Source organism: Winogradskyella sp. ECml5-4 (genome assembly GCF_036903175.1).
Taxonomy (GTDB): Bacteria; Bacteroidota; Bacteroidia; order Flavobacteriales; family Flavobacteriaceae; genus Winogradskyella; species Winogradskyella damuponensis.
Window position 1 is genome coordinate 115,344 of the sequence record NZ_JAYJLF010000001.1, and the last position, 57,671, is coordinate 173,014.

At 32.8% G+C, this 57,671-nt stretch carries 50 protein-coding genes and 1 tRNA gene (2 of these 51 cut by a window edge); 18 read left to right on the forward strand and 33 right to left on the reverse strand.

Annotation, left to right across the window (positions count from 1 at the left end; genetic code table 11):
* The 5 genes from VDP25_RS00445 to VDP25_RS00465 form a co-directional block, all read right to left on the reverse strand.
* On the reverse strand, positions 1-869 hold the start of the coding sequence (locus VDP25_RS00445) for a glycoside hydrolase family 13 protein (RefSeq protein WP_334465408.1). It extends 1,075 nt beyond the left edge of the window; the window shows 869 of its 1,944 coding nt (coding positions 1-869); its start codon is at positions 867-869; the stop codon falls past the left edge of the window.
* Positions 870-1,001: 132 nt separating this feature from the next.
* Positions 1,002-3,308 carry a glycoside hydrolase family 65 protein gene (locus VDP25_RS00450; protein ID WP_334465411.1) on the reverse strand — a complete coding sequence of 769 codons (2,307 nt, stop codon included), beginning with the start codon at positions 3,306-3,308 and terminating at the stop codon, positions 1,002-1,004.
* 46 nt (positions 3,309-3,354) lie between these two features.
* Positions 3,355-4,011 (reverse strand): beta-phosphoglucomutase, encoded by a 657-nt coding sequence (gene pgmB, locus VDP25_RS00455; protein WP_334465414.1) that lies wholly within the window; start codon positions 4,009-4,011, stop codon positions 3,355-3,357.
* A 4-nt stretch (positions 4,012-4,015) separates the two neighbouring features.
* Positions 4,016-5,371, reverse strand: a complete 1,356-nt coding sequence (locus VDP25_RS00460) for an MFS transporter (RefSeq protein ID WP_334465417.1) — start codon at positions 5,369-5,371, stop codon at positions 4,016-4,018.
* 129 nt (positions 5,372-5,500) lie between these two features.
* Positions 5,501-6,547, reverse strand: coding sequence for a LacI family DNA-binding transcriptional regulator (locus tag VDP25_RS00465; RefSeq protein WP_215927063.1), 1,047 nt, complete (start codon positions 6,545-6,547; stop codon positions 5,501-5,503).
* A gap of 343 nt (positions 6,548-6,890) precedes the next feature.
* Between VDP25_RS00465 and VDP25_RS00470 the strand changes: the two genes are divergently transcribed.
* The 6 genes from VDP25_RS00470 to VDP25_RS00495 all read left to right on the forward strand — a co-directional run bounded on the left by VDP25_RS00470 (position 6,891) and on the right by VDP25_RS00495 (position 18,310).
* A complete protein-coding gene (locus VDP25_RS00470) occupies positions 6,891-9,839 on the forward strand; it encodes a SusC/RagA family TonB-linked outer membrane protein (RefSeq protein ID WP_334465422.1) in 2,949 nt (982 codons plus the stop codon).
* 11 nt (positions 9,840-9,850) lie between these two features.
* Positions 9,851-11,773 carry a RagB/SusD family nutrient uptake outer membrane protein gene (locus VDP25_RS00475; RefSeq protein ID WP_334465425.1) on the forward strand — a complete coding sequence of 641 codons (1,923 nt, stop codon included), beginning with the start codon at positions 9,851-9,853 and terminating at the stop codon, positions 11,771-11,773.
* Positions 11,774-11,789: 16 nt separating this feature from the next.
* Positions 11,790-12,923 carry a SusF/SusE family outer membrane protein gene (locus VDP25_RS00480; protein ID WP_334465428.1) on the forward strand — a complete coding sequence of 378 codons (1,134 nt, stop codon included), beginning with the start codon at positions 11,790-11,792 and terminating at the stop codon, positions 12,921-12,923.
* Between the two features lie 69 nt (positions 12,924-12,992).
* Entirely contained in the window at positions 12,993-15,863 is a 2,871-nt protein-coding gene (locus VDP25_RS00485) for an alpha-amylase family glycosyl hydrolase (protein ID WP_334465430.1), read from the forward strand.
* Between the two features lie 147 nt (positions 15,864-16,010).
* A complete protein-coding gene (locus tag VDP25_RS00490) occupies positions 16,011-17,177 on the forward strand; it encodes a glycoside hydrolase family 53 protein (protein ID WP_334465433.1) in 1,167 nt (388 codons plus the stop codon).
* Between the two features lie 236 nt (positions 17,178-17,413).
* On the forward strand, positions 17,414-18,310 hold the full coding sequence (locus VDP25_RS00495; protein ID WP_334465436.1) for an aldose 1-epimerase: 897 nt from the start codon (positions 17,414-17,416) through the stop codon (positions 18,308-18,310).
* Between the two features lie 85 nt (positions 18,311-18,395).
* Here the strand turns inward: VDP25_RS00495 and VDP25_RS00500 are convergent.
* Positions 18,396-18,477, reverse strand: a tRNA-Leu gene (locus VDP25_RS00500).
* 237 nt (positions 18,478-18,714) lie between these two features.
* Here VDP25_RS00500 and VDP25_RS00505 point away from each other — a divergent pair.
* Positions 18,715-20,103 (forward strand): dipeptidase, encoded by a 1,389-nt coding sequence (locus VDP25_RS00505; protein ID WP_334465439.1) that lies wholly within the window; start codon positions 18,715-18,717, stop codon positions 20,101-20,103.
* Here VDP25_RS00505 and VDP25_RS00510 read toward each other — a convergent pair whose 3' ends face one another.
* Entirely contained in the window at positions 20,104-21,513 is a 1,410-nt protein-coding gene (locus VDP25_RS00510; RefSeq protein WP_334465441.1) for a M28 family peptidase, read from the reverse strand.
* A 100-nt stretch (positions 21,514-21,613) separates the two neighbouring features.
* Here VDP25_RS00510 and VDP25_RS00515 point away from each other — a divergent pair, with 100 nt between their 5' ends.
* Both VDP25_RS00515 and VDP25_RS00520 read left to right on the forward strand, forming a co-directional pair.
* Positions 21,614-21,979 carry a BlaI/MecI/CopY family transcriptional regulator gene (locus VDP25_RS00515; protein ID WP_215927046.1) on the forward strand — a complete coding sequence of 122 codons (366 nt, stop codon included), beginning with the start codon at positions 21,614-21,616 and terminating at the stop codon, positions 21,977-21,979.
* A gap of 2 nt (positions 21,980-21,981) precedes the next feature.
* Entirely contained in the window at positions 21,982-25,065 is a 3,084-nt protein-coding gene (locus VDP25_RS00520; protein WP_334465445.1) for a M56 family metallopeptidase, read from the forward strand.
* Between the two features lie 143 nt (positions 25,066-25,208).
* Here VDP25_RS00520 and VDP25_RS00525 read toward each other — a convergent pair whose 3' ends face one another.
* The gene (locus tag VDP25_RS00525; protein WP_334465448.1) at positions 25,209-26,276 is read right to left on the reverse strand and encodes a TIGR03032 family protein; all 1,068 of its coding nucleotides are present in this window, start codon (positions 26,274-26,276) and stop codon (positions 25,209-25,211) included.
* A 76-nt stretch (positions 26,277-26,352) separates the two neighbouring features.
* Positions 26,353-27,720, reverse strand: a complete 1,368-nt coding sequence (locus tag VDP25_RS00530) for a T9SS type A sorting domain-containing protein (RefSeq protein ID WP_334465451.1) — start codon at positions 27,718-27,720, stop codon at positions 26,353-26,355.
* A gap of 170 nt (positions 27,721-27,890) precedes the next feature.
* Here VDP25_RS00530 and VDP25_RS00535 point away from each other — a divergent pair, with 170 nt between their 5' ends.
* A complete protein-coding gene (locus VDP25_RS00535; RefSeq protein WP_334465453.1) occupies positions 27,891-28,991 on the forward strand; it encodes a DUF4407 domain-containing protein in 1,101 nt (366 codons plus the stop codon).
* 299 nt (positions 28,992-29,290) lie between these two features.
* Positions 29,291-29,758, forward strand: coding sequence for a YybH family protein (locus tag VDP25_RS00540; protein WP_334465454.1), 468 nt, complete (start codon positions 29,291-29,293; stop codon positions 29,756-29,758).
* A 100-nt stretch (positions 29,759-29,858) separates the two neighbouring features.
* Here the strand turns inward: VDP25_RS00540 and VDP25_RS00545 are convergent, their stop codons facing one another.
* Entirely contained in the window at positions 29,859-30,185 is a 327-nt protein-coding gene (locus VDP25_RS00545; protein ID WP_215927034.1) for a hypothetical protein, read from the reverse strand.
* Between the two features lie 365 nt (positions 30,186-30,550).
* On the opposite strand from VDP25_RS00545, the gene VDP25_RS00550 reads away from it, so the two are divergent.
* Positions 30,551-30,691, forward strand: coding sequence for a hypothetical protein (locus VDP25_RS00550; RefSeq protein ID WP_215927032.1), 141 nt, complete (start codon positions 30,551-30,553; stop codon positions 30,689-30,691).
* Here the strand turns inward: VDP25_RS00550 and VDP25_RS00555 are convergent.
* The 10 genes from VDP25_RS00555 to VDP25_RS00600 form a co-directional block, all read right to left on the reverse strand.
* Positions 30,688-31,263, reverse strand: coding sequence for a PhnA domain-containing protein (locus VDP25_RS00555; RefSeq protein ID WP_334465460.1), 576 nt, complete (start codon positions 31,261-31,263; stop codon positions 30,688-30,690). The genes VDP25_RS00550 and VDP25_RS00555 overlap by 4 nt on opposite strands.
* Before the next feature lie 91 nt (positions 31,264-31,354).
* On the reverse strand, positions 31,355-31,588 hold the full coding sequence (locus VDP25_RS00560; RefSeq protein ID WP_334465462.1) for a hypothetical protein: 234 nt from the start codon (positions 31,586-31,588) through the stop codon (positions 31,355-31,357).
* 118 nt (positions 31,589-31,706) lie between these two features.
* Positions 31,707-32,066, reverse strand: coding sequence for an MmcQ/YjbR family DNA-binding protein (locus VDP25_RS00565; protein ID WP_334465465.1), 360 nt, complete (start codon positions 32,064-32,066; stop codon positions 31,707-31,709).
* 64 nt (positions 32,067-32,130) lie between these two features.
* On the reverse strand, positions 32,131-32,826 hold the full coding sequence (locus VDP25_RS00570) for a hypothetical protein (protein WP_334465468.1): 696 nt from the start codon (positions 32,824-32,826) through the stop codon (positions 32,131-32,133).
* A 5-nt stretch (positions 32,827-32,831) separates the two neighbouring features.
* Positions 32,832-34,310, reverse strand: a complete 1,479-nt coding sequence (locus tag VDP25_RS00575) for a T9SS type A sorting domain-containing protein (protein WP_334465471.1) — start codon at positions 34,308-34,310, stop codon at positions 32,832-32,834.
* Positions 34,311-34,321: 11 nt separating this feature from the next.
* Positions 34,322-37,168, reverse strand: coding sequence for a T9SS type A sorting domain-containing protein (locus VDP25_RS00580; protein WP_334465473.1), 2,847 nt, complete (start codon positions 37,166-37,168; stop codon positions 34,322-34,324).
* 84 nt (positions 37,169-37,252) lie between these two features.
* Positions 37,253-37,609, reverse strand: coding sequence for a hypothetical protein (locus tag VDP25_RS00585; protein ID WP_334465475.1), 357 nt, complete (start codon positions 37,607-37,609; stop codon positions 37,253-37,255).
* Positions 37,610-37,688: 79 nt separating this feature from the next.
* Positions 37,689-38,258, reverse strand: a complete 570-nt coding sequence (locus VDP25_RS00590) for a hypothetical protein (protein WP_334465477.1) — start codon at positions 38,256-38,258, stop codon at positions 37,689-37,691.
* Between the two features lie 132 nt (positions 38,259-38,390).
* The gene (locus VDP25_RS00595; protein ID WP_334465480.1) at positions 38,391-39,041 is read right to left on the reverse strand and encodes a hypothetical protein; all 651 of its coding nucleotides are present in this window, start codon (positions 39,039-39,041) and stop codon (positions 38,391-38,393) included.
* Between the two features lie 27 nt (positions 39,042-39,068).
* Positions 39,069-39,878 (reverse strand): DUF4412 domain-containing protein, encoded by an 810-nt coding sequence (locus VDP25_RS00600; protein ID WP_334465483.1) that lies wholly within the window; start codon positions 39,876-39,878, stop codon positions 39,069-39,071.
* Between the two features lie 84 nt (positions 39,879-39,962).
* On the opposite strand from VDP25_RS00600, the gene VDP25_RS00605 reads away from it, so the two are divergent.
* Together VDP25_RS00605 and VDP25_RS00610 are read left to right on the forward strand one after the other, a co-directional pair.
* A complete protein-coding gene (locus tag VDP25_RS00605; RefSeq protein ID WP_334465486.1) occupies positions 39,963-40,520 on the forward strand; it encodes an RNA polymerase sigma factor in 558 nt (185 codons plus the stop codon).
* Positions 40,513-41,241 (forward strand): tetratricopeptide repeat protein, encoded by a 729-nt coding sequence (locus VDP25_RS00610; protein WP_334465489.1) that lies wholly within the window; start codon positions 40,513-40,515, stop codon positions 41,239-41,241. Before VDP25_RS00605 ends, VDP25_RS00610 begins: the two co-directional genes overlap by 8 nt.
* Here the strand turns inward: VDP25_RS00610 and VDP25_RS00615 are convergent.
* The 8 genes from VDP25_RS00615 to VDP25_RS00650 all read right to left on the reverse strand — a co-directional run bounded on the left by VDP25_RS00615 (position 41,218) and on the right by VDP25_RS00650 (position 48,887).
* Positions 41,218-44,277 carry a CHAT domain-containing protein gene (locus VDP25_RS00615; protein ID WP_334465491.1) on the reverse strand — a complete coding sequence of 1,020 codons (3,060 nt, stop codon included), beginning with the start codon at positions 44,275-44,277 and terminating at the stop codon, positions 41,218-41,220. The genes VDP25_RS00610 and VDP25_RS00615 overlap by 24 nt on opposite strands.
* Before the next feature lie 102 nt (positions 44,278-44,379).
* Complete coding sequence (locus VDP25_RS00620; RefSeq protein WP_334465492.1) at positions 44,380-44,991, reverse strand: DUF4230 domain-containing protein; 612 nt, start codon at positions 44,989-44,991, stop codon at positions 44,380-44,382.
* A 1-nt stretch (position 44,992) separates the two neighbouring features.
* Complete coding sequence (locus VDP25_RS00625) at positions 44,993-45,343, reverse strand: DUF4260 domain-containing protein (protein ID WP_334465494.1); 351 nt, start codon at positions 45,341-45,343, stop codon at positions 44,993-44,995.
* A 2-nt stretch (positions 45,344-45,345) separates the two neighbouring features.
* Complete coding sequence (locus VDP25_RS00630) at positions 45,346-46,095, reverse strand: cyclase family protein (RefSeq protein WP_334465496.1); 750 nt, start codon at positions 46,093-46,095, stop codon at positions 45,346-45,348.
* Between the two features lie 2 nt (positions 46,096-46,097).
* Positions 46,098-47,225 (reverse strand): radical SAM family heme chaperone HemW, encoded by a 1,128-nt coding sequence (gene hemW, locus VDP25_RS00635; protein ID WP_334465498.1) that lies wholly within the window; start codon positions 47,223-47,225, stop codon positions 46,098-46,100.
* A 61-nt stretch (positions 47,226-47,286) separates the two neighbouring features.
* Positions 47,287-47,652 (reverse strand): hypothetical protein, encoded by a 366-nt coding sequence (locus VDP25_RS00640; protein ID WP_334465501.1) that lies wholly within the window; start codon positions 47,650-47,652, stop codon positions 47,287-47,289.
* Positions 47,653-47,689: 37 nt separating this feature from the next.
* Positions 47,690-48,244 carry a crossover junction endodeoxyribonuclease RuvC gene (gene ruvC / locus VDP25_RS00645; RefSeq protein ID WP_334465504.1) on the reverse strand — a complete coding sequence of 185 codons (555 nt, stop codon included), beginning with the start codon at positions 48,242-48,244 and terminating at the stop codon, positions 47,690-47,692.
* Positions 48,245-48,248: 4 nt separating this feature from the next.
* Entirely contained in the window at positions 48,249-48,887 is a 639-nt protein-coding gene (locus tag VDP25_RS00650; RefSeq protein ID WP_215926983.1) for an outer membrane beta-barrel protein, read from the reverse strand.
* Between the two features lie 63 nt (positions 48,888-48,950).
* Here VDP25_RS00650 and VDP25_RS00655 point away from each other — a divergent pair, with 63 nt between their 5' ends.
* The 3 genes from VDP25_RS00655 to VDP25_RS00665 are packed head-to-tail and all read left to right on the forward strand — an operon-like array spanning position 48,951 to position 51,948.
* Positions 48,951-49,883, forward strand: coding sequence for a lysylphosphatidylglycerol synthase domain-containing protein (locus VDP25_RS00655; protein ID WP_334465509.1), 933 nt, complete (start codon positions 48,951-48,953; stop codon positions 49,881-49,883).
* A complete protein-coding gene (locus VDP25_RS00660) occupies positions 49,883-51,031 on the forward strand; it encodes a glycosyltransferase (protein ID WP_334465511.1) in 1,149 nt (382 codons plus the stop codon). Before VDP25_RS00655 ends, VDP25_RS00660 begins: the two co-directional genes overlap by 1 nt.
* A 53-nt stretch (positions 51,032-51,084) precedes the next feature.
* On the forward strand, positions 51,085-51,948 hold the full coding sequence (locus VDP25_RS00665; protein ID WP_334465513.1) for a hypothetical protein: 864 nt from the start codon (positions 51,085-51,087) through the stop codon (positions 51,946-51,948).
* Positions 51,949-52,039: 91 nt separating this feature from the next.
* Here VDP25_RS00665 and VDP25_RS00670 read toward each other — a convergent pair whose 3' ends face one another.
* The 4 genes from VDP25_RS00670 to VDP25_RS00685 all read right to left on the reverse strand — a co-directional run bounded on the left by VDP25_RS00670 (position 52,040) and on the right by VDP25_RS00685 (position 56,514).
* The gene (locus VDP25_RS00670) at positions 52,040-52,516 is read right to left on the reverse strand and encodes a hypothetical protein (protein WP_334465515.1); all 477 of its coding nucleotides are present in this window, start codon (positions 52,514-52,516) and stop codon (positions 52,040-52,042) included.
* Positions 52,517-52,629: 113 nt separating this feature from the next.
* Complete coding sequence (locus tag VDP25_RS00675; RefSeq protein WP_334465517.1) at positions 52,630-53,763, reverse strand: tetratricopeptide repeat protein; 1,134 nt, start codon at positions 53,761-53,763, stop codon at positions 52,630-52,632.
* Between the two features lie 15 nt (positions 53,764-53,778).
* A complete protein-coding gene (locus VDP25_RS00680) occupies positions 53,779-56,061 on the reverse strand; it encodes an energy transducer TonB (protein WP_334465519.1) in 2,283 nt (760 codons plus the stop codon).
* A gap of 87 nt (positions 56,062-56,148) precedes the next feature.
* Entirely contained in the window at positions 56,149-56,514 is a 366-nt protein-coding gene (locus VDP25_RS00685; protein ID WP_334465522.1) for a BlaI/MecI/CopY family transcriptional regulator, read from the reverse strand.
* 216 nt (positions 56,515-56,730) lie between these two features.
* Here VDP25_RS00685 and VDP25_RS00690 point away from each other — a divergent pair, with 216 nt between their 5' ends.
* Entirely contained in the window at positions 56,731-57,228 is a 498-nt protein-coding gene (locus tag VDP25_RS00690; protein WP_334465524.1) for a DUF456 domain-containing protein, read from the forward strand.
* A 253-nt stretch (positions 57,229-57,481) separates the two neighbouring features.
* Here VDP25_RS00690 and VDP25_RS00695 read toward each other — a convergent pair whose 3' ends face one another.
* Positions 57,482-57,671 carry the end of a response regulator gene (locus tag VDP25_RS00695; protein ID WP_215926965.1) on the reverse strand. Its footprint extends 479 nt past the window's final position, so the window shows 190 of its 669 coding nt (coding positions 480-669); the start codon falls outside the window, past its right edge; its stop codon occupies positions 57,482-57,484.

Sequence of the window (57,671 nt, forward strand, 5' to 3'; positions counted from 1 at the left end):
TCCCAGTTATCTATATGTTCTTCGTATAACTCTTGATAGTTTACCCAATCTTTAAACGGTAAATCTTCCATCCACCAATGGTATAAACCACAATGATTAGCCACCTGATCCATGATGAGTTTCATATCTCGCGATCTTAAATTATCGGCTAATTCTCTATACGTTTCCAAGGTTCCAAAACGTGGATCGACTTTATAAAAATCTGTCATAGCATAGCCATGATAAGATCCATTGGGCATATCATTAATTAAAACAGGACAGGGCCAAACGGCAGTAAATCCTAAATCTTCAATATAATCTAGATGCTTTGTAATCCCTTGAATATCGCCTCCATGTCTTGCATAATTATCTGTTCTATCAATGCCTTGTTGAAGCAGCCCTTCAATTTCATCATTTTTAGGGTTGGCATTTGCAAAACGATCAGGAGTGATTAAGTAAATGGCATCTGAACTGTCAAAACCAACGTAATCTTCTGCCGGTTTTTCACGAGATTTTAGTTCGTAAGTTTGAATTAATTCTAACTTATTTTCAAATTGAAAAGTAATATTGAATTGCCCTGCTTTTGCTGTTTCAGAAATCTCTAAATCTAGAAAGAGATAATTAGGACTGTCTGCTTTATGAACTTTAATTATAGAAACACCTTGATAAGACATTTTAGGTGTAGCCTTCCCTATATTAGGATGCTTAACTAAAAGTTGAAGGTTTTGATTTTTGAAGCCAATCCACCAATGAGGTGGCTCCACTTTTTCGATATCGTTTTGAATTTCAGTTACAGGTTCTGAAACCACTTTTTCCTCAGATGTGGTTTCTTGACACGAAAACACAGTTGCAACTAGTAGCGTTAATAGTGTTAGTTTTAGTGTTTTCATTGTAATTTATTTTAAAAAAGAAACAAGTTGTTATTGCAACCTTAAACAAATACCTACAAGGTTTTTGAAACCTTGCAGGATATTTATTTTTTATTTTAGACCTGCTAGGTTTTAAAAACCTGCAAGGTCAAATTAAACAGTAACCATATTATTAGGACTTATAGCCACTTCTTTTCCATCTACATAAATGGTTAAATCTTTATCGCCTTCTAATATAAATTGTGTTTCGTTTTGGCTAACACTTACAGTGATAATTTGATGTCTAAAATTCACTTTAAACGAATAGGCCTCCCATTGTTTTGGGATTTTAGGTTCAAAAGATAAGGTATCATTTTTAACTCGCATACCTCCAAACCCTTCAACAATACTCATCCAAGTACCAGCCATTGAGGTGATATGTAAACCTTCGTGTACTTCGTGATTGTAATCATCTAAGTCTAATCGAGATGTTCTTAGATAAAAGGTATAAGCTTGATCCATACGGTCTAATTTAGCCGCTTGAATACTATGTACACAAGGAGACAATGAACTTTCGTGAACTGTAAATGGTTCATAAAACTCAAAGTGACGTTCTAATTCTTCCGTGGTAAATTTATCTTCAAAGAAATACATTCCTTGTAGTGTATCTGCTTGCTTTATATAAGGAGAACGTAAAATTCTATCCCAAGACCATTTTTGATTAATTGGTCGTTGTGATTGGTCTAAATCCTTTACTGTGATTAATTCTTTATCTAAAAAACCATCTTGTTGTAAAAACACCTTGTGTTCTTCAGAATATGGAAAGTACATATTGTCGGCTACCTTTTTCCAAAGATCTAACTCCTCATGTGTAATTTTAGTTTTTCCAGCAATTCTGTTATAATCATCATTATAACCTTCTTTTACTTTTTCAATCGTTTCTAAGGTATAATCGATACACCATTTCGCAATATAATTTGTGTACCAATTGTTATTAACGTTGTTTTCATATTCATTTGGTCCAGTAACACCAAGAATAACATACTTATTCTGGTTTGTAGAAAAATTAGCTCTTTGATGCCAAAAACGTGCAATTCCGATTAAGACTTCAAGTCCCATTTCTGGAATGTAGCTAAAATCACCTGTATATCTATAATAGTTAAAGATGGCAAAAGCTATAGCGCCATTCCTGTGAATTTCTTCAAACGTAATTTCCCATTCGTTATGGCATTCCTCACCATTCATGGTCACCATAGGATATAAAGCCGCTCCATTTGAAAAGCCTAATTTTTCAGCATTTTCTATGGCTTTTCCAAGATGGTTATAACGATATTTTAAAAGGTTTCTAGCGACTTCTTGGTCTTTAGTTGCCATATAAAAAGGAATACAATACGCTTCAGTATCCCAATAGGTACTTCCTCCGTATTTTTCTCCCGTAAATCCTTTTGGACCAATATTTAAAGTGGCATCTGTACCTGAATACGTTTGATTTAGATGAAAAATATTAAAACGAATCCCTTGCTGTGCTTTAACATCACCATCAATGGTAATATCTGCCATATCCCAAATTTTAGCCCAAGCTTCTTTTTGGTTGTCTAATAACTTAGAAAAACCCGCTTCTGTAGCTTTGCTTAATGTGGATTTTGCTGCAGCAACTAATTCATTTTTATCGTGATCGCGATCTACAGTATAACCTCCAAATTTGTGAATAGAATATGTTTCTCCTTGCTCAACATTATAAGTATAACTGAAAGACGCTAAATTTGAATCTGCCGTAAAATTTGGTTCAGTTAATACCGATTTACCATCAATAAAAACTTGAGACTCCATAAAGGTACAGGTGTAAAAATCTGTTTTCATGGTTTTAGCCTGAATGAAGGCTTGATGATTCTCATGGCTCACATTTAACGTGTCCCAAAACTTATCGTCCCAATTGGTATCTTCGTTTGTAATTCCTGAATCTAAATATGGTTCGAAGGTAATTTCTGCAGCTGCATTTAGAGGTGTAATGTTGAAATTAATGGCTCCAACTTCATCTAAATCTAAACTTAGGAATCGGGTCGTTTTTACTTCAACTTCAATATCATTTTGAAGCGTTGCAACAAAACTACGAGACAACCAACCCTCTTTCATGTTTAGTTCTCTACGAAAGTTTTTTACGTTTTTACAAGTAAATAAATCGAGTTGTTCGTTATTAATAATGACATTAATCCCTATCCAACTTGGCGCATTTAAAACTTTAGCAAAATATTCTGGATACCCATTTTTCCACCAACCAACTCTAGTTTTATCGGGATAGTAAACGCCTGCAATGTAGCTCCCTTGAAATGTAGGGCCTGAGTATTTTTCTTCAAAATTAGCACGTTGTCCCATAGCACCATTTCCAATGCTAAATAAACTTTCTGATGCTTTAACCTGATCTGGTTCAAATCCTTCTTCTAAAATTGACCAGTTGTTTGGGATGATGTAATCTAGGTTCATTTATAATATTATTTAAAAGTCTCTTTATGAGACATTTTTTTTATGTTTAGTTTTCTATTAATGATTTTATAAAATCATCTGATATTTCTGTAAAATCATTGAATACGTAGTCTGCATGGCCTAATACGTCTTTGCTTCCGATACCTATGGATATCATATTGGCTGCATTTGCTGCTTCAACTCCAGCAACAGAATCTTCAAAGACAATACAGTCTTCTGGTTTTATATTTATCTCCTTAGCGGCAATTAAAAACACTTCTGGATCTGGTTTTGCTTTGCTGACATCATTTCCATCTACAATAGCGTTGAAGTCTGCTAATAAATTGACACGCTCTAAAATGGTTCTAGCATTTTTACTTGCAGAGCCTAAAGAGATCGGTTGATTATTTTCTTTTAGTGTTTGTAAAACTCTTGGAACATCGGGTAGAATTTCATTTTCATCCATCTCAGCGATATAGCTCAGGTATTCTTCATTCTTTTTACCCATAAGTTCGTTAAACAACTCTTGGGAAATGGTTTTATTTCCCCAAGCCAATATTTTTTCTAAAGAGCGCACACGGCTAACTCCTTTTAATTGTTCGTTTTCTTCTTCTGTAAAATCGATACCTAAACCTTTAGCCAGTTGCTGCCATGCTAAAAAGTGATATTTTGCGGTATCTACTATTACACCATCAAGATCGAATATGAATCCTTTTTTGTTCATTTTATTAATTTTGAATAACGTCGTCAACGTCTTTAACTTTTGATACTAATGCTGCTGCGATTAAAAAACTGATACCACTCATCATTAAAGCAAATATGGCTTGATTTCCGTATGCATATTTAACTAGAGGTCCACCAATTAAGGCATTAATTATTTGAGGAATTACAATGAAAAAATTAAAAATCCCCATATAAACACCCATCTTTTTAGGAGATATAGAACCTGCTAAAATAGCGTATGGCATGGCTAAAATACTCGCCCATGCAATACCAATTCCAATCATAGAAACGATAAGCCAATTTTTATCTGGCATAATGTAAATTGAAAGTAAACCTAATCCTCCAATAATTAAGGATATGGCATGCGTGCGTTTTCGTCCTATTTTCTTAGCGATATAAGGAAGCGCAAAAGCGTAAAATGCAGAAACAAGATTATAGACTCCAAAAAGAATACCTATCCAATCTCCAGCATCTTGATATGTAGCACTACTGCTATCTGTATAAGGTAAACCATAAATATGTTGTGCAATTGCTGGTGTTGCAAAGACCCACATTCCAAAAAGTCCAAACCAAGAGAAAAACTGGACCCAACTTAATTGGCGCATTGTAGCTGGCATTTTTCTAAAATCTTCAAAAATATCAAGTAAACTCGATTTTTCTTCACCCGCTACTTGAGTAACATCTGTATCTTGTTGTTCTTCGAAACGTTGTAGTTCTTCAGGAGAATATTCTTTTGTGGTTACAACAGTTACTAAAATTGATAGAATTAATATAACAGCTCCAATAATAAATGATAAAATTAGATTTGTTGGAACAACACCTGCTACAGTTTCATTTGAGACACCAAACCAATTGGTTAAGGCATAAGGTAACCAAGACCCAATAACAGCGCCAAAACCTATTAAAGCCGTCTGAATACTAAATCCTGCTGTACGCTGATCTGTTCTTAAATTATCACCTACTAAAGCCCTAAAAGGCTCCATAGCAATATTAAAAGAAGCATCCATAATCATTAACATTCCTGCTCCAACCCATAACGCTGGCAAAAATGCAATGAACATATCAGCTTGCGGCATTAAAACCAACCCGATGGATGCCAAAATTGCTCCAACTAAAAAATAAGGCTTTCTCCTTCCTAGTTTTCCCCAGGTCTTATCACTGTAATAGCCAACTATAGGTTGAACAATTAAACCCATTAAAGGGGCTATAATCCAAAACCAAGATAACTCGTGAACGTCTGCTCCGAAAATTTGAAGTATTCTACTTGCGTTAGCATTTTGAAGGGCAAAACCCATCTGTATCCCCAGAAATCCAAAACTCATGTTCCAGATTTGCCAGAAACTTAATCTATGCTTTTCCATTAAATAGTATGTTTTAATTAATACTATTCTGACAAGCTTAGCTTATCAAAACTTATGTGAGAAGTGAAAATATAAGTTTTGAATATGCGGTAAAGATAAAAAAGATTTTAAACTAACAATAACAAATTTCTATTTGGTAGATTCTCGCTCTATTAATTCTGTTGGAATTACAACAATCTGAAACTCCTCTTCATGGGTAGTAAATTCACTTTCTAACTTATCTATTAATAAGTCTGCAGCTTTTTCTCCCATATCTTGAGCATGCTGACTAACCGTAGAAAGACTAGGCGTTGCGTGCTTTGACAACACACCATCTGTAAACCCAATAACCTGAACATCTCCAGGAATCTCTAACCCTAACTTTCTAGCAACTTTCATTGCGCATAACGCATATAATTCATTAACTGCAAATACTCCATCAATCGCTGAGTTTAACTTAAAAAGTTGCTCAATTTCTTTTTCTAAAGCTTCTAAATGCACTTCATAATCAAGCGAATCATCTATTTTTAAAATCAATTCAGCCTTTGGCGCAATTTTATGTTCTTCTAAGGCTTCAAGATATCCCTGTGTTCTAAGCTTACCAACACTAACATAGTCTTTGGTAGTAATTAAGGCTATAGATTTACATCCATTATCTATTAATTTTTCGACTGCTTTTTTTGCACCATTAAAATCATCTACAATAACTTTATCACATTTAATATCTGATACCACCCTATCAAACATTACAATAGGCATACCTTGCGTCATCGTTTCATTAAAATGGTGGTAGTCTTGTAGTTTTAATGTTTCTTTGGACATAGACAATATGAAACCATCAATACTACCATTGGCAAGCATTTCCATATTGATTACCTCTTTAGAAAACGACTCATTAGACAACCCAATAATAACATTATAACCTCTTTTATTAGCAACTAGCTCTACACCTCTAATAACCTTAGAAAAGAAATGATGAACTATCTCAGGTATTATAATCCCAATAGTATTAGTTCTTCTGTTTTTTAGGCTTAACGCTATGTTGTTAGGTCTGTAATTATACAGTTTTGCAAAAGCTTGAACTTTCTGCTTAGTATCTTCACTAATTTCAGCGCTATTACGCAATGCTTTAGACACTGTAGAGATAGAAACATCTAATTCTCTTGCAATCTGTTTAAGGGTTATCTTTCGTTTCATGTGGTAATATTAATTTTTTATCCCTATATAATTATCGAATTTGACGATAAAATTTTTAACACGCTTATTTCATAATTAGTTTTATGAGAAAACGAATATAAGTTAAAAACTTAGTTTTGCGATTTTCGATTTCACAATTTCAGCTACACATTATTTAAAAATTCTTAGTTTTTCATTATTTTAACACTAATCTCAATATCTAAAGAAAAGTTTTTAACACGAAAACGTTTTCGTGACTTTCGTCATATTATTTAACAGTAGAAACACATTATTTTTACATAGATTTAACCCGAGAAGTGAAAATATAAATCTATTAACTAAGCAATTAACTTAAAAACATTGTATGAAAACAGTTTTAAATGCTTTACTATTCTGTCTCGTTATGCTACCCGCAACCTTAATGGCGCAATCTACTGCCAAGGGTATTGTTACAGATAAAGCAAATGCCATGCCTATGCCAGGCGTAAATGTTATTATAAAAGGTACTTCCAGAGGAACCTCAACAGATTTTGACGGTAAATATTCAATAGAACTAAGTGAAGGTGAAGTTCTTGTATTCTCTTATGTTGGTTATACCACACAAGAGATTGTATTCACTGGCCAAACTAGTATTGATGTCGTTATTGAAGAAGACGCTTCCATACTAGACGAAGTTGTTTTAATTGGTTATGGTAGTACTAAGAAGGAAGATTTAACAGGAGCTGTAGATTTACTGAAAGCCGAAGACTTTAATCAAGGTCCAGTTGTATCTGCACAGCAGTTAATTTCCGGAAAAATAGCTGGTGTATCTGTTACCTCTGGTAGTGGAGCTCCAGGAGATGGTCAAAACATTCTTATTAGAGGTAATGGTTCTTTATCATTATCAAGTAACCCATTAATTGTCTTAGACGGTATCCCTTTAGATAATGGAGGTGTAGGCGGATCTAGAAACCCACTGAACCTTATTAACCCTAATGATATTGAAAACATGACCATATTAAAAGATGCGTCTTCAACAGCTATATATGGTTCTAGAGGTGCCAACGGGGTTATTATAATAACGACTAAAAAAGGTAAAGACACCGAATTTAGATTTAATGCCACATCTACTGCAACAGTGCACACCTCTGTAGATAGGGTTGATGTTTTAAATGCAGATCAATTTAGAGAAATTGTAACTAATCATCCTAATGCAGATGCTACCACAATTGGTCTTTTAGGAAATTCTAATACCGATTGGCAAGATGAAATATACCAAACAGCTTTTGGTCAAGATCACTCATTTAGTGCCTTAGGTAGTTTATATGGTGTACCAATGCGAGCATCACTTGGTCACTCAGACCATGACGGTAATTTAATAGGTGACAACTTTCAAAGAACTACAGCTTCTCTTAATTTTTCGCCAAAATTATTTGATGATCATTTAAAACTTGACATTACTGCTAGAGGAAATTATACCGAAAATGTCTTTGCAGACAGAGGTGCAATTGGAAATGCCAATACTTTTGATCCTACACAAGCTATTTATGATCCAAATTCTCAATATGCAGGTTATTTCTCTTGGATAGATACTTCAACAGGCGAACAACCTAGTCTAGCAGGAACCAATCCTGTAGCTCTATTAAACTTAACAGATGACACCTCAGAGGTGAGACGTTATGTAGCTAATATAAAAGCTGATTATAAATTACATTTTTTTCCAGATATAACAGCTACAGTAAGTACAGGTATTGATAAATCTAATAGTCATGGTAGAACCGTAGTTTCTGAATTAATTCCAACATCAAGTCTTGAATGGAATGGGTCTACAAACTCTTACGTTAATGAATCTACTAACAAATTATTTGATGCTTATTTAACTTATAACAAAATTTTAAACGATAAACATAATATTACTGCGGTTGCTGGATATTCTTATCAATCTTTTGAATATGATAACTACAGTTATGATAGTGTAGCAGAAGGACGCGCACAAGCGGATCCTGAAGCTGATATTGATTATGAGTTTATTGACAAGTCTAAAAACGTATTACTATCTTATTTTGGCCGTTTCAACTATGATTACGATGGTAAATATTTAGTAACGGCGACGCTAAGAGCAGATGCTTCATCAGTTCTAAACCCAGATGATCGTTGGGGCTATTTCCCTTCAGTAGCATTTGCTTGGAATATAAATAACGAAGATTTTTTAGATAGTAAAAATATAAATGAACTTAAAATACGTTTAGGATACGGTGAAGTAGGAAATGTAAATGGCTTAGAACCTTACTTGTTTTTAACAAGATATACAGGTAGTCAATCTTCTGCTAATTACCAGTTTGGGGATACATTTTACCAAACTTATAGACCAGACCCTTTCAATAAAAATTTAAGATGGGAAGTTGGAAACACTATTAATGTAGGACTAGACTATAGTTTATTTGATAGAAGAGTATCAGGTTCTGTTAATTTATATAGAAAACTCACCAAAGATTTAATCGCCTCAGCATCTGTGGACCCATTTACAAATTTTGGCTCAGAAGTTAAATCAAATATAGGTGACATGGAAAACCGAGGGGTTGAATTTGCCTTGAACCTAGTACCGATAAGGACAGAAGATTTTGAATGGTCAATAAATTACAATATTTCATTTAATGAAAATGAAATAACTAATTTACCTTTTGTTCAAGAAACTGGTGGTGTCTCTGCCGGAACTGGAAATAATGTACAATTACACACAGAAGGAGAAGCACCTTATAGTTTTTATGTGTATCAACAAGTTTATGATACAAGCGGAAACCCAATTGAAGGAGCTTTTGTCGATAGAAATGGAGATAATGTAATTAACGATTCTGACAAGTACATCTACAAAGATCCTTATGCAGATATTATCATGGGATTAAACACCAACCTTAGTTACAAAAAATGGGACTTAGCTGTAGTCACTAGAGCCAATATTGGTAATTATGCTTACAATGATGTTTCTGCTGGTAATTCTTACTTAACTGGGGTTGTTCCAACATCGAACAACTTCTTATCAAATTTACATTCGAGTTATTTAGACAATGGTTTTATTAGTCAATCTGATGAAAACACCTTCAGAAGTAGTCACTACATAGAGGATGCTTCATTCTTTAAAATTGATAATATCACCTTAGGATACACCTTAGATAACGCCATTAAGGATGTAACATTAAGATTATATGGCTCAGTTCAAAATGTGGCAACTATTACAGACTACAAAGGTTTAGATCCAGAAATTACTGGAGGAATAGATAGTAATTTCTATCCAAGACCAAGATCATTTGTATTTGGTGTTAATGTAGATTTTTAAAAAAATGAATTATGAAAAATAGAATGAAACAACTAATTTTTATCGCAGCTCTCTCATTTTTCATGACTTCATGTCATGATGACTTAGATCAAAATCCAATTGATCCAGATAGTTTTACAGAGCAAGATGTTTTTGCAAATGCAGCGGAAGCGAAAAGTGCCTTAGCTAAACTTTATGCGAGTTTAGCATTAACTGGGCAGCAAGGGCCTGCTGGTAATGCTGATATAGCAGGAATTGATGAAGGATTTTCACAATACACACGTATGTTATTTAACCTAAATGAATTAACTACAGATCATGCCGTGGTAGGTTGGGGAGATGCGGGACTACCAGATTTACATGGTTTATATTGGTCAGCTAGCAACGATTTTACTGGAGCTATGTATTTACGTCTAGCACAAGAGGTATCTTTTACAAATGCGTTTATTCAAAATGCGACAGCATTACCTGATGAAGAAGCACAAACCTTTATCGCCGAAGCGCGTTTTTTAAGAGCTTTTGCATACTATAATCTTATAGATTTTTATGCTAATGTTCCATTGGTAACAGAAATTACAACTGACTTACCATCTCAAAGTTCTAGAACGGAGTTATTTGATTTTGTAGAGGCTGAATTATTAGACATTCAAGATTTACTATTAGACTCAAATGAATACGGACGTGTAGACAAAGTTGCTGCATGGGCTTTACTTTCAAAATTATATTTGAATGCTGAAGTATGGACAGGCACTCCGCGTTATACAGACTGTATAACGTATTCAGAAAATGTAATGAATTCTTCATACATTATAAACACAACAGATGCCAACGGCAATGGTTCTGCTTATGATGAATTATTTTTAGCGGATAATAATACTAATGGTGCACAAAACGAATTTATTTTCGCTATAAACTTTGACGGTGTTCAGTCTCAAACCTATGGCGGTTCTACCTTTTTACTACATGCTTCAATTGGTGGAACTATGGATCCATTAGCTTTAGGAGTTAATGGTGGCTGGGGAGGCTACAGAACAACTAAGGCACTTGTTGAAAAATTTGAAACAAGTGACATTGATATACCTTCTTTGAATAGTGCTCTTGGCGGTACCCTCTCTGATTGGGGGTTAGTAGGGGATTTAAATAATTGGGGAGATCCAAATGAAGATGGCAATCCTGATGAAGATGCTGATATAGAAATGTATGAAATTTCAACTAATCAATATGCTTTGTATATAGAGTTAACTGATGGATTCTTTAAATTCAGGTTTAACGAAGATTGGGGTGTTAATTATGGAGATAATGATGCTGATGGTATATTAGAAGCAGGAGGAGCAAATATTGAAGTAACTGCAGGTACGTACTTAGTTACTTTTGATCTAGACAATTTAACTTATGATCTTACTGAAGTTGTTGCTGAAGGAGATAAAAGAGCCATGTTTTATACAGATGGACAAAGTTTAGAAATTGAAAGTATTCCACCTTTTGATCAAGGTTATGCAGTAACTAAGTTCAAAAACATTGATTCAAATGGTAACCAAGGAAATGATACTACTGGCGAATTCGTTGATACAGACCTACCTATTATCCGTTTAGCAGAAATTTATTTAAACTACGCGGAAGCTCACCTAAGAGGAGGTGGAGGTAGCATCGCTACTGCTGTTGATAAAATAAATGAATTAAGAATGAGAGCTTATGGTGGACCATCTGGAAACATTTCTTCTGGAGATGTAACTTTAGATTTTGTCCTTGATGAACGTTCTAGGGAATTATATTGGGAAGGTCAAAGACGTACCGATTTAATTCGATATGATTATTTTACAACGAATGCCTATTTATGGCCATTTAAAGGAAATCAAGCCAATGGTACTTCAGTGAGTCCATTTAGAAATGTTTTCCCAATTCCAAACAATACTATCTTAACAAACCCTAATTTAATTCAAAATGAAGGATATTAATAAAAAATCTAAAACTATGAAAACAATAAAATTTCTAGCTTTGTTGCTAATAACCATAATTGGCTTTAATGCATGTGAAAGCGATGACAGCTTAACATATACAGCGCAACCAAACGGTGAATTAGCCTTTACAAATTCATTTTTAGCAGAATATATTTTAATTCCTTCTGCTGCAGGAAACTTAGGTGAGCGTTTCACTTGGAATGATGCTGATTTTGATATAGAAACAAGTATCAACTATGAATTACAAAAATCTATCACTGGTGATTTTAGTGACATGGAAGTTATAGGTACTACAGGTGAAAATGACTATGCTGTTACTATAGGTAATTTATTAGAATATGCTGAGGAAGCAGGCTTAGATAGTGACCCTAGTACTGAAGACATGCCAGATACTGGAAATGTATATTTTAGAGTTAAAGCTTCTGTTGGTACAGAAAATTCTTTAGATATAATTTCTGAAGCACAAGCCTTAACACTAAGACTTATTGGTGGAGATGATGTTGTTGTGGAAGAGCCGTTAAAAAATCTTTTCTTAGTTGGTGATGCAACTGCACCAGGTTGGAGTGAAAACAATAACAACCCAGCTATAATTAGACATCCTGATAACGAAAACATATATAGCTATAAAGCTTATTTTGTTGGAGGAGGTGAAGGATTTAAATTACTAGAAACTTTAGGACAATGGCAACCACAATGGGGTGTTGGTGCTGCAACTGGCGAAGCTGCTGTAAATGACGGTACAGGAGAAGATCCTTCTGCGTTTCCTATAGCTACAGATGGTTATTATTCATTTACTATAAACATTGAAGACATGACTTATAGTTTAGAAGCTTATGATGCATCTGCTGCAGTTACTCAAACAACTATTGGTATTATTGGAGATTCAACACCAGGTGGTTGGGATGCTGATACAGACATGACGCAATCAACTTTTGACCCACACATTTGGAATATTAACGGTGTAGAATTAGTAGATGGTGAATTAAAATTCAGAGCAGATAATGATTGGCCTATAAATTGGGGTAGCGATACTGCTATTAGTGGTTTTGGTACTCAAGATGGCGCAAATATACCTGTTACAGGAGGTACATACAACATTTGGTTTAACGATCTAGATGGTGGTTATATCCTAATACCTGTAGAATAATTTAATTTTAGTAACTACAAAAAAGGCTATGAATTATCATAGCCTTTTTTAGATTTTTAAAAATATACTATGAAAAAAATATTACTTAATTTTTTATTGCTGCTTCCTTTAGTAGCCTTAGCACAAGTTACAACCAACCCAAGTCCTATAGTTGTTGATCAGTCTCTAACAATAACAGTAGATATAAATAGTACCGAAACAGATTGTAATGGTTTCAGTAATCCATCAAAAGTTTATGCACATCTAGGTGTTGGTAATGAAAACGATGAATATGGTATTGCTGTTGTTGGAAACTGGGGGCAAGATGATGGCGTTGGTGAAATGACAGATAACGGTAATGGTACTTGGAGTATTACTTTTACACCAAACACTTATTTTAATTTAAGCACTGCGGAACAAAACAGTGTTACCAAAATGGGTATGGTATTTAGAAATGCTGATGGATCTCAAGAATTTAAAGCAACAGGATGTGCTAATTTTATTTTTAACGTTGGAGCTTTTCAGGTAACAATGATAAATCCTTCGCCTAGTGCAAACGGAGTTATTGTAGTTAATAATGGCGCTAATACTCAAATTTTAGCTCAAAACACTGGAGGACCTGCTAACTATGAACTATTTGCTAATGGATCTAGTGTTCATACGCAAAATAATACTACGTTTTATAATGGCTATTTGTTTTCAAGCTTAACTGAAAATCAATTTTGCGAATTAGTAATTACACAAGGAGCATCAACTATTACAAAACAGTTTACAATTGTAGTAAACAATACAACTCCGACTGCCATGCCTGCAAATATGGAAGATGGTATTAATTATAATCCTAATGATCCTACAAAAGCAACTTTAGTTATAGATGCTCCAAATAAAGACTTTGTTTATGTCGCTGGTAGCTTTAATAACTGGACTCCTACGAGTTCTTATGCAATGAAAAAAGATACTGCTACTAGTAAGTTTTGGTTAGAGCTAACAGGCTTAACATCTGGAGAAATTGAAACTTATCAGTATTGGGTTGGTGCAATATCACCTGTTACAAATTCACCAAAACTAGTAAAAACAGCTGATCCCTACTCTACTCTAGTATTATCGCCTTTTGATGATCCATATATTTCGGCATCAACGTATCCTAACTTACCTGATTATCCTAGTGGTCAAGAACGTGAAGTAACCGTTTTACAAACAGGTCAGACACCATACAATTGGCAGGTAACAAATTTTGAAAAACCTAAAAAGGAAGACTTAATTATCTATGAAGTATTAATACGTGATTTTGATCAAGATAGAAATTTTCAAGATTTAATTGATAAGATAGATTATTTTAAAGACTTAAATATTAATGCCATAGAATTAATGCCTATAATGGAATATGAAGGCAACGAAAGTTGGGGATATAATACCTCTTTTCATATGGCTCTTGATAAATTTTATGGTACTGAAGAAAAATTCAAAGAATTTGTTGATTTATGCCACCAAAATGACATTGCTGTAATATTAGATTTAGCACTTAACCATGCTTTTGGAAGAAACCCAATGAATAGAATGTGGATGGATGATCCAGATGGTGATGGCTGGGGCGAACCTAGTAGTGAGAACCCTTATTTTAATCAAGTGGCTACACACAGTTATAGTGTTGGTTCAGACTTTAATCACCAACAATCAAGAACCCAATATTACACTGAACGTGTTGTACAACACTGGATAGAAGAGTTTAAAATTGATGGTTTCCGTTGGGATTTAACCAAAGGATTTACACAAAATTGTGCCTCTGGTGATGACGGTTGTACCAATGGCTATCAACAAGACCGCGTAGATATCTTAAAACAATATGCTGATTTTTCTTGGAGCGTAGACCCAACACATTATGTTATTTTCGAACATTTAGGACAAGATAACGAAGAAAAAGAATGGGCAAATTATCGTCTCGATGAAGGTAAAGGAGTTATGATGTGGGGCATTATGAATTCCGTTTATAATGAACTTACAATGGGACAAAGTGGTAATAAAAACATTAGCAGAATGGGACACACAGCTCATTCAGGTTTTAACGGACCAAGAGTTGTTGGTTATGCTGAAAGTCATGATGAAGAACGTTTAATGTACAAGAATTTACAATATGGAAATAATAGTAATTCTTCACATGACGTTAGAGACCTAAATACTGCTTTATCTAGAATGTCTGCATTAGGCGCCGTATCTGTAATGATTCCTGGACCAAAAATGATTTGGCATTTTGGTGAATTAGGAATGGAAAACTCAATATTTACATGTTTTAATGGTACTTATAACAATGATGGATGTAAACTAGATACTAAACCTCAACCTCAATGGACGAATAACTGGATAACCGACGCACTTAGAAGTCAAATCTACAACGATTGGTCTAGGCTACATGCTCTTAAAATTAATGAACCTGTTTTTGAAGGTGACTATAGCATTACTTCTGGAGATTTTACTCCAAGAATTGATATTTTTGATACTACAATTCCTTCTACAGAATTAAGAAATGTAATTATCCTAGCTAATTTTGATGTTGTTTCTCAAACTGTGAACACTAATTTCCCTCCTGGTGTTACCGCGACTTGGTACGATTTAATGGACCCATCAGGAAATACAACTGTAAGTAACTCAACAACTACAATAACAATTCCTGCTGGTCAATTCAGAATCTTAGGAAATAAACAAGCTGAAGCATTAAGTATAGATGAAGAAATTCTTTTAGGATTTTCAATCTATCCAAATCCTGCTACAACTTCTTTTCATGTAAGTACAAATGTTTCTGATATTGAAATCTATGATTTAACAGGAAAACTAGTTAAATCTTTTAAAGGTGAGTTTAACAGAACAGATAGTTTTGATATCTCTCAGTTAAATACAGGAATGTATATCGTAAAAGTAGAAAACAATAATAACCAAATTAAAACAACTAAGTTAGTCAAGCTCTAAAATTGAGTCTTTTTTGAGCATAAAAGAGTTTCTCTAGCGAGAAACTCTTTTTTTGTGGTATGTTTTAAAGTAAAAACTAATAGCTACTTCTAGGGTGTAATTATCATAATCCATAAATTAGCCTACGGTTTATAAAAAATCAATTTCATGATAGTTTTAAATTCAGCATTAAAAAAAAATTATTGGTTTCTTTTTATCATCGCTATTCTTTTTAATCTTTCATGTAACAATAGCAATTCTACTATGGATTCTTCGGATGATATACTAGACACTCCTATTGCATTTTATTATGGCGCAGACTTATCTTATGTGAATGAAATGGAAGACTGTGGCGCCATTTATAAAAACAGTAACGGGATTGAAAAAGATCCGTATACAATTTTTAAAAATGAAGGAGCAAATCTGATACGTTTACGATTATGGCATAATCCTACGTGGACCAACTATTCTAATCTACAAGATGTAAAACAGTCCATTATGCGCGCTAAAAGTCACAACATGAAGGTGCTTTTAGATTTTCATTACTCAGATACTTGGACAGACCCGACTCAGCAACAAATACCTGCAGCTTGGATTAATTCTATAAACGATACTGAAGCTCTAGGAAATTTACTATATAATTACACTTATAACACCTTAGTAGAATTATCTAATGAAAACCTATTACCTAATATAGTACAAGTTGGTAACGAGATTAATTCTATGATTCTTCAGGATGGTGATTTAGTTTGGCCTATAGATTGGAATCGAAATTCACATTTAATTAATAAAGGCATTGAAGCTGTAAGAACAATGGCAAATGATAAAAATGAAACCATTGAAATAATGCTTCATATTGCACAACCAGAAAACGGACTTTGGTGGTTTGAGCAAGCCACTGCTAATGGTATTGTAGATTTTGATTGGATTGGACTTTCATATTACCCTATTTGGTCTGATTACAGCTTAGATGATGTGCAAACACCACTTACAACTCTAAAAAACACGTACAACAAAAAATTAATGATTGTAGAAACAGCATATCCTTTTACTTTAAATAATGTAGATAATGCCAATAATATTTTAGGAACTGATGCCCTTATTAATGGTTATCCTGCTTCTCAACAAGGTCAACTAGATTATCTTAATCAATTAAAATTAGTTATTAAAAATGCTGGCGGACAGGGTTTAGTCTATTGGGAACCTGCTTGGGTTTCTACAGATTGTTCTACCTTATGGGCACAAGGATCGCATTGGGATAATGCAACATTATTTGACAACAATAACCAAGCTACTCTTGGTATGAAATTTTATAATGCTTCATTAAATGACTAAGTATAATCCAAGTTCACTTCTCGTTTATATTTAAATCAGCTATTGGCATTTATTTCTAACACCAAAACAAGAGAAGTTTTCATATGTAAAAAACTAGACATTTAATAACAACCCTAATCTGAAATTTTTAAACTTTGACAATTCTAAATAAGAAACGGTAATCATTTTTAACAATTAGGAAATGTATGGACCTTTTGAAGGGGAAATAGATAAACAATCTACAATCACACTACAAAATGTACAAAATAGAACACATAAAAGACAGCCAGTCAAACCATATTAAGTTAACAAATAGTAACACCTCCTCTTACGCCAAAATAGCCTTAAATGATGGAGCAAGTTTACAAGAATTATGTATAAATAATACTGTAATAATAGAAGACCTATCCCCTTTACAATATAGCGATATGTATGCGTCGTCTATACTATTCCCTTTTGCAAATAGAATTAAAGATGGGTTTTACACTCATAATAATCAAGACTATCAATTAGAAATTAATCAGGAAGAAGAAAATAATGCGATACATGGATTGGTTTACAATAAAACATTTAAAATTTCAAACAAAAACACATCAAAAAATGAAGCTTCAATACAACTTGAGTATGAAGAATTAAACAGACCTAAAGGGTTCCCCTTTACGTATACCATTCGATTAAATTACATTCTAAATAAAGATGGATTAAAACTGAATGTTTTATTAGAGAATACGGACTCAAAAGCATTTCCTTTCACTTTGGGTTGGCATCCTTATTTTATAAGTAAAAATTTATATGAAAGCAGTTTAGAGTTTGATAGTAATAAAAAATTGATTTTAGATGACAAATTAATTACAACAAGAGTCAAAGACTTTAAAAACGAAGAACCATTTAAAGTTAAAAACAAAACCTTAGACGACTGTTTTATTTTAAATACTAATACGGTAAAATTTACAACGCCAAGTTACGATATGGAAATACATACATCGTCAAGCGAAACTTTTTTACAATTATTCACACCTTCAAGAGCTAATACAATAGCTATTGAACCCATGACAGGAGTATCAGATAGTTTTAATAATAAGATAGGTTTACAAATTTTAGAACCTAAAAAAACCTATAGTCTAGATTGGGAAATTAAATGCCATACTAAATAATGGCAATACGTTGATTTTCAACAAAAATTGAAGTTGGTTAAAATAAAAAAGACCCTAATGAAACATTAGAGTCTTTTCTTCTTTGTACAGGCGGAGAGACTCGAACTCTCACACCTCGCGGCACTAGATCCTAAGTCTAGCGTGTCTACCAATTCCACCACGCCTGCAACTATCCAATAAATATTGGGTTGCAAATATAAACAATAGTTTGAATATACAAATAGTAAATTTTCAAGAATTACAAATCAATAAATAATATTTCTCATATTCTTAGAATAACCGCATTTCTAGTGGTTTTAAGTATTAATTTATTTTAATTTTTTTTCTAAATAAAAACTTAAAATTCCTATCTCATTAATTTATTACTCTTATAATTCTTACTTTTGATACAAACCAAAATACATATGCAAAGTATTAATTCTTATATAACAGAACATAAACAACGATTTTTAGACGAACTTATTGAACTCTTAAAAATCCCATCTATCAGTGCTGACTCAGCTTACAAATCTGATGTTTTAAAAACTGCTGATACTATTAAGACTAGTCTTGAAAAAGCAGGATGCGACCATGTTGAAATATGCGAAACCGAAGGATATCCAATTGTATATGGTGAAAAAATAATAGATAAAAATTTACCAACTATTTTAGTTTATGGTCATTATGATGTACAACCACCAGATCCTTTAGATTTATGGAACTCACCTCCTTTTGAACCTGTGATTCAAAAAACAGAACTACATCCTGAAGGAGCTATTTTCGCAAGAGGTGCTTGTGATGATAAAGGCCAGATGTATATGCATGTGAAAGCCATGGAATACATGACATCTAATAATGAATTACCTTGTAATGTAAAATTTATGATAGAAGGTGAAGAAGAAGTTGGTAGTGTTAACTTGGCAAAATTTGTGGCATCTAACAGAGAAAAACTCGCTAATGATGTTATTCTTATCTCAGATACAGGGATGATTGCAAAAGATGTTCCTTCTATTACTACAGGCTTAAGAGGTTTAAGTTATGTTGAAGTTGAAGTTACAGGACCAAATAGAGATTTACATTCTGGTCTTTATGGAGGAGCAGTAGCAAATCCAATTAACGTATTAACAAAAATGATTGCATCGCTTCACGATGAAAACAACCATATTACAATTCCTGGTTTTTATGATAAGGTTGAAAATCTTTCAGATGCAGAACGTGCAGAAATGGCAAAAGCTCCATTCTCATTAGATGCGTATAAAAAATCATTAGATATAGATGCCGTTTATGGAGAAGCTGGCTATTCTACCAACGAGCGTAATTCAATTAGACCTACATTAGATGTCAACGGTATTTGGGGTGGCTATACTGGTGAAGGTGCTAAAACAGTTATTGCAAGTAAAGCCTATGCAAAAATTTCTATGCGCTTAGTACCAAATCAAGATTGGGAAGACATAACACAATTATTTAAATCGCACTTTGAAAGCATTGCGCCTAATGGTGTCAAAGTAAAAGTTACACCTCATCATGGTGGACAAGGGTATGTTACTCCAATTGATAGTGTGGGTTATAAAGCGGCTTCTAAAGCTTATGAGCAAACTTTTGGTAAAACACCAATTCCTCAAAGAAGTGGTGGTAGTATTCCTATTGTATCTCTTTTTGAACAAGAGCTAAAAAGTAAAACTATTTTAATGGGCTTTGGCTTAGATAGCGATGCTATTCATTCACCTAATGAACATTTTGGGGTGTGGAACTACCTTAAAGGTATTGAAACTATTCCTTGGTTTTATAAATATTTTACAGAATTAAAAAGCTAATTAATCTTTTACAATTTTAAAGGTTGAAGCCTTTGTTTTAGAAACAACATTAATAAAATAAACACCAGAAGGTTTATTTTTAAAGTCAATTTCAAAGCTTCCTTGTCTAAAGGTATTTTTGTAAATCATTTTACCCGAAACATCATTCACTGTAATGATGAGTTCTTTTTGTTTTAGATTGTCAATATTTAAAACTGAAGTTACAGGATTTGGATAAAATGAGAGGTCTTCTTCTGTAAATTCTTCAGTAGATAAGGCATTATAAGTAATGCAATTGCTTATTTCTGTACAAAGTCCAGTAGAAATTTCTACCGCATAATTACCATTAGCTGTTGGAGAAAATAATTGATTAGTTGCACCTAAAATCTCAGTTTCAGTATCACAATTATACCATTGATATGTCGCAGAAGTTTCGTTTGCAATTAAATTGGTGCCTACTTTTGTAACTGTATTATTCAATGCTAGCAATCCAGATTTTGTTGCCATATAAGCTGTGACTAGTTTGGTCAATTCTGTCATATACTGAAAGTCGATATCCTCTGCTCTATCATTAGAAGAATGATAATTAGGGGTTACATCATCCGTTTCCCATGACTCACCTACTAAAACAGCAGGATAGCCTTGATTCCAAAATCTAGAATGGTCACTTGCAGTTGTTCCTGGATTAACAACTATAGCATTTAAGTCTAGTGTATACGTATTTAAAATGGTTAATAAATCATCTTTTATCTCCAGAGAATTTGAAATATTACGCACATCAATATCAAAATCATTATCACCTGTGGTTCCTGGTGCATCACCATCATAACCAATCATATCCATATTTATCACACCCAAAATATTATCTCTAGTGTTTCCGTTAGTTTCATCTGCTGCCTGCGTTGCGTAATAATTAGCACCTCGTAAACCTATTTCTTCTTCATCCCAAAGGGCATAAACAATAGTATTATCTGTACATTGCTCCGATAATATTCTTGCAATTTCTATAACAGCTGCAACACCTGTAGCATTATCATCTGCACAATATGCCGCAACAGAATCATAATGCGCACATACGATATAAATATTTTCTGGATTGGTTTTACCTAGCTGTGTTGCAATAATATTTTTTCCTGTTGTATTAAAATTTTGAAGCTCAACCGTAAGATTTGGAAAAGCTGCAAGTCGTTCTTCAATATAATTTGCAGCCAAATCATTAGAACTTTGTACACGACTTATAATTGTTTGTGATATTCCATTAATTACTGCAGGTTGTTCGCCAGTAAGCTCATTAACCGTTAATTGTAAATTAGCATTACTCACTTCATTTATAATGTTTTGAATAGATTGTGAAAATGAAACATTAAAAAAAAGAAATGCTACTAATAAGGGGAAAATAACTCTAAAATTCATTGAAACTTGGGTTTTCATACTTAGCAAATATAGCCAATTAGAACCCTTAAGAATTGAAAATTTTGATAATTCATTTTTTAACTCTACATTTGTAGAGTTAATTCTAAAAACGTAGAGCATGCAACTTTCAAAAACCGAAGAACAACTAATGCAATATTTATGGAAGCTGGAAAAAGCGTTTATGAAAGATTTGTTAGATAGCTATCCTGAACCAAAACCAGCAACAACAACTGTTGCAACACTACTTAAACGCATGATTGGCAAAGGCTTTGTAAATTATAAAACCTATGGTAAATCTAGAGAGTATTATCCACTAGTTAAAAAAGAAGATTATTTTTCTAAACATGTTAATGGGCTTATTAAAACCTTTTTTAATGATAGCGCTTCGCAATTTGCCTCTTTTTTTACGCGTAAAACGGATCTAACAAAAGAAGAGCTTGAAGCTTTAAAGGCTATCATAGATAAAGAAATTAAAAATAAGTAATCATGGAAATCTTTGTACTAAAATTTTCGGCTTGTTTGTTAGTATTCTGGCTAGTATATGTTCTTATTTTAGAGCAGCAAAACATGCATCATTTTAAACGTTTTTATCTTTTAGGAACATTCGCTCTAGCCTTAATTATTCCAACATTAACAGTAACAGAATACATTGCTCCCGTAATTAGCAATTTAGAAACTGCACCACTATTTATCCCAATAGAACCGTCATTTGTTGAAATGCCAATTGAAGACAGGTCCTTTTTTAATCTAGAAACTACACTTTGGTTTATTTATGGTATTGGTGTTTTGCTATTTTCAATTCGATTTGTGATTAATATCGTAAAAATGCAGCAAAGAATTTCTACCAATGAGAATATAGTCAAACATTCTTTTGTTTATGTTCTATTAAAAGAACATTTAATTCCACATTCATTCTTTAAATATATCTTTTATAATAAAAATCGATACGAATCTCATAACATCCCAAAAGAAGTAATGCTTCATGAAGAAACGCATGCCAGGCAACTGCATAGTTTAGATATTATTATTTTAGAATTACTTCAAATTGCATTTTGGTTTCATCCCTTAATTTACATTTTGAAACATCATGTAAAACTCAATCACGAATTTTTAGCAGATCAAGCCGTTTTAAAACATGGATCTGATGCTAAAACCTATCAGAACATCTTATTACAATTTTCATCAAACACTCAAAATCATCACTTATCGAGTGCCATCAATTATTCATCAATCAAAAAACGATTTACAGTTATGAAAACACAAACCTCAAAAACCAGAATTTGGCTAAGTACTTTATTAGTATTGCCAATTATTGCGATTCTTTTTTACAGTTTTGCTGAAAAGGAATATATTGAAATAGAGCCTAATGAAACTTCTAAAAGTTCTCAAATTCAATATGAACCAGATGAGAATGTAAAAAAATGGATTGAAATATCTAAAGACTCAAAAACAATTAAAGTTCAAATATCACATGGCAATCAAATTTTAATTAATGATAAATTAGGAAGTTTAGAATCATTAGAGTCATTTCTAAAAGAACTTTCTCATAAAGAGACCTATAATCTCAGTTTTAGTTCAGACAAAGAAACCTCTCTAGTTATATATTTTAAAGCACTCATTATACTAAAAAAACACCAAGTTCTTTATACCGTCAACGAAGTAGAGTGGGATAAAGTTGAGTTTTTTCTAGAAGGAGCTATAATAGAAGAATTTAGAGATTATATTAAAAAGTACGACATCTACGAATCCTTAAGAACTGCAGAACCACATTACATCCATAAATCAGCTGACGTACAAAAAGAAATGGATGAGTTATTTTCAGATTTAGGAGGCTTATATTTTAGAATGTCTAAAGAAAATAAAGCAAAAGTAAAAAAACCTATTTCACCAATAAAACCTTATGTGCAAATTACCCTTAATGGTAAAACATATTACAAAAAACGTAATGAGTTAACAGCAGAAGAAACAGCGACTCTTCCACCTCCACCTCCACCTCCTGCAACACAACAAACATCTAAAGGAGGTCCAAACATAGGAGATACTGAACGTACATACAACCCTTCTTTTTTAGAATACATTATTGAAATGGAACAAGAAGGTGCGTCTTTCTATTTAGATGATGAAAAAATTTCTGCTAAAGAAGCAAAAGCTATTGCCACAAACCATCAGGGTAAGCGTACAGAAATGACAACCCAAAAAGATTCTAATGGTAACTATATAGTAAAACTATCTAGTGCTGAGAATAAGAAAATCTACGCTAGAAGTATTGAGCTAAAAATTTTAAATGACGATTCTTACTTAATTGATGGTATTAAAGCAACGAAACGCACATTTGTAGATGTATTTAATCAATTACATCAAGACATTACGCCAGAAATTCGAAATAATATGATGAATATTCATGTAAAATCCACCAAAGAAATTTCTAATAAGGAAACATGGTTTATCTACAATTCACTTCAAGATTACGGATTTTATCGCATTGTTACACCAAATCAGGAAATAAACAGAGCTAAAGGCAACACGCCTTTTGCAATTGAAAGCCATTTTTCAGACCAACAAACACCATCAGCAAAAGATATTGCTGAATATAATACCTGGGCTAAAAAGATTCATAATGACAGTAAAAAGCTTTCAGGAAATACTACATTTTATCCACCTATTAACGAAGAAGCGTTGATAAAATTCACAAAAATCTATAATAGAATGACTCCACAGCAGAAAAATAAATCTGTTGAATATCCATTTTCAGGTCTTGAGAGCAAAACTAAGGACCAACAAAAACCATCGGCAAAACAAATAGCCGAATATAATGCTTGGGCTAAGAAAATAAATACTGCTGTCGCAAAGGCAAAAGCAAACCCTAATAAAAACACTTACCCTATCGTTAGACAAAAAGATGTCGACAAACACAAGCGTATTTATAATTCTATGACAACGGAACAGAAAAAAATTGCTGAACCTTTTCCTCAATCTCCACCTCCGCCTCCACCACCAACTATTAAAACGGGAAAGGTAAGTGACAGCCAAATTGAGGCATACAATAATTGGGTTAAAAGTTTAAAAGACCCAAATGGCAACCATCTCATGGTTAAAAAAGAACATTACGAATACTTCACAGGTATTTATAACCTAATGACAGAAGAGCAACAAAAGAAATCGGAAGGACTGCCGCCACCTCCGCCACCTCCACCTCCTGCAAAAGAAAACAAACCGTTTATCTTTAAAACTGATAGTAGTGAAATTATCGAAGTTGTAGAAGATCCTCAACCTCAAGAACAAGAAAGCATCTTACCCATAGTTAATGGTAAAACTATTAGATCAGGGAAATTATCTTTGACAAGAAATGAGATTAAGGATATAATACTCAGTACTAAAAATGGAAAAGTAACCGAATTTAAGTTCAAAATCCCTGGTATACCAACTCAGAAGATAAACAGTAATACATTAAATGTTGATGCCCTAAAGCACCTTCAAAGCGCAAAAAAAGATGATCAGCTTGTGCTGTTTGCGCTCAAAGATAGTTCTGACTCAAAGATAGCACCTATAGTTATTACTATCACTGATTAAATTAATAAGGTTTAAAAACCATAACATAGAATAAGTTAAGCCTCGATTACCGAGGCTTTTCTATGTATTGATATTAAGTATATGGATTGTTTTATTCTCACCGTTAATTCTTTATACTGTAATTCTTCTTAAAAAAAATCACATTATCCAACCCAATAACAGCTATCCTCTGCAAGTATAGCTTGTTTATGCATTTCTGTAAAATTGTTTAAAATATTAGGCCGCAAAAAGTCTGGCAGAATCTCTAAATCGTAGATTTCGTCTACTGATGTTTTGTATTTTAATAGACCTTGATAACTCTTAGTTGGTAAATGGACTACAGCAACTCCTGCATAATTAGAAAATTTTGCGACATCTAAATGGGCAAAACTAGAGGAGTTTTGACGTAACTTACTGAGACCAATAAATAAATAATCTTTATAAAAAGACATCCCTCTTACAAAACCTTTTAAATTAATAACCTCTGTATACGATTTGTTTTCTATATCGACCTCAACCAACTGACCAGTTGCAGATAATAGCAAATACAGTTTTCCGTTTATAAATCTTGGTGTATGTGGCATGCCTAAACCAGATAAAATAATTTCATTAGTGTCTACGTCTATTAACACACCTGTTTTTGTTAAATCTTTCTGCCAACTTTTAGCTGTATTTCCAGTATTAAATGCCGTAACATACTTTGGCTTACCATCCTTCATAGCCATACCATTTAAATGACATCTATCTTCAGGTTTTAATTCAGTAATGAAATCAGGTTTCCAATACGACTTAAAGTTATAATTATTATCAAAAGTAGAGATACAAGAAAACAACGTGTTTATTGCATATAGCTTGTTATCTGTTCCATACGACAAATCATGCAAATCTAATTTCCCAGTATAATTTGTACTCATTGGAAAGTACATATTAGAATACGTATTGGGTTTCTTAGGATAGTTCTTTGCTAGTATTTCTGAGTTTTTAAGCTGAATAACTTCATTTTCACATGCAATAGCTAATTTTTCATAGTTATCTGTAAAAGTAATTCCCATGGGTCTATTAAAATTCCTAGCCAATTGTGTTATTCTATCTTCATTGACAGGAGATAATGTCACAATTTTACCAGCTTGAAAAGTAGAAAGGACAATACTACATTGTAACTTATATAAAAGCTCAGGAACTTGAGGTGTATGTTCTAATTGAAATGGTGAGATTGGTTGTTCTGGATTCATTATTTGTAAATATTAAAACAAAAAAAAGAAGCTACTCCAAATTAGAGTAGCATCTTATAAAAGTTGAAAATAAAAATTAATTTTTCATTATTTTTCTTGTCGTCGTTCTGTTGTTATTATCATAGATTTTAACGTGATAAATACCTGAAGCCAAATTAGAAATATCAACTTCATTTGTATTAGCTAATTGTATGTCTATTTGTTTACCAGCAATATCAAATAACGCTACACTACTAATCTCAAAGCTTGTTTCAATAGTAAAAACATCTTTTACAGGATTAGGAAATACATGTAATAATGCTTGACTATCAAAGTCTGAGACACTTAAATTAGAACTAACTCCTTTATAAAAAGTGACAGCACCTGTACCTTGACCTACTATCAAATCATCTACTCCATCTTTATCTAAATCAACAACTGCCACTGTAGAAAGACCTGCAACAATATCCGCTCCAGCTGCCTGTAATTTAACACCAGTATTAAACACCATAGCATTACCTGCTCCTGCCGTATTCTCAAAGAAAGTTACAAATCCTGCATTTTCACCAACAATTAAATCTAAATCTCCATCCTCGTCTAAATCTCCAAATTCTGGTGATGGATAAGCTTGAACAGGACCACTAGGTTCAAAAGCAATATCTACTCCATTAGCTTGAACGTTTACTCCTGCTGCAAAAACCATAGCATTACCTGCTCCTGCTGTATTTTCGAAAAACGAAAGCGTACCTGTATGTACACCAACAATTAAATCTAAATCACCATCGCCATCAAAATCTGCAATTGCAGGTTTTGCTTCGTTTCCAACACTAATAGCTGATCCGTCTGCTGATACTGCTGAATCAAATGTAAAAGCATTATTTCCGTCATTAAGAAACACATCTATACCTCCACCATAAACACCCACTAAAAGGTCTAAATCACCATCTGCATCAAAATCTGCAAATACAGGAGAACTATAATCGTACCAACCTGAACTTGTAGCATTTATTAAATCTGTTGGCGCACCAAACTCCATCGTATTAACATCAAACTCTCCATAGTTTTCTACTACAATTGCAGCATCACCAAACTGACCTAAATACAATTCATAATCGGTATCACCATCCAAATCCGCAAAAGTAGGATTAGCTGCTCCTGCATAAATATCAGATCCGTTTGATTGCAATACAACACCTGCTTCAAACGTATTTAACGTTTGCGCTGAAAGTGAATTTGACATGGATAAAAAACCTAACATCGCAAAACTTGGGTACACCCATCGTCTCCATTCTGAGAATGTAAAATGCGACTTTAAAACTTTATAAAGTCGATTTAATTTATGTAATAAATTGGTTTGCGTTTTAGAAGCTAAATCCCCCCAAGACCCTTCTTGTTTCAAAGTCTCAATTTGCTTAAGCAAAGCTCGGAATTGACGCTTTTTTCTAATGAATAATTGTTTTTTCATCTCTCGTTTTTTATGATTGGTTATAAGTCTGTATTTCGCTAAATCTTATTAATAAATCATCATTATCAAATGCAATATGATGACAAATTTTCACCCAAATTAGCCATTTATTGTAACAAATGGAAACTTTTAGCGTTCTAATAGGTAATCAATCAAAAAATCAATCACTTATGTTAAAGCAATTCTTCATCCTTTGCTCTGGCGCTGACACCGATATTTTAAACGACTGCTCCATTGGCGAACAGAACAAATATGCTGGTATTGGAGCGACCGTTTTCTTCACCGCTGTTATGGCAACTATAGCCGCCAGCTATGCACTCTTTACCGTTTTTGACAACCTCTATGCTTCACTATTTTTTGGATTAATTTGGGGGTTACTCATTTTTAATCTCGACCGTTATATTGTTTCAGCTATTAAAAAACGCGACAATATTTTAGACGAAATCCTTCAAGCTACACCTCGAATTTTATTAGCACTTATTATTGCCGTAGTCATTTCAAAACCTTTAGAATTAAAGATTTTTGAAAAAGAAATTAATCAAGTGCTTTTAGAGCAAAAAAATGATTTAACCCTAGCCAATCAAAACCAAATCGCTAAACAGTTTAATCCTAAAATTGCAGAACTTGAAAATGAGATTTTAGGCTTAAACGCTCAAATAGATTTAAAAGAAGCAGAAGTCAATGGGTTATACAATACTTACATTTTGGAAGCCGAAGGCACCGCTGGCTCTAAACGTTTAGGAAAAGGGCCTGTTTATAAAGAAAAACGAGATAAACACGATGCTAGTTTGGCCGAATTACAACAGTTAAAATCCGATAATAAAACAAAAATAGAAGCGATTGAAACACAAATAGCAATGCTTCAAGAAAATTACACCACTAATATTACAAAGACACAACCTGTGATTGATAATTTTGATGGTCTTATGGCACGTATTACCGCTTTGGGTGAATTACCTTGGCTACCGTCCTTTTTTATTTTTCTTTTGTTTTTAGCTATTGAGACCTCACCAATCATTGCAAAATTATTGGCACCAAAAGGAGAATTTGATTATAGATTACAAGACCAAGAAACAACAATTAAAACGTGGACTATGCAAAAGGTTGCTGAACGTAAACTCCTTTTAAAAACCGATAACGACATTAACAATAAAGTATATACTGAGATTGCTGATGAAGAAGCGGTGATGAACTATAAGCGAAAGCAGGCAAGAATTCTCATGCAAAATCAAGCAGATGCGTTTTTAAAACAACAAAAGGGTATTTTATAAAACGCCTTTAAACTTGTTAGGGTTTAATCAATCTTTTTTAGCCTGTAAACTATAATGTTACACCCCTAAAGTCCCCTCAAGGGGACAATTGTAACCTAGACTATTTTTGCTTTCATCGTAAACCGTCTATCCATTGATTTTTTAAATTGTAATTTTCTAATAATTTATATTGAGTGGATTGTCCCCTAGAGGGGACTTTAGGGGTGTTTAGTTATTCCCTGAACAAACCGCGAAAATTAATTTAAATAGTGTTCTCTAAATTGTTCTTATTTTTAGATGATAAATAACAACCAATTCTTATGAAATATTTTGCCGCCATTGCCATAGCCTTATCATGTTTTAGCTGCATTAGTATAAAGGCTGATGTCACCACAGAAACAACGCACAAAAGTAAATCTAACGAACTTGCTGAGGCAGGCATACGTTTAGTAATGCACGACCAAGAAATCGCGTGGAATAATCACGATATGAAAGGTTTTATGCAAGGCTATTGGAAAAGTGACTCACTAAAATTCTACGGAAGTAATGGACTCACCAAAGGATGGGAGCAAACATTAGCTAATTATAAAAAAGCTTATCCTACAAAATCAGAAAGTGGTACGCTAAAATTTGTTATTAATGATATTTCAAAAATTGAAGGAGATAATTATTGGGTAATGGGTGAGTATCACCTAAAACGTAAAATTGGTGATGCGAATGGAGTATTCATTATTATCTTCAAAAAGATAAATGGGAAATGGAAAATTGTAGCTGATATGTCTTGCTAAAAATACAAGTGAACATTAAAAAATAAAGTGTGTCCGAAACATTTATCTATCACCATAAATGAATTGGAAACACTTTATTAAATGTATAATAGAAATAGGCTTAAGCTGCTACAATAGCACTAGCCATTGTGTCATTTTCTTCTGATCGTTGTGGTTGATCTTCAGATTTAAAATGCTGATATAATTCTTTACATCCTAATCCTATAATAGATAATCGTTTAGATTTAGTAATAGATTCATTATGCAGTTTAGCTAATGCCATAACTCCAGCTCTATCTATACCTTTTACACGCTCTATATCTAGTAACACGTCGTCTAACTTATCAAAAATGTTAGCAAAATGCTCATTAAAAGTTTTTAAACTTAACTTATTTAAAGTTCCTTTTATTTGATAGCGGTTATTGTAGTTTGTAATTTCTAAATCCATAATAAATAATGTTAAATTGTTAATACTAATTTGAGCTATTAATCAGTAAAACTTGTGCTATTATTTAGAGGGATGACCACAATATCTAACATATCCTTAGGTCACTAGCCATATAATCGATAAATGGTAATTTGACTAGATTATTCGAATAGGTCTGTCTATTTTTTCGACCAACTACACGTTTTTTAACAACAAAAATGTAGGAAAAATAAAGGATAAATCAGTTATAATCAAGCATATCAAAATGCGTTTTTAGATTTCCTAGTTTAGAAACCACACTTATGAAACCGTATATTTTTATATAAGTACACCGCAAAATTTCTATTTTTACAAGATATAACGTTATAAAAAATAAAAACTAACACATGAAATACAAGTACAAAGTAATATTAATGGTACTACTGGCCGGAATTACAATTTATGGTTTAGTAACTGGGCAGTACTTATTTATGGTGTGTTTAATTCCGTTAAGCTTTGACTTTTTTAACAAAAAAGATTCGGATTAAGTTTTCTTAACGTATTCTGTAATAATAACAATTTGCTGTCCATCTACTCTACCTTCAATATAGGTTTCATTTTCATGATCGAGTCTTATATTTCTAACGGCTGTACCTTGTTTAGCTACCATGCTAGAACCTTTAACCTTTAAGTCTTTTATTAAAACTACAGAGTCTCCATGTTCTAAGATAACGCCATTAACATCTCTATGAATTAATTTATTCTCTTCATCTTCACCATCTCCAGAAGCTTTTGCTAATTCTAAGATGTCTTCTTCCATATACATCATACCTAACAAATCTTGTGTCCAGTCTGCTTTTATTCTGTTTAGCATTCTCCAAGCCATAATTTTTACGGCATTGTGCTCACTCCACATACTATCGTTAAGACATCTCCAATGATTGACGTCAATAGCATCTGAATCGTTCATTTGCTCTGTACACACATTGCATGCATATAGAACTGTTTTTAATCCGTTTTCTTTAATATCCGAAACTGTATATTCCGATAATTTTTCTTCGTTGCCGCAAAGCTCACATTTGGAGCCACTGCGCTTTTGTAGTTCTCTTTCTAATGACATAATAAAGTATAATTATTATGCAAATGTAAAATTAATTAAGACTTTTTCTCCTTTTTTCAGAAAGCCTTTTACAACTATAGCACAAACTCGTTTATATAAAGACTTCGAGGAGTTTTGATCCTTCTGAATTAAACGTTACAGCATCAGTATTTGCTAGTATTAAAATGGTTTCACCCATAGCTACAATTTCGGTTTTATTACCTATACCTACTTTAGTAGTACCTTCAACACACATAAATATGACAAACGAATCTAAATTGCTATAATCTCTCTTTTGATTTGATTTGACTTCAAAAATATTTGTTGTAAAAAAATCACAATCCACTAAATTACTTGTTTTATCTGCTTCTAATTGGTAATTACGTTTTCCGTTAGAAGGAAACGATTTGGTCGCTTTTAGTAGACGGATGGTAGATAAGTGTCGACGAATGGAAAAGCCACTTTTACAGCGTTTCTCTCAATTTCTTTGGTAGTCCTTTCACTACCATATCATAGGAATGGTCTATTAATTCCTTAATAAGTTGGACTGAGAGCTCTCTAGAATGCACATAAACGCTATTCCATTGTTGTTTGTGCATGTGATAACCTGGCTTTATACTGTCGTATTCTGCTCTTAATTCTTGAGCGTATTCGGGATCACATTTTAAGTTTATAAAGGCTTCTCCATTTTCCCAACGCTTTAGAGATGCTAAAGCAAACATCTTTCCTAAAACTTTAAACACTAGGGTATCTTCATCAAAAGGAAAATGTTCGGTGACTTCTTTTTTACTTAGACAATAATTTCTGTAATCCTCTATATTCATAACAAAAACACGTTCAAAAATTTAGCCTTTGAACGTGTTTAAAATTACTGAATTTTATAGCATCTTAAAAATACTTTCCTATCCATTTACAATTTGGAATGTCTTCGACGTTGCTTACCAAAATTTTATCTGGGAAAGAGGCTATGACGTTTGGGTCGGTTTTATAAATATGATCTATTTTATATTCAATGAAGTTAAAACCGGGTTTTAAGTCGATATCATAGCTAAATCGTATTTCTGCATCTCCATCGTCTAGCATTCGTGTTTGCATACATTCTCCTTTGTACTTAAAGGAAGAGGCTACATAAATCAATTCGAAATACGATCCTAAAACAGGCTCATTATAACCTGGGTCTTCTATCCAAGGCAAAAGTTCCTCATCCGAAACTGTAAAAATTACACCGACATAACGCTTGTCGGTAGTCCAAAGTGAAAGCGCTCCGGTTTCAACCGATTTAATGTTTTCATTTCCAGCAACCATATTAGTATCACAAACATCAAAAAGCGTATAAGCCACATCGTTCATAAAATTGTCTTCCATTTCTTTTGATAGCTGAGGAAGCTCTTTGGGAATATCAAACTTTATATCTCCAGATTTTGACATGTGTCCTATTTTTATAGGATGTTCCATACCAAAAGGCAGTACCAAGACATCAACATCTAAACTTTCAAAAGGATAATCTTTAATTTTCGGCTGGCTTTGAGCTTGTGCAAAATTGCATACCAAAATGCTAATGATACATAAGAATGCGTTTTTCATGAGATTTAGTTTTTAATGAATTTGATGGTTTGTAGTCCACCTTTCTCTGAATTAATACTTAAAAAATAAAGTCCTTTAATTAACCCTGAAACGTCCAACGTGGTCAAAGGTGTATTATTAAATTTCTCAGATACTACTTGACCTAACTGATTGACTATTTTGAACTGATAATTATCTATAAGTTGAGTTTTAATAGTTAAACTGTTTGTTGCTGGGTTTGGGTATATTTCATAATTTTTATGGGTAAAATGATTCATTCCCAAAACATCCGATAAATCAAAAATCCTGACATGACCAGCATCAGTACCGTTTCCGCTATTATATTGAGCACCAATAGCAAGGGTACTTCCATCACCCGAAAGAGAGAGGCCTACGCCACTTTGATCATATATTGCTTCACCATTGATATTGACACCTATTTGTGTCCAAACATTTGAAACATTTTGATAAACTCGTACTTGACCAGAGTTTGCACCATTCACACTACCAAAAATACTACTAATAGCTACTATACTCCCGTCCGCTGAAATAGATAATCCATGACCAGTACCATTAGCATTGCCACTATTGATACTAGATCCTATCTGTTGCCACGTTCCAGCATTGTACTGAAAAATACGAACATGTGCATGACTTGGTCCAGAATAAGCAGGAGCGCTAACTGCCACGATATTACCATCGGCAGAAAGAGAAACATTTTTGCCACATTGTCCATCACCTATGCCTTTTATATTAGGTCCTAGTTGTTCCCAACCTCCTTCTATATATCTATATATTTTAACATAACCATGATAAATTCCATTAGTTGCTGCATATGGTGAGCCAATAGCTACGGTATTACCGTCCGCAGAAATAGAAACTTTAAATCCACTATAATGACCAGATCCAGTGCCATCAATGTCAATTCCCTTTTGCTGCCAAACTCCTGAAATATTTTCATATACTCTTACATGTCCTGCATTAGTTGCAAATCCGTCATTAAGATAAGCACCAATTGCAACGGTATTACCATCATCTGAAAGCGCTACACTATTTCCTGATCCATTGTGCAGTGCTTCTCCATCAATATCACTACCTACTTGTATCCAATCATCAGATATATACTTATATACTCGCACATGACCAGAACTTTCTCCATTGTCACTATTATTAGTAGCACCAATAGCAACGACACTGCCATCTGCAGAGAGAGAAACACTAGCTCCACTAAAGTCACCTATGGCTTCCCCCAGTATATTATTACCCATTTGTGTCCTTACACCATCTACATTTTGAAACACCTGAACCACCCCTCTAAAATTAGAAGCTCCGCGAGAACTAATTGCAACAACACTGCCATCATTAGACAACGCTACACTATAACCACTTAAAAGATTACTTGTATATCCATCTATGTCATCTCCTATTTGAGTTTGCCCTAAACCGATTATGGGAATTAACCCAATTAGCAAAAAAATTCTAAAATTTGTAATTATTTTTTTCATGGCTAGTGTATTTATTTTTTAATAATTTTTATGGTTTCAGAATTGCCGCTTTCAGATGAAATATTTATAAAATAAAGTCCATTAGTTAAATTTAAAACCTCTAACTCTATTGAAGCATTATTATCTATTTTACTTAAAACAACCTGACCTAAAGTGTTTACTATTTCTAAATGATAGACTTCTGAACTTGGTGATTGAATAAACAACCTGTCAGATACTGGGTTTGGATATAGTTTGAATGTATCATTTACCAACTGCTCTATAGACAATGTAGAGTCTGTGGAAATTCCAAATTCTGACGTGTTTCCGTTCGCATCAGTAGCGGTTGCTACAATGGTGAGATAATCATCCACATCATATCCGGTAGGAAGGTTTAATGTAACGGTTTTATTTCCTGGTTCAAGATAGTTGTCTGCCTCAATGAAAAATTTCCCCTGACCATTTGTTGCTCCAAAAAATTCAATCACCATAGGATAAACAGAATTCGTTATAGAACTCGGAACTGAATAAGTCACCTCTAAAGCATCGTCACCTAAATCTACAATCGCACTGATTTCTGGTGTGTTTTGAAGATTGTTAACTCCGGTATCTGCATCCTCCACATCATTTTCTGTGGTGCCGATTAAATCAATTCCTAAAACCGAATTATTAAATATACTATTCTCAGAAATTGTCACTTGAGTAGAAACACCTAAATTAGGACTTAGCTCAACTCCTTTTTGGTTGTTTGTTATGATATTATTTGTAATTGTATTACCTGTATTTGCACCTGTAATTGAAATCCCATGAAGACCGTTTCCAATATTGGTAATTCCATCTAAACCTACACCAATATGATTATAACCAAAAGTGTTGTTGTTTGAGGCAAAGAATACATTTATTCCACTCAAATTATGACCTCCAATAATATTCCCCTCATTAGATGTACTTCCGCCAATAATGTTATTACTACTGTTATTCAATAAAATACCAACTCCTACATTTGTGACTTCGGTATTTCCATCTGGTAAAGTCCCTACCTTATTACTCATAAAATGAACGTCATTGGCTCCATGGAAGTTGACATTCTTAGATTGACTTGAAATTGTGCCATTACCAGAAATTGTGTTTTCTAATACTAGGGTTCCTGTTAAAGTCCCAGACAATCTTAATCCTTCCGTTGCATTTTTTATGACTCCATTTCCTGCTGGATTTAAGCCTATATAATTATTCTGAATGGTGTGTGATGTTCCTGAAAGAGACATTCCGATATTGCTGTTTCCTGAGATGATATTTCCATCTAAAGGGTCTGTTCCACCAATAACACTATTGGTTGATGACGTTGATAAAGATATCCCTGTAACATTGCCAATGGCATCATCACCTGAGGCGTTTAAACCAATATAATTCCCTTGCACTATAGACCCACTCGATGTGCTTTCAGAAATCTCTATTCCAATAGAGTTACCAGAAATAATATTTCGAGAACCCACTTCTGATCCACCAATGCTATTATTACTATCTTGTAGATAAACCCCTGCATAATTAGCTATTGCTGATGTGCCTGAAGCGTTTGTACCAATATAATTCCCAAGTATTTGATTGCCTTTACCGCTAATAATCGTAATTCCATCAACAGTATTTCCTGAGATAACATTTTTAGCATTGGCTGTTGTACCTCCAATAGTATTGTTGTTATTCTCACCTGTAAGCATCATAATGCCTATTTGATTTGACAATGCTGAGTTACCTGTAACATCTACACCTATATAATTGCCTTTTACACTATTAGAAACCACAGGTCCCGCTGTGTTTCCTTGAAAATAAATGCCGTATTGTCCATTGCCTGAGATTAAATTTCCCTCACCTACTTCGTCTGTTCCAATACTATTATTATTTGCTCCAAATAATACCATAACACCAGCTCTAACATTAGAAATAGTTTCCGTTCCTGTAATATCTGTACCTATATAATTTCCTATAATTAAATTACCATAAGACTCAGCCCCTGAAAGCGCTACTCCCGTTCCTACAGTATTATCATCAGATGCACTACTGCCAGAAATAATATTACGAGCTCCCGCAGAATTTCCTCCTAATATATTATTCGGTGCATCTAAAAACTGAACATTAAAACGATTTCCTTTATTTAAGGTTCCGGTGGCATCCGTACCTATTAAATTGCCTTGAACAAGATTATTTGTAGCAGCCGAATTTATTTCAGATCCTTCAAAAGTAAGTCCACCTACTCCATTGCCTGAAATGACATTGCCTTGATTAGGCTGCGTGCCGCCAATCACATTTCCTCCCGTATTATTAAAATACAATCCACCTCCTGTATTAGAATTGATAGTGATGCCATCAGGTTTGATTCCTATATAATTAGATTGAAAAATATGATTTCCTGTATTTGAATAAACGCCAAAACCAAAACTATAGGGATAAGTATCCATTCGTTTAAAACCACCAATACTCAATCCATAAATTTCACTTCCTTCAGAACTCCCTATAAGTTGTATACCATTATGCGTACCTGCTAAAGCAGAGCCATCGATTTCTATTATTGGTGAGTTGATATAATCTAATTGTGTTCTACCGTCTATAATAAGCGGTTGTTCTATAGGAGGTAATACATCTGTAACCGTAATAACAAATGGTGCATTACCAGAGATATCAAATTCTATACGATCCTTATCACTTGTTTTATTAGCATTTTGAATAGCTGCACGTAATGTACAATTACCTTGTGCATCTCCACAAAAAGAATCGTTGAGATTAATATCTGGCAAATCTGCTGGACTGTTAACCGTATAAGTTGTTTGTGAAAAGGATATAAATGTAAGCTGAATAAAAGCCAGAATTAGTAGTTGTTTTTTCATGATAAAAGATTGTATTTGTTATGTAATTCTTTTTTTAAACTGTCTGGTTTATTTAGAAAAACCAGACAGTTGGAAAGCCTTTATTTAATTGCAGTCCGTTGCATTAATTTGTTCTTTATACTGATCTATATCATCTAAAAAACCTTGTTTATTTGCATTTGGAACACAATCGATAACATCTTCTAAGGCCTCTATAAAGTTTAAGCCAGCCGTTTTATAATTTTGGCAATTGGCTAAGGTTGGATTGGTAGCATAAGCGTTAGATGCGGTCGAATATGCATTGGCTTGAGCCAAATATTGTTCTGACCAATTATTACAATCTGTATTGTTAAAGTCGCCACCATCGTCATCTGAGCCACCGCAACTGGTTAGCCCGATACATGTTATGAGTAAAGTGATTAATAAAGTATTTGAGCGTGTCATGTGTTTTTGAGTTTTCATTTTGTTTATGGTTTTAATTGTTTTTCTAAAACTTGAAGGTGATATTGTTATTTTTTAAATTGATTTCTATTATTTATTTCTAGATTTTTCCAATAATAAGTTGAGCAACCGCTATGGCTTTTTGTTTGTTATCATGGTCTTCATTAGATACTTTAATATGTACATGAAACATATAATGGTTTGAAAGAAACGTTAACTGAGACATCCTAGAATCCCAAACTGCCACAGCTCCTAAATTGGAAATTTCTTGAGGCTGTTTGTAAACTGATGTGGATTGCTTAAACATGGTTTCGTTAGCTTTTTTTACCATCACAATTAAAACTTCACTAGACTTTGCCGTTTTAAATTCTTGACCTCCAAATGATCTTGATGTCGTCACCTTTTCGTCTTCCCATTTATAAATACAAGTTGGATAGGTGTAAACTACGTCCTTCAGTTCTATAGGATATTCTTCAATGGCAAACATGCTTTTTATTTCATGTAACGAAACCAATTCACAAGGGGAATCAACAACAGACCCTTTTATCGGGTTTTCATTTTTTGCTGCTATCTTATTTTGAGAGCTATCCTCTTTGTTTCCCTGGTTATTACAAGCTAATGCCATCATAGAAAACAATAGAATTAGTAAATTGATCTTTACAATTTTCATGTTAAGCTTCTTTAGAAATTTGACCATGAGATAATTTTATGAGTTGTGTTTTTATTATTGATTGCATTCTATCCTTCTTTCTTCTATTTTTAAACCAACTGAATGACTATAAATAATAGGCTTCACGTATTACTATAAATTTTTAAACTTCTGTAGATTTTCAATTCCCATGGCATCCCAAAGCGCGTTAGTATCCATTGCTTTACCTTCTACCGTTACATAAAACCGGTTGTTGTAGAGAAATCTTAGTTCAGATTGAAAATCTGCTTTAGTATTTTCATCGCGATCAGTACCAAAAGTCAATATCCCGTTTCGCTCTTTTTTTGAATATCTTATAGTATTATTACTCTCGGAAGTTATTTTATTAAGCTCTAACATTTTTAAAGGTATAATCGCACCAACAGCTTTCTGGCCAGCTGCGTCTAAAATTTCAATTCTTATAGTATCATCTCCAAAATGTCCTGCAACGTTTTGACTTCCAATAATTTTAGGTTCAAGCTTATGTTCTTCTGACTTATCTATACTTAGATTTTTTAATCGTTTGGGAAATGCTTCAATAAGTTGCTCATTAGTTAATGGTGTTTTTGTACCTAGTTCTTTACGTAGTTCTGCATATTTATCATTTATATTTTCATTTTTACCAGTCACTTCATTCAACACCTCCTCAACAACCTTAGATTTAGTCGTGCCAGAAGATTTTGAATCTTCCTTACAAGACGTCATAAAAACGATCATAAGCATAAGTGGCAATAATGTTTTCAATATATTAGGACTTGTTCTCATAGATGATGTTTTAAATTTTTCTCTTTTTTACATGAATTTATAATCCGATTTTTCTATGTTCCGTTTCACCTCCTCCAAGCCAATACACTCCATCGTTGCGCTTTCTTTTTTCTTTTTTAAATTTTGCATATCCATAGAAATCATGAGTGTTTTCTCATTAGGATCAAAATAATCTTTAAGCTGTGTTGGTATTTTAGTGGTTTTATTTTTGAAGATATCATCAAAACTCACTTCGGTTTCGTTAGTAAAATACATGACCATTTCATACTCCGCATTAGTGGCTTTAACTCCTTTGCAGTTAAAACCATTTACTGTTTTTTCTGGTAACACTTCAAATTTAAATTGGTCCGATTCGTTATTTGCCTCTTCAATATCTAACTCTGGCATTTGGTTTACCATACCTATATTATTACCTTCAGATTCCATAAACATTACAGTTACCTTGTTTTCATTATCCATAACCGTAAACATACTTTCCATGACAGCGGTAGTAAATCCAAAATAAGAAGCATCTGGTTTTAAATAATAATCAAAAACCATTTCGCCTTCTTTGGTGGTCATTTTTAAAGAATATTTCCAAGTAAAATCATAAGAATCGGCAACTAAAGAGGCTTCGGCTTTTTCTTTGCTACCCCCAAATGGATTAGTATCAAAAGCCTTATCCATGGATTTAGTAGCTTTTTCAGACGCTCTATCAGCGGCTTTTTCAATGACAGCGTTTTCCACCTTTTGCTCTACTCGCTTTTTAAGTTTATTTAAAAACTGAGCTTGAGATGTTGAGATAGAAAACAAGCAAAAAACAATAGATACAATAACACAAGTATTTTTACTTTTCATGTTGATTTGATTTAGAATGATTTATCTTTAGTGAAGGAAAAATCACAGATGTTAACATCTTCTAAAAAAAAATTCTAAATTTCTATGGAACAACATTTTGTTGATGCTCTAAAAAACGATGACACCAAGCTCATCAAAGTGATTTATGGCGATTATAGAAATGAATTTATTTTCTTTTCTAAAAAATATAATATTGCAGAAGCTGATAGCTTAGACATCTATCAAGAAGCGTTTTTAGCGATTAGAAAACACGCCATATCAGGAAAACTACAGGACGTCAATAGCAGCTTTAAAACCTATCTTTTTGGTATTGGAAAACATCTTATTTACAATAAATTAAAAGAGTATTCCTCCAAGCAATCTTATGATCTTATACTACATAAAGCAGATGCTGATTATGAAGAAATTACTATAGATACCTCAGAAAAGCTTACTAAAGAGCAAGAATTACTTCGTCATTATTTTAAGCAATTAGGAAAAAGTTGCCAGCAAATGTTAACATTGAGTTTTTACAGAGGACTAACTAATGATGAAATAGCAACTTTAGAAGGTTATGAAAATGAAGGCGTAGTGCGAAGTCAAAAATCGCGTTGCCTGAAAACATTGAAAAACCTGATAAAAAACCCCTTAAATAATGACTAACGAAACACTAATAGAAAAGTATTTTTCTAAGAGGTTGACAACAGACGAATCTCTAGAATTCCAAAAACTTTACGATACTAATCCCAATTTTAAACAAGAAGTAGATTTCCTTAAAACTGTGAGAACAGTTACTGAAACAGAAGATGACGCACAATTTAAAAAGCAATTAGAGTCTTATGAGTCTGAATATATTCCGGAAGAAAAAAGCACTACAAAAACATGGTTAAAGCCTCTAATAGCAGCCGCAGGACTTATATTGATAATGTTTAGTATTAATTTTTTTATGACTTCAAATAGTAATGAAGAAAAATTATTTTCAACCTATTTTGAACCTTCAAAAAATGTAACATCACCTATTGTACGATCAGCAGATCATGAAACCATTTTAAATAACGCATTTATAGCTTATGATGAACAAAATTATAAACAAGCTATAGCTTTATTTGAATCCTCCTATCAAACTTCAAAACAATCTGAGCTCTTATTTTATGAAGGCAATAGTCTTTTGGCTTTAGGAGACACCAATTTGGCTATTGAAAAATTCAAGGAACATTTAAAATATTCAGATATATTAACCCATCGCTCGCATTGGTATTTAGCCTTAGCCTATCTAAAAATAAAACAAACAGACAAAGCGAAACACGAGCTAAACGCGTTACTAGATTCTGGTGAAACGTTCAAAAAAACGGAAGCAACATCACTTCTTAAAAAACTGAATTAATCGTTTTCTAAAAAAGAGAACACCTACAAAAAGCCCAATAAGCACATATACCCAATAGTATTGCGTCTCTACAAGAGCATCGGTATTACCACTAATAACAAAACCAGACCAATAATAAGGATGTTTTAGCAAGTCGTCATCTGTGTGTTTTAAATAGTCTAATTTGGCATTTTTAAGTGCTTCATCTTTAAATTCACCTTGCTTTAAATGCGTATAGAAATACGACATTATTTTAGCAGTAGCTTCGTCTTCTACTTTCCATAAACTCATCACTGTACTTGGAACTCCTGCATAATTAAAAGCGCGAGACAAACTAATAACACCTTCGCCATTTTCATAAAAACCATTTCCAGTATCACAGGCACTTAAAACCGCCATATTAGCCTTTAAAGTTTCGTTATACAATTCTGAAATGAACAGCAGATTATCTTCTTCACCATAAAAATTAAGTGATGAAAATTCAGGGTGAACCTCATCAATATTTGAATGCATGGCCAAATGCAACACATTAAAATTATTGGCCTGGTTCATAAAGTTTAACTTAGAAGCATTCAAAAAGGCATCTCCATTAAAAATGTTCAGAATAGCATTTAATTCACTGGACGCTTTAGGTAATTTTGACTCCAAATTAGACGCTGAAAACGCTCCTATTTTCACCTTTTCAAAGCTTGATTTAATTTTTTTCTGTTCCTGATAAAGCAATAATGAAGACCCATAGCTTATCAAAGGCATATTCTCCTCCAAAAGAAACGCTTCAAAAGGCAAATAATGTATTGCACCATCAGGAATAATAGTGAGCTTCTCATAGTCTCCATAATTTAGTTGAGGCAATAACAAAGTTGATAACCTCTTAAATGATTCTTGATAATTTGGTGTTCTTTCTTTTAAAGTCGATAAACATGTTTTTAAAGCACTTATCACAATGGTTTTATCACTTTGTGGCAAGATTTTAATCTGACTTTTAGTTATTAAAAAAGGATATAATTTATCCTCCGTAAAAATATATTTTACAACGCCTTCGTTATCTTTTAAATCCTCTTGCAAAGTTTTGATATCGAAGTGTTGTACATTAAACTGATAGTAGGTTTGATTTTGTTGCTTTATTGAATCTTGCAACTTGTCTAAATCGTTCTTTAGTTTGAAAATCTTATTCTGCCAAAGTGATTTTTTTTCGTCTGAACCTTGTTTCAAATCAATTAAAGCCTTCTGATAAAAGTTAAGTTGGGCTTTAATATTCTCTTCTTGATTAATTAAGTTTTGTGGAATATTTAACTGCTGTCTTTGGTTGTTAAACACAAATTTAGACCATGTTAATTTTGAACCGTTATTCTCAATACTATTTAAAATTTCGGATAACAAACTTGTATCATCAGATTGTGCCGAAGCCACTTTTAATAAGCCTTTATTTATAGCATTATAGTTTAAAAACAAACTTTCGTTATAGCGCTGCCCTAAATACAATTGATTGTAAATTTCAGAGGCCAAAACATAACGCTGTGTCGCTTTTTCTAAATTTATTTTAGAATGGTCTTCGTTATAACGTTCAAAATAAAAATCGCCCATGGCCAAGAATCCAGCAATCGTTTCAAATGAAATTAAAGGTTTTAAATCTTCAAGTTTTAAATCTTCAATTGTTTTATTAGAGTTATTCACTACTCTAAAAGCTTCATCAAAATAGTGCTTTGATGCTTCCTTTTGGTCTAGCCCTTGTGCTGTTTTCGCATTTAGAATCGCCAACTTAAATTGGCTTGAAGTCGCTTCATCTTCTTTAAAATCCTTTAATTGATCTAACAAAATTGAAGCTTCATCAAAGTTTCTTCCTTCTATGAGTAATTCTGCTTTATATAATTTAGTACTGAACGCTTTGGTGTAATACTCCGTTTTATAATCTTCTGTTATGGCAATGGTTTTATTTAACAATTGCAACGCTTTTTCAGGCTGTTTAGTTGCGATAATTGACGCGTAAAATTTTAATGTAGCGCTTAAAGTGTTGACTTCAAACCTGGATAATTTTTTACGTGTATCAATAGTTTTTATTATCGCATCTGTATAATAAACGGTTTTAAGCGTGTCCTTCTTTCGAGAATAATGCAACATTAAATCGTACCAATTAGACAATTGATCTTCGTAAATTTCCTCCTTATTCCTTAATAGAAGATTGTTTTTAGTGGTTTTAGCAATGGTTCTTAATTTATCTTTTTTTAGAATATACTCTTCTGCTTTATCAAAATCTCCATAGTAGGAATACCAATAAAATAAATTTCCATAACAACTGTAAAGGAACTGTTGATTATCATTTTCATCAAGGGCTTCCCAAATGGTTTTTGCTTTTAAAAGGGATTCTAATTCCTTTGTCTTCAATCCTAAATACCTATACTCTACAGCAATATTATTGTAGGCTTGCGCCACATCGGTGTTATATTCTCCAATTATACTTTTATATAAATCGAGTGAGGTTTGGTAATGCTCTACGGCTTTAGAATAATCACCTAGTGCGCTGTAGATAAACCCAATATCATAAATTAAATCTACAAAGGATTTATCTTTATTAGAGAGTGTATCTTTTAAAACTTCATAACCCAATTGAGCCTGTTCTAAAGCGTGTTCCCAATTCCCTAAATAAGCCGTTTGATGATATATACGATTTTGAATTTGGTACTGAAATATTCTATCTGGATGTTTCTCTCTACTATATAAATCCCTGGCGCTTATAGCCGATTGCAAAGCACTATCTAAATACTGTTCACGAACCTTTTTAGTTATAGTTTTATCTACATTATGGTAGTCATAACTTTTAAACTCCATACTTGCAGAATTGGTATGAAAAAGCTTGGCTTTAAGATACGTTTGATAATCTACAGAAGAATTATTTAAGGTTTGTATCGCTTGCTTCCTAAAAATTAGTGCTTGGTCGTACTCCCCTTTTAATTGCAAAGAATCGGCAAGAATAGTTAAGGTATCTTTTTGATAAATATTTTGAGAATACCCAAAAGACAAGGATATAATAAACAAGTAAATGAAAGGATAGGGCTTCATTGTATTGGTTAATTACATTAAAATTAAACAATTAACCTGTCGCAGCTAAGAATTAAGTTGACTTTTGTTATAATTTCAAAATAAATCATAAATAACATAGCATCACTTCAACATTTTTTTAGTCTCTTCTCCTTCAATTTTTAATGCCGTATAATCTAATTTCCAACCAATAGTCTCTACTAAATTTTCAATAAGATGAATGGCTTCTAAAGCCTCTTGTTTTGCGATATTATACAAGCCACTTTCTGGAATTTTTTCCATAATATGCGATTTAGCTCTAGTCTGTAACTCCGTTAAATCGGCAGCTTCAAACTTATTAAACATACCATCGCGCTTATCATAATAATTTATATTGCTTTCAATAGATAGCACTTCTGGCTGTGGAAAATGTGTTAAATGAACTGTTTTTGTTTTAGCGTTTGAAGACATTTGCACTTTACCCAAATCGAAGCCAACATGCGCTTTAGCATTAATGACGACTAAAGCTTTTTTTCGACTAGAAATTAATTTTAAGAACTTTTCTTTTACGTCTTCATAATGATAGATCTCTGCAAAATCACCTTCAACGGTAACAAATTTACAGACGCGTTTTATTTTGTCTAATATTAAAATGGACTGTTCATTAGTGATTTTTTTAGTCTTCCATTGTTTATATATGGTTACCAAACCTAAAGTCACTAAAATGCTAATAATGATTATAAAAAATGTTTCCATGCTATTTACCTATTTCTCCTAAATGCGTGTTTTTAAATGCGTCATCAAATTTTAATCCATAGCCAAAGATTCTATCCATAGATGCATGAGCAAATAAAATAATACCCACTAATTTCAGCCATTCAATTTCAAAATACATGCCAAGAAAATAAATAAGTATTGCTAAACCTTTATGATGAAACATATTGTAGACTGTTGCTCCTATTTTAGTATTAAAAATATAACCTAACATACCAATATCTGGCACTAAAATTAAAGCTAAAAACCACCACCAAGCATAACTAAGTTGGTTAAACAAGAAAATACCAAAAACAAACATTCCTAATTCTTCTAGCTTTAAAACAAATTTCATAATTACACTATTACCTTATACAATATAGGTTTACTTGGACTTGCATCGTTTTCAAATGGTGCAATTTGAAGATTAAGCATATAACAACCATCTGATATTTTATTAGACACATAAATAAATTCTGTAATTGTAGCATCTAATCGTAATTTCCCCTTAGTATTCCAAAACGCATTGTGCGCTAAGAGTTCGCCTCCATCTTGCTCTTTGTCTACACTAGGCAAATCAATAAGAAGATGTTTTACTCCTTTGTTTTTTAGATACTCTGCGGCATCTTCTAACAAATACGTTGGGTTGGTATTAGAATATTGCTTGGTGAATTTATCACGTGTATTGGGCATGGTTCTAATCACAATGGCTTCGCGTTTTTTATTGCCTAAGGCAAACTGTAATTGTTTTCTAGAAATCACATAATCGTCGCCTTGCTTTTCTGGAGCAACCGTTACCACTTCCGCTAAAAAGAAAAACTGTTTTAAATGTTGGTTTATAGAATAGACTTTTTCTGTAATATGACCAACCGTTTCTGTATGTGTACCATGCGAATGCGGATTAAAAGTAATGGTATTAAAATTTACCACAGCGCCATTAGCCACACTTACAATTTCACCATCTATAATTTCAGGTTCAATTTTAGGAGGATCTAAATACCATGCATTTACATTATTAGGTTTTCCTGTTAGAGGTATTGAAATATCTAAAGGTTGTGATAAATCTATAGTTCTTTTTTTCGATTTGAATTGTATTGTTGCTAACACGTTTAATTGATTTTAAATAATTCGCTGGCAATACCATCACACAAAAACTGTCCTTTTTTTGTGACGCGTAAATGTCCATCATCAATATACAATAATTGTTGATTTATAAAAACTTCTGATTGCTCAATTAAGTAATCTTTAAAAACGAGACCAAAGTCTTCTTCTACTTTACGAAATGAAACTCCCCAAATGGTACGCAAACCTGTCATTATATATTCATTGTACTGATCGGTTTGTGTTAACGTTTCAATCTCAATGGGCAACTCATGTTCTGCTATAGCATTTATGTATTTAGAATTATTTTTTACATTCCATCCACGTTGTTTTCCATTGAACGAATGTGCCGACGGTCCAATTCCGAGATAAGATTTCCCTTGCCAATAGGCCGAATTGTTTTTACTAAAATACCCGTCTTTTCCAAAATTAGAGAGTTCGTAATGTACAAACCCGGAAGCTTCTAACTTATCTTTCAACATATGAAATTGTTCATGCGCTTGCTCGTCATCCACATTATCTATAATGCCTTTTTTAATAAAAGACGCCAAAGCCGTTTTAGGCTCAACGGTTAATGCATAGCTTGAAATATGAGGCACTCCAAAACTTAAAGCCATTTCTATATTTGCCAACCATTGCACGTTTGAGGCTCCTGGAATGCCGTAAATTAAATCTAAAGAAATATTATCGAAATACTTAGTGGCTTCTTCTAAACACGATTTAGCTTCGTTGGCATTGTGTGCACGATTCATCAGTTTTAAATCCGCTTCAAAAAAGGATTGAATACCTATAGACAACCTATTGATTGGACTCTTAGAGAGTGCTATGATGCGTTCTTTAGATAAATCATCTGGATTGGCTTCAAGTGTAATTTCTGGGTGGTCTGAAACCTTGTAATTTTTATAAACTGAATTTATTATAAATTGTAATTCATCATTCATTAATAAGCTCGGTGTTCCACCTCCAAAATAAATAGTTTCTACGCTGGAATTTTTAAATTCACCTTTACGAAGTTCTAATTCTTGACACAACGCATTTATAAGTTCATCTTTTTTCTTCAAAGAGGTTGAAAAATGAAAGTCGCAATAATGACACGCTTGCTTGCAAAATGGTATGTGAATGTAGATGCCGCTCATATTAGTTTTCAGTATTCAGTATTTAGTCGCAGTTTGCAGTCGGTTGCAATCAAATTTTTTCTTATTCTTCAAATAAGTCATACAAGGTTGAAATTCTTAAATCACAATACATTTTCATGAAATTAAAATAAAGCATATCAAATTGACTGCCATAAATTTCTCGTCTCGTTTCCCAAGATTCATATTCTGGAAATTTCAATTGAAACTGGCCTTCAACAAAAGTTTCCCAAAGTTTTTCTGAAGCTTCAAAAGCTGTTATAAATGTAGAATCCTTACTATTTATACGCTTCAATTCAATAACTAATGAATCTTTAATTTTTTGAGATTGGTAATAGTTTTCATGAGCAATATCATTCATTTCAACTTGCCCTTGACTGAATCCTACTAAAGATTGAAGTAATACAACAAATAAAATGATGATTCTCATGTTCTGTTTTTAACTGAATAATCCGATTACAATTGGCTTATTTTTTAACGCGCCCTTCGTTCTGCTTTACAAAAGCAGACCATCCCGAATAACTTTTACCAACCTCAACACGTCCTTCGTTATAAAAATGACAAACGGCAGCAGCCAAACCATCCATAGAATCTAAATTCTTAGGAATTGTTTTAAGCCCTAACATACTTTGCAACATTTTAGCGACTTGCTCTTTGCTGGCATTTCCATTTCCGGTAATCGCCATTTTAATTTTTTTAGGAGCATATTCGGTAATAGGCACTTCGCGCGACAAACCTGCAGCCATAGCAACACCTTGTGCACGACCTAATTTAAGCATACTCTGTACGTTTTTACCAAAAAACGGAGCTTCAATTGCTATTTCATCGGGATGATAGGTATCTATGAGCTCTACCGTACGTTCAAAAATAAGTTTGAGTTTTAAATAATGGTCGTCATACTTTTTGAGCATCAGTTCATTAAGTTGCAGAAATTCCATTTTTTTACCTACAATTTTTATGAGTCCAAAGCCCATAATTATTGTACCTGGATCTATGCCTAAAATAATTTTTTCTTTGCTCATATAATTAATCGCAATACTGGCAACCACTTAATGAAACTGCCAAGCCAAAGGTAAGGTTAAAAACGCTTCCATTAAAAGCTCCCAAACCACTTAACACCGGATTGTAATCATCTAAAGACGTTACTCCATATAAATAAGCCATATCTGCGTAAATAGCTACTTTTTCGTTTATGGCATAATGCACTTCTAATCCTGCATTAAGGTTTAAATACGTCTGTTTATTATCACGCAATGTACCTAACGGTTTTACCATTGCTATACCTGGCCCTGCATGTGCAACTGTGCGTAATCGCATTGGCAAAAAAGTAAAATATTCTGTAGGATCATATACAAATTGCGCATTAATACGTGAATAGTTGATTTTAAATTCTGGCGTACTATCATCATTAGAGAACCGATTAAATCCGTAATCTAATTTTACACCATAGCGTTTAGTCAACATATGCTGAAGTCCTAAATTTATCGTTGGAAAATTTACGGATTTAGCATAAGAGCCTTTTACAAAACCATCGGTTGTTGGGTAATTAACACCCACTGCAAAAAGTGCTTTCCACTTGGCTGTATCTTTAAATTGTGCCTGACTCTTAAAGCTTATAAAAACGACAATAAAAAAGAAAAGGTAATGTTTAAAATAATGTTGCATCTGTAAGTTTTTGGTTTTATTTGTAATATGTACTCTAATGCGCCTTACAAAACTAAACAATTCTTGTTTGTACTTATTAAATTGAGTATTGTCTTTGGTGCATTTTATTTTATCTATTCTAAACTTTCTGAAAATGAGAATTTACAACTCAATGAATTTATTGCATTTTTAAAGAAAAATGATTCATTTTCACTTAAAAACATTAGTTTTTTAATCCTTTTAAGTAGTTTTAATTGGTTTTTTGAAATTTTAAAATGGCAAAATTTAGTCAAAACAATAAAACACATTTCATTTAAAGCTGCATTAGAACAAAGTTTAGGAGGCCATACAGCATCGCTAATTACACCAAATCGCATTGGAGATTATGGAGCAAAAGCAATGTACTTTACAAAAACCCTTAGAACTAGAATTGTATTACTTAACCTCTTGGGTAATATGACACAAATGATAGTAACGACCATCTTTGGTCTTATGGGTTGTATACTATTTGTGAGCCACTATCAGATTGATGTTAATTATTATAATATGGTGAGGTTTGTGGCAATACTTATAATACTAGGCTCTCTTATAACTTTAGGAGTAAAACAAAAACGCTTTAAAATTAAAGGCTATTCACTTGTAGCTGTAATCGATTTTATAAAATCAATAACCTTAAAAACACATGCTATAACCCTTTGCTTATCCTCTATTAGATATCTTATATTTTCATTTCAGTTTTACTATTTATTAACTGTTTTTGGTATTGATGTTGATTATACCAAAGCAATGGTTGTAATTACAAGTATGTATTTTTTAGCATCTATTATACCATCTATTTCAATTTTTGATGTGATTATTAAAGGTAGCATTGCGGTCTTTTTATTTGGTTATCTTGAAGTCAACGAGCTTACCATTCTTTCAATTACAACCCTTATGTGGCTATTTAATTTTGTAATTCCGAGTATATTTGGAAGTTATTATGTATTAAATTTTAAACTGCCAAAACCTGTAGAATAATGATTGCGCTATTAGCCATTATCACAATAATTATATACCTCTTTGTTATAGGTGTACTTATTTATGGTTTTGATAAAATTGAAGACTTTAAGCTACAAGATTTACCTCCTAAAACAAAATTTTCTATTGTAATCCCATTTCGGAATGAAGCCGAAAACCTTCCAAGATTACTAAATTCAATAACAAAACTAAATTATCCCAACGGGTTCTTTGAAGTTATTTTAGTAGATGACGATTCTGAAGATGATTCGGTTTTAATTATTGAAAAAATTCTCAAAACCTTAAGTAAACAAAAAAATACTCTAGCTAGCACTATTCGGATAATTAAAAATGAAAGAACCTCTAATTCACCAAAAAAAGATGCCATAACCTCTGCCATTAAACAATCTAAACACCATTGGATAATTACGACTGACGCAGATTGTGTTTTACCAAAGTATTGGCTTGACACGTTTGATGAATGTATTCAAATTAACCAACCCAACTGCATTGTTGCTCCAGTAACCTATCATGGTAAGACCTCATTTTTTAATCGCTTTCAAACTTTAGACATTTTGAGTTTGCAAGGCGCTACTATTGGTGGCTTTGGTATTCAAAAACCATTAATGTGTAATGGTGCTAATTTTGCTTACCTAAAATCTGAATTTATTTCTGTTAACGGTTTTCAAGGTAACGATACCATATCAAGTGGAGACGATATATTTATACTTGAAAAAATATGGAAAAAAGCGCCAAAAAAGGTGCACTATCTAAAATCTAAGAAGGCAATTGTAACAACTTATCCTGTAAAAAATATAGACCAATTAATACAGCAACGTTTACGTTGGGCTTCAAAAACAAGTAATTACAATAATTGGTTTGCAAAATGTGTTGGCTTAATTGTTTTACTGGGAAATTTAACCTGTTTATTACTTATGCCAGCTGCTTTTCTTAATTATATAACTCCTAAAATAGCCATAGCTTTATTTGTGATTAAATTTAGCATTGACTTCTTACTATTATTTAAAGCAGCACGCTTTTTTAAACAAGAAAACCTATTGCTTTCTTATATGTTTTCTAGTCTCATTTATCCCTTCTTTAGTGTCTATATTGCATTCCTATCATTCTTTAAATCTTATCATTGGAAAGGCAGAAGCGTTAAGAAATAGTGCTCTTTTAAAAAAAATTAGGTAGCTTTACTTAAACCAACTCCAAACTTCAAATGAAAAACATACTATTATCAATGCTTTTGTTTTTGACTTTTCAATTTAATCATAGTCAAGAAAACTATACAATTAATGGAGAAACGCTTGAGCTTAAAACAGAAGTAGATGGAACGTTAGATTTACTTTGGACGAGTGATGACGGTAACTATCGCTATTTTGTTAAATCTGAAAATGGCACTATTACCGAATTAAAGAACACAAAAGAAAGCAAACGAAATTTCCTTGAAGAATACAAAACCACACTAAATAATCTTACAAATGGCACGGCAACAGATAAGCTAAAATTTACACTTTACGACCTTAAAGCTTTTATTAACACTTATAATATGTCTGCAGACTCAACTTATACCTCAGTAGCAACATCTCGAAAAGTAGGCTTTAGATTAGGTGTTTTTGGCGGATTGACGAACAGTCCTTTTGTTAATAATCCTGAAAACACAAAAGTACTGCTCATTGGTGGAGAATTAGAAATTTTTGAAGCTAATTCTTCTCAGCGTCATTCTGGATTTATTCAAGGGCGTCATACATTTGATGATGAAGATTTTAACTATAGCACAAACGAAGCTGCATTAGGGTATCGTTATAGAATAATAAACAAACCTACATTTTCTATTTATGGTCAAGTAAAATTAGCGACTGTAAATATTGCCAGTTCTTCTTTTCAAGATGCTAGCGGAAAACAAGAAAGCCAAAGTGAGACGTCGTTTGATATTCCTTTCATTTTTGGAATAGGATCTGACATCAAAGTTGGTTCTAGTGGTTATATTACAATTACTTATGGAGAATTATTCGCTATTTTTTTAGACAATCAAGGTAATTTTTCAACCGATATTGCTGTAGGTTATAAATTTAATTTGTAATAATACGATTCTTTTATCGCGCTATTTTTAAAGCCTGTTTGATAGTTTTATAAAAAATACTTCATTAGGCTAAAATAGACCTAATAACGTTTTAATCAATCCTTACTATTACAGGTAATTCAAACGCAGTAGTCACTTGTTGTCCCCTTTTTATTGCTGGAAATATTTTTGGAACATGTTGTAAGCTTTGTCTTAGCAGACTATCTATTTCCGGGATTTCCTGTATAGTTTCTGGCTGAATATTAATGGATTCTATTTCTAATAATCCCAAATTATCAATCTTAATTTTAAGTGTAATAGTATCATTAACATCATTAGAAACCACTAAATTTTGAGCTTCTAAATACCGATTAACATTAGTGATTAATGTATTTTGAAAACACATTTTACTATCCTCTTTAGAAGTCATGTATTCACAATCAGTAAACGTTGGGTAAGTATCTACTTCATTCCAATTAAAGGTTTGCAGTTCTTCCTCAAGCAAATCTTCAGGATAAACTTTCTTCTTTTCAAAATAATTGCAAGAGGTTGCAAAAAGCAAGATTAAAAGACAAACAATTCGATTCATTACTAGTGTTCTGATAGCGAAAAGTACGATATTTTATTCAAAAAGCGGCTAGACAACTTCGCTTTTAGATTGAAGCCTTAGCTCTATGCGTTGATTTCATTTTTTATGAGGAATTATTCTTCTTCTTCTAAAAATTTTTCTTGCTTTAATTCTTTAAGCCGACCTTTAGCATAGCTCAAAAATGGGCTTTTTGCCTTCTTCTCAATAAATTGCTCATACAGCTTAATTTTACTATCTGTATCAGCATAATATTCATCTTTAGTTCTAAGAATATAAAACTCGGCCATGATATTGGAAGGATCTTCTTTTAACGATTTCTGAAAGGCTTTAATAGCTTGGTCATACTTTTTCTGTCGATTATAAAGCGTTCCCAATCGTTGATACTCGTCTGCTAACGATCGATCTTGAAGTTTTATGGCTTTAGAAATATACGCTTCTGCGTTTTCAAAATCGCTTAACCTCTCGTAATACGTACCAATAACAAATATTGCACTAGCATCGTTTGGGTTATATTTTAAGGCTTGCTTCCTGTGATAAATGGCGTCTTCGTAATCTGAATTTTGCGCGTAACTCAAGCTTAGCTTTTCATGTATGAACTCAGATTTTTCGCCCAAATCCAACAATTTATTAAACCAAACAACAGCATGTGTATAATAGTCTTGATGGTAATAGGTTTGGGCTTTTAAACTGATCAACTCTATATTGTTTTTATAACTTTCTAATCCTTTATCTATATAACGATGTGCCTCTATAAAATTTCGTTTTATTAAATGATGTTTGGCTATTTTAAAAATGGCTTTTTGATGTGTTGCATCCAGCTTAAATGTTTTTTGAAATTGCTGTAATGCCGTAGTGTCTTTTTGCTTTTCTAAAACCACACCTAATTCATAATAGTAATTAGGGTTTAAACTATCGGATGCAATTAAGTTTGAAAATCGCTGATTAGCGTCTTTATATTGTTTTGTTCTTGCTAACAATTTTGCGTATTCATACTGCAACAAAAGGTCATCTGCATTCGCTTGTATGGCTTTTTCATAATTATTTAAAGCTTCTCCATAATTCCCTATAGCCATATACGCTTTTGCAATATCATCGTAAACCTCCTCTAAATTCTCTAAAGACTTATAAACCTCTATAGCTTTGGAAAAGTTGCCATTACTATAGAGATGATCTGCTTCCGCCTTAGAGTTTTGTGCATTTAAATTTAAGGTAAACACGACCGTTAATAGCCCCAAAAATAGTTTCATACGCAATTACAATTATTATTTTTTAGAGCCGTGAATTTGGTATTCAATTGGTAAAGAAAACGGCACATTTACAAGTTCACCATTTTGTTGCCCAGGTATAAATTGTGGTAATAATTTTATAACTCTAACGGCTTCTTCTTCTAATTTAGGATGTGGCCCTCTAGCTCTAATAGTTTTAGCATCCCCATTTTTATCTATTGTAAATTGCACTAAAATTCGTTTTTTACCAGAAGACAATCCCAATGATTGCGCTAAATTGAGATTAAAATTTTTATTTACAAATGAATTAATAGTACTCACCGTACATGCTCTTTTGTCTGCCTCTGAAGACCGATCTACGCAACTCGAGTGAGCTGGTGCTATTTCAACGACACTAAAAGGCACATTTTCTTTATCGTTTAAACGCTTTACAGCACGTTTCCTTAAGCTTTCTAGTACTTGTAAGCTATCTTTTTTAAGATCTATTACGTTTTTAGAATCTCCATGAATCTGAAAAACAATAGGAATAGAAAAAGGCACAACCACAACGTCACCCTTTTGTTTGCCTGGAATAAACTGCGGTAAGGTTGCTATAACACGCTTAGCTTCAATCTCTAGTTCTGGACTTGGACCTCTAGCTTTAATGTCTTTAACAGAACCATCTTTATCAATTTTAAATTGTACAAAGATTCGTTTTTTTCCTGGACTTAAATTATCACCTATATCTGTATTAAAGTTTTTACCGATGTGCTTGGTTACAAAGTTACTAAAACAGTCTTTTCGTTCTTTATTAGATTCTAAATCTTTACATTCAAATGTCGTTGGCGTTTCTTCTATAACTGAAAAAGGAACTTCTATGTTTTCATCAATCTCTATAACTGTTTCTGTAGTTTGGTTTGAAGTATAAGAATCTATTGCAAACGTCTGTATACCGTCTGTAACTACAAGTTTTTTAAAATATGAATCACTTTCTAACTGCTTTAGCAAGCCATTAAACCTAGCTTCTTCTTCTTTTGTTTTATTTGCTAAATCTTCTACAAATAATTTAAGAATACCATCTTGAGTATTTAACTCCCAATGTTCTTTTGCTGCTTTTGTATTTTTGTACGTTTTATATTCTGCATAGTTTTTATACCTGCTTTCTTTCATAAATTCAGAATAATCGAGATCCTCTTGATTAAGCGTCCCATCTTCTGATTTTTTTTGAACATAACTATCCGACATATACAATCTAAAAGCATGCATTTTAAAAAACTCTTCTTTAGACAGCAGATACTTTTCTAAACTATTATCACTAAATCCTGCATATTCAAAAAGCTCATTAAAATCAGCTCCGGCCTTTTTCATAGCAACCAACTCATTGTAATATTTAACAATCAAGGCTTCATCAGTAATTTCCTGATCAACAACTTGTTCGTTTTGCTCTTTATTTTTCTGCGCTCTAACTTCTGTAGACGTATAAATTAACATCCCAAAAACCATAGGAATTAACAAGGCGTATTTTATGAGATGAAGCTGTTTTGATTTTGATTTTTGTAACATAGCGATTCGTTTTTTGATTAATGATTTATTAAAAAATGTATTGGTAAAAGACACCTGATTAACATCTAAAACCTGATTGAGTAAACTTGTATAATAATCTGCCTTACCACTTTGCTTTACCGCTTTGGCATCGGCAATATATTCGTGTAATTCTTTTATTCTATTTTGATAGATATAGACTAAAGGATTAAACCAGAATACGATTCTAAGCCATTCAAAAAACAACAAATCTACGGTGTGATATTCTTCAATATGCACTAGTTCGTGCTTATAAATCGTTGGTTTTTCGGACTCTGAAATATGTTCTCCTAAAAATATGGTGTTGAAAAACGAAAATGCCGCACTACTTTTAATGAGCTTAACAATAAGGATATTACCTTTCCAACGTTTTGGATTTTTATGTTTTAGCCAATATAATTTGGTGATTTTAGCTAGAAAAATCAATGAGGCTATCACAATGCCTATTACTGCAATTATTTGCCAAAGTGGAGTTTCTGGATCCTCTAAAATAATACCAGCTAGTTCTGCCGTTTGAATGTCGTAAACCGTAGGCGTTTTTGTTCCAATAAACACTTCTGGTAAATGAATGACCATATCTTTTGTGGCCATCGTTTTTAGTTGAGGAAACTTAAGAAATGGTAACACAAGCGCTAATACAGACGTAATTATTAAATACGCTCTATTGTAATTAAAGAAGGTTTCGCGCTTTAAAAACAAATCGTATATCAATAAAAACAACGCTTGAAAAGCTATAATTTGAAGAATAGAATACAGCATAATTTTTTAATTTGTTACTATTTAATTGTTTAGTGCTCTTATTGAACTTTATATACTAGATAGCGTTCAATTTTTATAATAAAAGAACTACTGCGGTTTGTTTTTATTGATTTCGTCTAGTAAGGTTTCAATGTCTTTGACATCCACATCATTTTTCTGAACAAAAAACGACACCATACTTTTAAAAGAACCTTGAAAATAATTGTCTACTAATTTATTAATAGACTGATTACTATAAGATTCCTTAGCAACTATAGGAAAGTAAACATGTCCTTTTCCTTTTTTCTCATAGTTTACAAAACCTTTACTTTCTAAAATTCTTACGATTGTAGACACCGTATTATATGCAGGCTTAGGCTCTGGTAAAATTTCAATTATAGATTTTACATTGGCTTTTTTAAGCTGCCATAAAGCTTGCATAATTTCCTCTTCTGCTTTTGTTAACTGTTTCATCTTGTGCTATACTTTATTTACAACCCCACAACTATCATATTGATTTTCAATGAGATTATATTTATAATTACTCTTAAATCTTGAAATACATTTTTATGATTTTTTCTAAATCACACTGCTAATATAACTAAAAAATTAGTTTAAACTAATTTTTTAGTTAATAAATGTAACTTTGGTCTGCTTATTGCGACGTATAGATGAATTCAAATTATATATATGGAAATTTTTTTAGTGCTCATAGCACTACTTTTAATGATCTTAGGTATTCTAGGTAGTTTTCTTCCTGTTTTACCCGGACCACTAACCAGTTGGGTTGGTCTTTTAGTGCTTCATTTTACAGATGGCATAGAATTAAGTACAACCTTTTTAATTGTCACTCTAGTATTTGCCGTTTTTATTTATATACTAGATTATATTATTCCTGCCATTGGCACCAAACGTTTTGGTGGTAGTAAAGCTGGAATGATTGGCACCACTTTAGGTTTAATTATTGGTTTATTTTCTCCTATTCCATTTGGCATTATAATTGGCCCTTTTGTTGGTGCGCTTATTGGAGAAATGATGCATCGCAATGATTTTAATAAAGCATTAAAAGCTGCTTTTGGATCGTTCTTAGGATTTATAGCATCTACTTTTTTAAAATTTATTGTTGCTATAATTTACTTAGGCTTTTTTATTGTCAAATTATCGGAACACAACACAAGTTGGTATTAAATCTTAAAAACATTATATAAGAAAAAAACCTAGCCGCATACTATGTGACTAGGTTTCAATTCTTGCTATTAATTCAACAATTACTTAACGAGGGATTAATTAATTCTTGCTGATGGCGTAAAGATAAGACAGCGCTTCCACTTTTTACTGTGGAAAAACCGTAAACTTACTGTGGAGAAACCGTAGTTTATAGCATTAACAATGCTTTCAAGAGTATTTTTTAATCAAAAACAAGCCATATTTTATCTCTTTTTTATAAAAACCCTTTTTCTCGGGCCTCTTTTAGTAATGTTTCGTCTTTTCCATCTTCTACAGAAAACAAAAGTTTAAGTTGTTTTTTTCGCTTTTCTATCGCACTTGTAGAAATATCTACATACTCATTTAAGCTTCTTGTCTTAATACCTTGTGATAGCAAATGCAGAATTTTTCGATTAATATCATCA

Coding starts and splice junctions, on each gene's coding strand:
- VDP25_RS00450 (WP_334465411.1), bottom strand. CDS start 3,308: ATGAACCTAGATTACATCATCCCAAACAACTGGTCAATTTTAGAAGAA.
- pgmB (WP_334465414.1), bottom strand. CDS start 4,011: ATGAACAAAAAAGGATTCATATTCGATCTTGATGGTGTAATAGTAGAT.
- VDP25_RS00460 (WP_334465417.1), bottom strand. CDS start 5,371: ATGGAAAAGCATAGATTAAGTTTCTGGCAAATCTGGAACATGAGTTTT.
- VDP25_RS00465 (WP_215927063.1), bottom strand. CDS start 6,547: ATGAAACGAAAGATAACCCTTAAACAGATTGCAAGAGAATTAGATGTT.
- VDP25_RS00470 (WP_334465422.1), top strand. CDS start 6,891: ATGAAAACAGTTTTAAATGCTTTACTATTCTGTCTCGTTATGCTACCC.
- VDP25_RS00475 (WP_334465425.1), top strand. CDS start 9,851: ATGAAAAATAGAATGAAACAACTAATTTTTATCGCAGCTCTCTCATTT.
- VDP25_RS00480 (WP_334465428.1), top strand. CDS start 11,790: ATGAAAACAATAAAATTTCTAGCTTTGTTGCTAATAACCATAATTGGC.
- VDP25_RS00485 (WP_334465430.1), top strand. CDS start 12,993: ATGAAAAAAATATTACTTAATTTTTTATTGCTGCTTCCTTTAGTAGCC.
- VDP25_RS00490 (WP_334465433.1), top strand. CDS start 16,011: ATGATAGTTTTAAATTCAGCATTAAAAAAAAATTATTGGTTTCTTTTT.
- VDP25_RS00495 (WP_334465436.1), top strand. CDS start 17,414: ATGTACAAAATAGAACACATAAAAGACAGCCAGTCAAACCATATTAAG.
- VDP25_RS00505 (WP_334465439.1), top strand. CDS start 18,715: ATGCAAAGTATTAATTCTTATATAACAGAACATAAACAACGATTTTTA.
- VDP25_RS00510 (WP_334465441.1), bottom strand. CDS start 21,513: ATGAAAACCCAAGTTTCAATGAATTTTAGAGTTATTTTCCCCTTATTA.
- VDP25_RS00515 (WP_215927046.1), top strand. CDS start 21,614: ATGCAACTTTCAAAAACCGAAGAACAACTAATGCAATATTTATGGAAG.
- VDP25_RS00520 (WP_334465445.1), top strand. CDS start 21,982: ATGGAAATCTTTGTACTAAAATTTTCGGCTTGTTTGTTAGTATTCTGG.
- VDP25_RS00525 (WP_334465448.1), bottom strand. CDS start 26,276: ATGAATCCAGAACAACCAATCTCACCATTTCAATTAGAACATACACCT.
- VDP25_RS00530 (WP_334465451.1), bottom strand. CDS start 27,720: ATGAAAAAACAATTATTCATTAGAAAAAAGCGTCAATTCCGAGCTTTG.
- VDP25_RS00535 (WP_334465453.1), top strand. CDS start 27,891: ATGTTAAAGCAATTCTTCATCCTTTGCTCTGGCGCTGACACCGATATT.
- VDP25_RS00540 (WP_334465454.1), top strand. CDS start 29,291: ATGAAATATTTTGCCGCCATTGCCATAGCCTTATCATGTTTTAGCTGC.
- VDP25_RS00545 (WP_215927034.1), bottom strand. CDS start 30,185: ATGGATTTAGAAATTACAAACTACAATAACCGCTATCAAATAAAAGGA.
- VDP25_RS00550 (WP_215927032.1), top strand. CDS start 30,551: ATGAAATACAAGTACAAAGTAATATTAATGGTACTACTGGCCGGAATT.
- VDP25_RS00555 (WP_334465460.1), bottom strand. CDS start 31,263: ATGTCATTAGAAAGAGAACTACAAAAGCGCAGTGGCTCCAAATGTGAG.
- VDP25_RS00565 (WP_334465465.1), bottom strand. CDS start 32,066: ATGAATATAGAGGATTACAGAAATTATTGTCTAAGTAAAAAAGAAGTC.
- VDP25_RS00570 (WP_334465468.1), bottom strand. CDS start 32,826: ATGAAAAACGCATTCTTATGTATCATTAGCATTTTGGTATGCAATTTT.
- VDP25_RS00575 (WP_334465471.1), bottom strand. CDS start 34,310: ATGAAAAAAATAATTACAAATTTTAGAATTTTTTTGCTAATTGGGTTA.
- VDP25_RS00580 (WP_334465473.1), bottom strand. CDS start 37,168: ATGAAAAAACAACTACTAATTCTGGCTTTTATTCAGCTTACATTTATA.
- VDP25_RS00585 (WP_334465475.1), bottom strand. CDS start 37,609: ATGAAAACTCAAAAACACATGACACGCTCAAATACTTTATTAATCACT.
- VDP25_RS00590 (WP_334465477.1), bottom strand. CDS start 38,258: ATGAAAATTGTAAAGATCAATTTACTAATTCTATTGTTTTCTATGATG.
- VDP25_RS00595 (WP_334465480.1), bottom strand. CDS start 39,041: ATGAGAACAAGTCCTAATATATTGAAAACATTATTGCCACTTATGCTT.
- VDP25_RS00600 (WP_334465483.1), bottom strand. CDS start 39,878: ATGAAAAGTAAAAATACTTGTGTTATTGTATCTATTGTTTTTTGCTTG.
- VDP25_RS00605 (WP_334465486.1), top strand. CDS start 39,963: ATGGAACAACATTTTGTTGATGCTCTAAAAAACGATGACACCAAGCTC.
- VDP25_RS00610 (WP_334465489.1), top strand. CDS start 40,513: ATGACTAACGAAACACTAATAGAAAAGTATTTTTCTAAGAGGTTGACA.
- VDP25_RS00615 (WP_334465491.1), bottom strand. CDS start 44,277: ATGAAGCCCTATCCTTTCATTTACTTGTTTATTATATCCTTGTCTTTT.
- VDP25_RS00620 (WP_334465492.1), bottom strand. CDS start 44,991: ATGGAAACATTTTTTATAATCATTATTAGCATTTTAGTGACTTTAGGT.
- VDP25_RS00625 (WP_334465494.1), bottom strand. CDS start 45,343: ATGAAATTTGTTTTAAAGCTAGAAGAATTAGGAATGTTTGTTTTTGGT.
- hemW (WP_334465498.1), bottom strand. CDS start 47,225: ATGAGCGGCATCTACATTCACATACCATTTTGCAAGCAAGCGTGTCAT.
- VDP25_RS00640 (WP_334465501.1), bottom strand. CDS start 47,652: ATGAGAATCATCATTTTATTTGTTGTATTACTTCAATCTTTAGTAGGA.
- ruvC (WP_334465504.1), bottom strand. CDS start 48,244: ATGAGCAAAGAAAAAATTATTTTAGGCATAGATCCAGGTACAATAATT.
- VDP25_RS00650 (WP_215926983.1), bottom strand. CDS start 48,887: ATGCAACATTATTTTAAACATTACCTTTTCTTTTTTATTGTCGTTTTT.
- VDP25_RS00660 (WP_334465511.1), top strand. CDS start 49,883: ATGATTGCGCTATTAGCCATTATCACAATAATTATATACCTCTTTGTT.
- VDP25_RS00665 (WP_334465513.1), top strand. CDS start 51,085: ATGAAAAACATACTATTATCAATGCTTTTGTTTTTGACTTTTCAATTT.
- VDP25_RS00670 (WP_334465515.1), bottom strand. CDS start 52,516: ATGAATCGAATTGTTTGTCTTTTAATCTTGCTTTTTGCAACCTCTTGC.
- VDP25_RS00675 (WP_334465517.1), bottom strand. CDS start 53,763: ATGAAACTATTTTTGGGGCTATTAACGGTCGTGTTTACCTTAAATTTA.
- VDP25_RS00680 (WP_334465519.1), bottom strand. CDS start 56,061: ATGCTGTATTCTATTCTTCAAATTATAGCTTTTCAAGCGTTGTTTTTA.
- VDP25_RS00685 (WP_334465522.1), bottom strand. CDS start 56,514: ATGAAACAGTTAACAAAAGCAGAAGAGGAAATTATGCAAGCTTTATGG.
- VDP25_RS00690 (WP_334465524.1), top strand. CDS start 56,731: ATGGAAATTTTTTTAGTGCTCATAGCACTACTTTTAATGATCTTAGGT.